Source organism: Burkholderia sp. MSMB1072, from assembly GCF_001524725.1.
Lineage (GTDB): Bacteria > Pseudomonadota > Gammaproteobacteria > Burkholderiales > Burkholderiaceae > Burkholderia.
The window spans coordinates 111339-167864 of the sequence record NZ_LOYC01000017.1; the positions used below are offsets into that span (position 1 = coordinate 111339).

Sequence of the window (56526 nt, forward strand, 5' to 3'; positions counted from 1 at the left end):
CTCCAGGCGGAACGACAGCAGCACGGCCTTCTTCAGCCACTGGTGCACGGTCCAGTTGCCGTCGATTTTCTCGGCGACGCGCAGTGCGCCGCGGTCGAGCTGCTCGATCGCGTGAGCGACGGCTTCGCGGACGTCGGCGGGCGCGGCCTTCGGCGACAGCTCGGCGCGGTTTTCCCAGGCGGTATCGATGATTTGCTGAAGTTGTTGCGACATGTTCGTTTTCGCAGGAGATGGATGGAATTGATCGGGATGGACGATTACCGCGCGAGAGCGCGGCAGAAATCGACGATGCGTTGCGCGCCCTCGACGCATTCGGGGGTGCCCGCGACGAGCGCGATCCGGATGAAATCGCGGCCCGGGTTGGTGCCGTGCGCATCGCGCGCCAGGTACGAGCCGGGCAGAACCGTCACATTATAGTCGGCGTACAGGCGGCGGGCGAACTCGGTGTCCGACAGGCCGGTGCGCGACACGTCGGCCCACAGGTAGAACGCGGCGTCGGGCAGTTTCACGTCGATCACGTCGGCGAGCATCGGCGTGACCGTATCGAACTTCTGCACGTACATCGCGCGATTCTCGCGCACGTGCGCCTCGTCGTTCCACGCGGCGATGCTCGCGTGCTGCCAGACCGGCGACAGCGCGGCGCCGTGGTACGTGCGGTACAGCAGGAATTTCTTCAGCAGCGCGGCGTCGCCTGCGACGAAGCCCGAGCGCATGCCCGGCACGTTCGAGCGCTTCGACAGGCTCGACAGCATCACGAGCCGCTCGAAGCCGCGGCCGAGTCGGTGCGCGGCCTCGAGGCCGCCGAGCGGAGGCGCCGCTTCGTCGAAATAGATTTCCGAATAGCACTCGTCGGACGCGATCACGAAACCGTGGCGGTCCGACAGCGCGAACAGCTCGCGCCAGTCGTCGAGCGTCAGCACGGCGCCCGTCGGGTTGCCGGGCGAGCACACGTACAGGAGCTGCGTACGCGCCCACACTTCGTCGGGCACGGCCGCATAGTCGCACGCGAAGTTGCGCGCCGGGTCGCTGTTCGCGAAATAGGGTTCGGCACCGGCCAGGAGGGCCGCGCCTTCGTAAATTTGATAGAAGGGATTCGGACAGAGTACGATCGCCTTCTCGCCGTGCGCGGACGGCCGTGCGTCGATCACGGTCTGCGCGAGCGAGAACAGCGCCTCGCGCGAGCCCGACACCGGCAGCACCTGCGTGGCCGGATCGATCGCCGGCAGCCCGTAGCGGCGCTCGAGCCAGTGCGCGATCGACGTGCGCAGCGCGTCGGAGCCGGCCGTGGCCGGGTACGACGCGAGGCCGTCGAGCGCGGCCACCACGGCGTCGCGGATCAGCGCCGGCGTCGCGTGTTTGGGCTCGCCGATGCCGAAGCTGATCGGTTTGAGGTCGCCGGAAGGCGTCACGTCCTTGAACAGGGCGCGCAGCTTTTCGAAGGGATAGGGCTGAAGCGAGTCGAGTCGAGGGTTCACGGGCGAAGCGGCCATCGCGGCCGGTTGGAGCGAAAGAAGCGGCGGGCGCGCCGCGCGGCTGCGAACGGGCGCGGCGGGCGCGCGGGTCGCAGCGGACGATTATAACGTGACGAAATGCGGTCACGGCCTGCCGGCGCGGCGGCCGTGCCGGTCGAATAAAGGGTATCGAACCAAATGAACAACGCGGTACGCGGCAGCCTGCCGACGCTGGCCATCCTGATCGGCGCGTCGGTATGGGGCCTGATCTGGTATCCGCTGCGGATCCTCGCATCGCTCGGCGTGACGGGCACGCTCGCGAGCGCGCTGACGAGCCTCGTCGCGTTCCTGTTCGTGATCGTCGCGCGGCACCGCACGATCGCGACGCTGCGCTGGCACTGGGTGCTGCCGGGCATCGCGGTGACGGCCGGCGTGACGAACCTCGGGTTCGTATGGGGCACGATCCACGGCGAGGTGCTGCGCGTGATGCTGCTGTTCTACCTGACGCCGGCCTGGACCGCGATCTACGCGCACTTCCTGCTGCGCGAGCGGCTGACCTGGGCGGGCGCGGGGCTGGCCGCGCTGTCGATCGGCGGTGCGATGCTGATGCTGTGGTCGCCGGCGCTCGGCTTGCCGCTGCCGGCCAACCCGGCCGAATGGGCGGGCCTCGCGGCCGGGCTGAGCTTCGCGATGAGCAACGTGCTGGTGATCAAGGCGAGCCGCGAGCTGCCCGACATGCGCGCCGAAATGCGCACCGCGACGCTGTTCGGCGGCGCGGCCGTGTTCGGCGCGATCGCGTCGCTGTTCGAAGGGTTGCCGGCCGCGCCGGCGAGCGGTCAGTTGGGCGTCGCCGCGCTGATCGTCGCAGCGATCGGCGTGACGATGGCGTCGAACAACCTGCTCGTCCAGTACGGCCTCGCGCGCGTGCCGGCGAACCGTGCGTCGATCATCATGCTGTTCGAGATCGTGATCACCGCGCTGTCGGCGTGGGTGTTCGCGAATGAGCTGCCGAGCGCGCGCGAGTGGGCGGGCGGCGTGTGCATCGTGCTGGCGACGCTGCTGTCGAGCCGGGTCCATCGTGCCGCGCCGGCACCGGACAAACCCGGCGACGGTCGGGACGGCGCACGCGCGATGGTATGATGGAAGCCGTTTGCGGGGCCCAACGCTGGATGCGCGCGGCCCCGTTTTTGAATTCCGGGGCGCGTGGCGCGCAGGGGCTCTCCGGCCCCGCGCCGTGCGTCCCCGTCCGTTTCACACCTTCTTCACATCCGATACCGCCGTGCGTCTGAGCTCGATCAAACTCGCTGGCTTCAAATCCTTCGTCGATCCCACGCATTTCCAGGTTCCGGGCCAGCTCGTCGGCGTGGTCGGCCCGAACGGATGCGGCAAATCCAACATCATCGATGCCGTGCGCTGGGTGCTCGGTGAGTCGCGCGCGTCCGAGCTGCGCGGCGAATCGATGCAGGACGTGATCTTCAACGGTTCGACCGCCCGCAAGCCCGGCAGCCGGGCCAGCGTCGAACTGATCTTCGACAACTCCGACGGCCGCGCGGCCGGGCAGTGGGGCCAGTACGGCGAGATCGCCGTCAAGCGCGTGCTGACGCGCGACGGCACGTCGAGCTACTACATCAACAACCTGCCGGCGCGCCGCCGCGACATCCAGGACATCTTCCTCGGCACCGGCCTCGGGCCGCGTGCGTACGCGATCATCGGGCAGGGCATGATCGCGCGGATCATCGAGGCGAAGCCGGAAGAGCTGCGCGTGTTCCTCGAGGAAGCCGCCGGCGTGTCGAAGTACAAGGAACGCCGCCGCGAAACCGAGAACCGTCTGCACGACACGCGCGAGAACCTGACGCGCGTCGAGGACATCGTGCGCGAACTCGGCGCGAACCTCGAGAAGCTCGAGGCGCAGGCGGTGGTCGCGACCAAGTACAAGGAACTCGTCGCCGACGGCGAGGAGAAGCAGCGCCTGCTGTGGCTGCTGCGCAAGAATGAGGCCGCCGGCGAGCAGCAGAAGCAGCAGCGTGCGATCGAGCAGGCGCAGATCGACCTCGAAGCGCAGACGGCGAAGCTGCGCGAAGTCGAGGCGCAGCTCGAGACGCTGCGCGTCGCGCACTACTCGGCGAGCGACGCGATGCAGGGCGCGCAGGGCGCGCTCTACGAGGCGAACGCCGAGGTGAGCCGCCTCGAAGCCGAGATCAAGTTCATCGTCGAATCGCGCAATCGCGTGCAGGCGCAGATCGCCGCGCTGAACGCACAGCGCGAGCAGTGGCGCGCGCAGGCCGAGAAGTCGCAGGACGAGCTCGAGGAGGCCGAAGAGGCGCGCGCGATGGCTGACGAGAAGGCCGCGCTCGCCGAAGACAACGCGGCCGCGAAGCACGATGCGCTGCCGGCGCTCGAAGCGAAGTGGCGCGACGCGCAGGCGCAGCTCAACGACGAGCGCGCGCGGATCGCGCAGACCGAGCAGTCGCTGAAGCTCGAAGCCGCGCACCAGCGCAACGCCGACCAGCAGCTCCAGCAGCTTCAGCAGCGCCACGAGCGCCTGAAGGCGGAGGCGGGCGGGCTGGATGCGCCCGATGAAGCGCAGCTCGAGGAGTTGCGCATGCAGCTCGCCGAGCAGGAAGAGATCCTCGCGCAAGCGCAGGCACGTCTGAGCGATGCGCAGGAGGCGCTGCCGCGCCTCGACGGCGAGCGCCGTGCCGCGCAGGAGCGCGTGCAGGCCGAAAGCGCGCAGATCCATCAGCTCGAGGCGCGGCTCGCCGCACTCAAGCAGCTGCAGGAGAACGTGCAGACCGAAGGCAAGATCCAGCCGTGGCTCGACAAGCACGAGCTCGGCGCGCTGCCGCGTCTGTGGAAGAAGCTGCACGTCGAGGCCGGCTGGGAAGCGGCGCTCGAGGCCGTGCTGCGCGAGCGTCTCGCCGCGCTCGAAGTATCGAATCTCGACTGGGTGAAGGCGTTCGCGACCGATGCGCCGCCCGCGAAGCTCGCGTTCTACGCGCCGCCCGCGGCCGGCGAGCCGCCCGCCGCGGTGGCCGGGCTGCGGCCGGTGCTGTCGCTCGTGCGCATCGACGACGCGGGCATCCGCGCGGTGCTGAACGACTGGCTCGGCAACGTCTATGTCGCCGACGACGTCGCGCAGGCGCTCGCGACGCGCACGCAGCTGCCGGCAGGCGGTGCGTTCGTCGTCAAGGCCGGCCATATCGTCACGCGCGTCGGCGTGCAGTTGTACGCCGCCGATTCGGAGCAGGCCGGGATGCTGGCCCGCCAGCAGGAAATCGAAAACCTGGCGCGCCAGGTGCGTGCGCAGGCGCTGCTCGCCGACGAGGCGCGCACGGCTGCCGTGCGTGCGGAAGCCGCGCACACCCAGGCCACGCAGGCGCTCGGCGACGTGCGCGCGCAGGTCGAGCGTGCGACGCAGCGCGTGCATGCGCTGCAGATGGACGTGCTGAAGCTCGCACAGGCGCACGAACGCTATACGCAGCGCAGCACGCAGATCCGCGAGGAACTCGAGGAAATCGGCGCGCAGATCGAGGAGCAGCGTGCGCTGCGCGCGGAGTCGGAAGCGAATTTCGAGCGCTTCGACGGCGAGCTCGCGGAACTGCAGGCCCGCTTCGAGGACAATCAGCTCGCGTTCGAGTCGCTCGACGAATCGCTGACGCAGGCGCGTCAGGAAGCGCGCGACCTGGAGCGCGGCGCCAACGACGCGCGCTTCGCCGCACGCAACGCGGTGACGCGGATCGACGAACTCAAGCGCACGATCCAGGTGGCGCACGAGCAGAGCGAGCGCGTCGCCGCGTCGCTGGAAGACGCGCGCGCCGAACTCGAGACGATCAACGAGCAGACCGCGCACAGCGGCCTGCAGGACGCGCTCGAGATTCGCGCGGTGAAGGAAGAGGCGCTGCAGGCCGCGCGGATCGAGCTCGACGACCTGACCGCGAAGCTGCGCGCGTCGGACGAGCAGCGGCTCGTCGCCGAGCGTTCGCTGCAGCCGCTGCGCGACCGCATCACCGAGCTGCAGTTGAAGGAGCAGGCCGCGCGCCTGTCCGTCGAGCAGTTCGCCGAGCAGCTCGCGGCCGCCGAGGTCGACGAGGCCGCGCTGGCCGCGAAGCTGACGCCGGATCTGAAGCCGTCGTACCTGCAGGGCGAAGTCACGCGCCTGAACAACGCGATCAATGCGCTCGGCCCGGTCAACATGGCCGCGCTCGACGAGCTGAAGGCCGCGAGCGAGCGCAAGGTGTTCCTCGATGCGCAATCGGCCGACCTGATCGACGCGATCACGACGCTCGAGGATGCGATCCACAAGATCGACCAGGAAACCCGCACGCTGCTGCAGGGCACCTTCGACGAGGTCAACCGTCATTTCAGCGACCTGTTCCCGCGCCTGTTTGGTGGCGGCCAGGCGAAGCTGATCATGACGGGCGACGAAATTCTCGATGCCGGCGTGCAGGTGATGGCGCAGCCGCCCGGCAAGAAGAACGCGACGATTCACTTGCTGTCGGGCGGCGAGAAGGCGCTGACCGCGACCGCGCTGGTGTTCGCGATGTTCCAGTTGAACCCGGCGCCGTTCTGTCTGCTCGACGAGGTCGACGCGCCGCTGGACGACGCGAACACCGAGCGTTTCGCGAATCTCGTGCGCACGATGTCCGACAAGACGCAGTTCCTGTTCATCTCGCACAACAAGATCGCGATGGAAATGGCGCAGCAACTGATCGGCGTGACGATGCAGGAGCAGGGCGTGTCGCGGATCGTTGCGGTGGACATGGAAACCGCCGCGGGTTTTGCCCAGAATTGACGTTTGACGAAACCGGACCGCGTTCGCGCGGCGCATGGGCGCCCGTTCGCGGTCCCGACGAAAAAGAATTGCTGATGGAGCGTGCATGGACGAGTTGACACTCGGTTTGATCGGCGCGGGCGCCGTCGTGGTGGGCGGCGTCGTGGTCTACAACGCATGGCAGGGCGCGAAGGTGCGGCGCAGGATGCCGCGCCCGATGCCGGAGGAAGCGACCGAGGCGATGAACCGCCCGGAGCGCGACGAAGAGTTGCCGTTCATCGAGCCGGTGCGTCAGCCGGTGCGCCGCGAGCCCGCGGCACCGACCGCGACGGCGACTGCGGCCGACGCCGCGCGCGTCGAGCCGACGTTCGGCGGGGCCGGCGGCGGTGCGGCGCCGGCCGATATGCCGGCCGACCTGCAGGCCGAGGCGACGGGCGTCGACACGTCGTCCGAATCGACCGAACCGGCTGCCGGTGAAGAAGCCGTGCCCGCCGCCGCACGCGAAGCGGCGGCCGAATCGGCCGAGCCGACCGAACCGGTGATGCCGGCCGCGACGACGGTCTCGTCGGCGCCGCCCGCGATCGTCGACCGCCGGATCGACTGCATCGTACCGATCCGCCTCACCGGTCCGCTGCCGGGCGACAAGATCCTGCCGGCCGCGCAGCGGCTGCGCCGTGCGGGCAGCAAGCCCGTGCATATCGAAGGCAAGCCGGAAGGCGGCCAGTGGGAGCTGTTGCAGAACGGCGTGCGCTATGAAGAGCTGCGCGCGGCCGCGCAGCTCGCGAACCGCAGCGGCGCGCTGAACGAGCTCGAATTCTCCGAATTCGTGACGGGCGTCCAGCAGTTCGCCGACGCGATCGACGGCGCGCCGGAATTCCCGGACATGATGGAAACGGTCGCGATGGCGCGCGAGCTCGACGCGTTTGCCGCGCAATGCGATGCACAGCTGTCGATCAACGTGATGTCGGACGGCGCGCCGTGGTCCGCGAACTACGTGCAGGCGGTCGCTTCCCAGGACGGGCTGCTGCTGTCGCGCGACGGCACGCGCTTCGTGAAGCTCGACGCGAAGCAGAACCCGGTGTTCATGCTGCAGTTCGGCGATACGAACTTCCTGCGCGACGACCTGACGTACAAGGGCGGCAACATGATCACGCTGGTGCTCGACGTGCCGGTGGCCGAAGAGGACATCCTGCCGTTCCGGCTGATGTGCGATTACGCAAAATCGCTGTCCGAGCGGATCGGCGCACGCGTCGTCGACGATTCGCGCCGGCCGTTGCCGGAGTCGACGCTGCTCGCGATCGAGCAGCAACTGATGAAGCTGTACGCGAAGCTCGAGGAAGCCGGCATCCCGGCCGGTTCGCCGGTCACGCGGCGCCTCTTCAGCCAGTAACGCGACGGCGCGGACGGCGGTCGGCGGCGCCGTCGTTCGCCGCTGCGGCGCACACCGTTTCGTGTGCGCCGCAGCACGTCATCAGGCCCGCATTGCGCGCCCCGCCGCGGCGTCAAACTGAGATAATCGGGTATCCGATTTTTTCAGAACGAATCTGCCGCCAGCATGGCCCGAACCCAAGCCGAACCGCCAGCCAGCCAGCCCGACGCGCGCGCCGCGTGGCTGCGCGACCAACTCGAGCGGGCGAACTACGCCTATTACGTGCTCGACCAGCCGGATCTGCCGGACGCCGAATACGACCGGCTGTTCCGTGAGCTGCAGCAGCTCGAAACCGACCATCCCGAACTCGTGACGCCCGATTCGCCGACGCAGCGCGTCGGCGGCGAAGCGGCCGGCGGCTTCACGCCGGTCGTCCACGATGCGCCGATGCTGTCGCTGAACAACGGCTTCGCCGACGAGGACATCGTCGCGTTCGACAAGCGCGTCGCCGACGCGCTGGCCAAGACGACCGATCTCGCCGGCTCGGTGACGGACCCCGTCGAATACGCGTGCGAACTGAAGTTCGACGGCCTCGCGATTTCGCTGCGCTACGAGCGCGGCGTGTTCGTGCAGGCATCGACGCGCGGCGACGGGACGACGGGCGAGGACGTGACCGAGAACGTGCGCACGATCCGCTCGATTCCGCTGAAACTGAAGGGCAAGCACGTGCCGGCCGTGCTCGACGTGCGCGGCGAGGTGCTGATGTTCAAGCGCGATTTCGCACGCCTGAACGAACGTCAACGCGCGGCCGGGCAGCGCGAATTCGCGAACCCGCGCAACGCGGCGGCGGGCAGCCTGCGCCAGCTCGACCCGAAGATCACCGCGCAGCGTCCGCTGTCGTTCTTCGCATACGGGATCGGCGTGCTCGACGGCATGCCGATGCCCGACACGCACAGCGCGCTGCTCGACTGGTACGAGGCGTTCGGCCTGCCGGTGAACCGCGAGCGCGCGGTCGTGCACGGCGCCGATGGCCTGCTCGGGTTCTTCCGCAAGGTCGGCGAGAAGCGCGATGCGCTGCCGTACGACATCGACGGCGTCGTCTACAAGGTCAACCGGCGCGACGAGCAGGAGCGCCTCGGCTTCGTGTCGCGTGCGCCGCGCTTCGCGCTCGCGCACAAGTTTCCCGCGCAGGAAGCGCTGACGAAGCTCGTCGCGATCGACGTGCAGGTCGGCCGTACCGGCGCGATCACGCCGGTCGCGCGTCTCGAGCCGGTGTTCGTCGGCGGCGCGACCGTGACCAACGCGACGCTGCACAACGAGGACGAAGTGCGCCGCAAGGACATCCGGATCGGCGACACTGTGATCGTGCGCCGCGCGGGCGACGTGATTCCGGAAGTCGTCGGCGCGCTGCTCGACCGGCGCCCGGCGGATGCGGCCGAATTCGTGATGCCGAGCGAATGCCCGGTGTGCGGCTCGAAGATCGAGCGCCTGCCGGACGAGGCGATCGCGCGCTGCACGGGCGGGCTGTTCTGCCCGGCGCAGCGCAAGCAGGCGCTGTGGCATTTCGCACAGCGCCGCGCGCTCGATATCGACGGCCTCGGCGAGAAGATCATCGACCAGCTCGTCGAGCTGAATCTGGTACGTACGCCGGCAGACCTGTTCAATCTCGGCTTCGCGACGCTGGCCGAACTCGACCGGTTCGCGGAGAAGTCCGCGCAGAATCTGCTCGACTCGCTCGAGAAGGCGAAGCATACGACGCTCGCGCGCTTCATCTACGGGCTCGGCATCCGCCATGTCGGCGAATCGACCGCGAAGGATCTCGCGAAGCATTTCGGCTCGCTGACGCCGATCATGGACGCCTCGATCGAGGAACTGCTCGAAGTCAACGACGTCGGGCCGATCGTCGCCGAGTCGCTCCACCAGTTCTTCGCGGAGGAGCACAACCGGACCGTGATCGAGCAGTTGCGCGCACCGGGCAAGGTCACGTGGCCGGAAGGGCCGCCCGCGCCGAAGGCGCCGCAGGGCGTGCTCGCCGGCAAGACCGTCGTGCTGACGGGCACGCTGCCGAATCTCACGCGCGATGCGGCGAAGGAGATGCTCGAAGCGGCGGGCGCCAAGGTGGCCGGTTCGGTATCGAAGAAGACGGACTACGTGGTCGCGGGCGCCGAAGCCGGCAGCAAGCTCGCGAAAGCCGAGGAACTCGGCATCCCCGTGCTGGACGAAGACGGTCTGCACCAACTCCTGGAGGGCAATACGCCATGATTCGCGAGATCCTGAAGATGGGCGATCCGCGCCTGCTCGAAATCGCCCAGCCGGTCGAGCGGTTCGATACGGCCGAGCTGCACGAGATCGTCGCGGACATGTTCGAGACGATGCACCATGCGAACGGCGCCGGGCTGGCCGCGCCGCAGATCGGCATCGGGCTGCAGATCATCATCTTCGGCTTCGGCAACAACAACCGCTACCCGGATGCGCCGCCGGTGCCCGAGACCGTGCTGATCAACCCGAAGATCGAGTACATGCCGCCGGACATGGAAGAGGGCTGGGAAGGCTGCCTGTCGGTGCCGGGCATGCGCGGCGTCGTCAGTCGCTACGCGGAGGTGCGCTACAGCGGCTTCGACCAGTTCGGCGAGAAGATCGATCGTGTCGCCGAAGGGTTCCACGCGCGCGTGGTCCAGCACGAATACGATCACCTGATCGGCAAGCTGTATCCGATGCGGATTACCGACTTCACGCGCTTCGGCTTTACCGAGGTGTTGTTCCCGGGGCTCGATCCGGCCGACGACGACTGATCGGCCGCGCTCCCGCGGAAAAGAAAAAACCCGCTTGCGCGGGTTTTTTTCATGGCGGGCGCACGTTACGTGCGCGAGCTCAGAACGTCTCGTCGGCGGACAGGTAGCGCCATTGGCCTTGCGGCAGTGCGCCGAGCATCACGCGGCCCATCCGCACACGCTTCAGGCCGATCACGTCGAGGCCGACCAGTTCGCACATGCGGCGAATCTGGCGCTTCTTGCCTTCGCGCAGCACGAACCGCAACTGCTCGCCGTTCTGCCAGCTCACCAGCGCGGGCTTCAGCGCCACGCCGTCGAGCTCGAGGCCATGGCGCAGCTTCGCGAGCGATTCCGCGGGGAAGTGCTGGTCGATGTCGATCAGTCGTTCGCCGAAGCGCACGCGCACCAGGTATTCCTTGTCGATGTCCGACTGCTCGCCGATCAGCTGCTTCGCGATCACGCCGTTCTGCGTCAGCACGAGCAGGCCGGTGGAGTCGATGTCGAGACGGCCGGCCGGTGCGAGCGCATGCAGGTGCTGCGGCGAGAACCGCACCGGCGAATGATCGCCGCTCCAGCGGTTCGCGCGCGTGATCAGCACGGCGGCCGGCTCGTAGCCGTCTTCCGCCTGGCCCGACACGTAGCCGACCGGCTTGTGCAGCAGGATCGTCACTTGCGCGGCCTGTGCCGCGCTCGCGCGCTCGTCGATCTCGATCTTCTGGTCGGCGCGCACCTTGGTGCCGAGCGTGTCGATGCGTTCGCCGTCGACGAGCACCCAGCCCTTTTCGATCCATTCGTCGGCTTCGCGGCGCGAGCACATGCCGAGTTCGGACATCCGCTTCGACAGGCGCATCAAGCCCGTTTCGTCGCCGTAGCCGACGTCGGCCGCCGCGCGCTTGACGGGTTGCGCGGTCTTCACCGCGCCGAACGAACGGCGCTCGCCGTCGCGCGCGGGGCGGGTCGGGCGGTCGCCGAAGCTGCGCTTCGCGCCTTCGCCGGCTGTCTTGTCGCGATAGGACGGGCGCTTGCTGTCGTCAGTACCTGCTGTGCGACGGGGACGCGCATCGTCGTCGCTGCGACGCGGCGGGCGATCGGACGACGTGCGGCGATCGCCATAGCTGCGCTTCGTGCCTTCGCCGGCTGTCTTGTCGCGATAGGACGGGCGCTTGCCTTCGTCGGCACCCGCACGACGCGGCCGTGCATCGTCGTCGCTGCGGCGCGGCGGGCGATCGGACGACGTGCGGCGATCACCGAAGCTGCGCTTCGCGCCTTCGCCGGCTGTCTTGTCGCGATAGGACGGGCGCTTGCTGTCGTCAGTACCTGCTGTGCGACGGGGACGCGCATCGTCGTCGCTGCGGCGCGGCGGGCGATCGGACGACGTGCGGCGATCACCGAAGCCGCGCTTCGCGCCTTCGCCGGCTGCGTTGTCGCGGTAGGACGGGCGCTTGCCTTCGTCGGCACCCGCACGACGCGGCCGTGCAGCGTCGTCGCTGCGGCGCGGTGGGCGATCGGACGACGTGCGACGGTCGCCGAAGCTGCGCTTCGCGCCTTCGCCGGTCGCGTTGTCGCGATACGGGGCACGCGGGCCGCGTTCGGCACCGCCGTCACGCGGCGCACGCTGGGCCGGTGCGCGATCCGCACCCGCGCGCTCGACGCCTGCGGCGCCGCGCGGCTTGAACGGGCGTTCGCCGGCGGCTGCCGCAGACGCCTTCTTCGGGCGGGCCGGCTTGTCTGCGGCGGGCGGCGCAGCGGGGCGCACCGCCTTGCGGGCGACGAGGCTGCCGGAGCGGACAGGGGCGCGAGTCGGCGACGCCGGCTTCGGATTCTTGACGGTTAATTTGGTGCGCATAAACGCTGGGATTCATTCAGACTGCGATCGCGCGCAGCAATTCGGTTTCGAGCTGGATCTGCAGGCGATTGTCGGACAGGCCGGCGCCCGCGAGCAGGAAGATGTCTTCGACGCGCTCGCCGAGCGTATTGATCCGCGCCGCATGGACGCCGATCCGATGTTCGGCGAGTACGCGCGCGATCGAATAGAGAAGGCCCGGCCGGTCGTTGGCCGACACGGACAGGATGTAGTACTGACCGCGCTCGTCGGCCCGCAGGTCGACGCGCGGCGTGATCGGAAACGTCCGGGACAGCCTCGACAGGCGGCCCTTCGACGGCTCCGGCAGCGGTGCGGTTTCGGCGAGCCGCGTCGCGAGCTGCTGTTCGACGAGATTCGCGATGTCGCGGTAGCGCACGTCGCGTTCGGTCTGTGTGACGATGAAGTTGTCGAGCGCATAGCCGTGCCGCGTCGTGCTGACGCGCGCATCGAGCACCGACAGCCCGTTGCGGTCGAAATACGCGCAAATGCCCGCGAACAGGTCGGGGCGGTCCTTCACGTACACGAGCACCTGCAGCGCGTCGCCGATCGGCGACGGCCGCGCGCGGACGATCGCGGTTTCGGCGTTCACATGCCGGTACAGCACGCGCGTCTGCCATGCGATGTCGGCCGCGTCGTGACGCAGGAAGAAACCGACGTCGAGCTGATCCCACAAGGCGCGGTGCGCATCGTCGGGCACGGTTTCCAGGCGCAGCAGCGCGAGTGCCTGCTCCTGCCGCGACTTCAGCTCCGAATGCGCGTCGGGGTTCGCGCCGCCGAGTACCGCGAGCGTGATGCGGTAGAGATCCTCGAGCAGCTTGCCCTTCCACGTGTTCCACACCTTCGGGCTCGTGCCGCGGATATCGGCGACGGTCAGCAGGTAGAGCGCGGTGAGATACCGTTCGTTGCCGACGACCTCGGCGAAGCGCTTGATGACGTCGGGGTCGCTCGTGTCCTGCTTTTGCGCGACCTGGCTCATCGTCAGGTGATGCTGGACGAGCCACACGATCAGCGCGGCATCGTCGCCGGCGATGCCGTGCTCGCGGCAGAAGCGCCGCGCGTCGGCCATGCCGAGCGTCGAGTGATCGCCGCCGCGGCCCTTCGCGATGTCGTGGAACAGCGCCGCGACATACAGCACCCACGGGCGCTCGAAGTTGCCGATCAGCTGGCTGCAGAACGGATATTCGTGCGCGTGCTCGGCCACCGCGAAGCGGCGGATGTTGCGCAGCACCATCAGGATGTGCTGGTCGACCGTGTACACGTGGTACAGGTCGTGCTGCATCTGCCCGACGATGCGGCGGAAATTCAGCAGGTAGCGGCCGAGCACGCTCGTCTGGTTCATCAGCCGGAACGCGTGCGTGATCCCTTCGGGTTGCTGCAGGATCCGCATGAACGTGTCGCGGTTCCGCGGATCGCGGCGCCACGCGTTGTTCATGATTTCGCGCGAGTTGTACAGCGCACGCAGCGTGCGGGCGGACAGGCCCTTCACGCCGCGCGTCGTTTCGTACAGCAGGAACGCTTCCAGGATCGCGTCGGGATGGCGTTCGAACACGCCGTCGTCGACGATCTCGAGCATCCCCTGTTTCTCGACGAAGCGATCGGCCGACAGCACGCGCGTGATGCCGCTCGTCGCGGGAAAGAGCTGCGCCTCGATGTTCTGGATCAGGATCGTCGCGAGCTGCGTGACCGCTTTCGCGGACCAGTAATAGCGGCGCATCAGCTGCTCGCTCGCGCGCTTGGCCTGCGTCGGCTGGTAGCCGAAGCTTTCGGCGGCTTGCGTCTGCAGGTCGAACACGAGCATGTCCTGACGGCGCCCGGCGATCACGTGCAGCCGCGCGCGCAGCGTCTTCAGGAAGCCTTCGTTGCGGCGCAGCTCGCGCGCTTCGCGGTCGGTGATGAGGCCGCGCGTGTCGAGCTCGCGCCAGCTGCTGCCGAAGCCGGCCGCGCGCGCGATCCACAGGATGGTCTGCAGGTCGCGCAGCCCGCCGGGGCTTTCCTTCACGTTCGGTTCGAGGCTGTACGGCGTGTCCTGGAACTTCGCGTGGCGCTGACGCATCTCGAGCACCTTCGCGGTGAAGAACGCGCGAGCGTCGAGCGCTTCGTGATAGCGCACGGTGAAGCGCTCGAACAGTGCGGTGCTGCCGACGATGCGGCGCGCTTCCAGCAGCGAGGTCTGCACCGTGACGTCCTGCGACGCCTCCTCGATGCACTGCGCGACCGTCCGTACGCTGCTGCCGATCTCGAGGCCGAGATCCCACGCCATCCCGATGAAGCGCTCGATGCGCGCGTCGAGCGCCGGGTCGTGCGCATCGGGCAGCAGCACGAGGATGTCGACGTCGGAATAGGGGGCGAGCTCGCCGCGCCCGTAGCCGCCGACGGCGACGAGCGCGAGCGTCGCGGGCAGCGCGCATTCGTCCCACACGCGCTTCAATGCGTCGTCGGTGAGTTTCGACAGCGCGTGCATCAGCGACGCGACGTTCGCCGCGCGACGAAAGCGCTCGAGCATCTCCGTCTTGGCGGCCTTGAATTCGGCGCGCCGCGACAGCGCTTCGGGCGAGGGGGCAGCGTGAGCGCTCATGGGCGGCCGTTCGGGTGCGGGAGTGGGGCGGGTGCGACGGCGCTCAGACGGCGGCGGCCGGTTGCGCGAACACGGGGCGCGCCGGCGTGCCGGCCGACACGGTCAGCACTTCGTAGCCGGTGTCGGTGACGAGCACCGTGTGCTCCCACTGCGCGGACAGGCTGCGGTCGCGCGTCTTGACCGTCCACTGGTCGGGCATCGTGCGGATGTCGCGCTTGCCGGCGTTGATCATCGGCTCGATCGTGAAGATCATCCCGGCCTTCAGCTCGATGCCGGTGCCCGGGCGGCCGTAGTGGACGACCTGCGGATCCTCGTGGAACACCGTGCCGATGCCGTGGCCGCAGTATTCGCGCACGACGCTGTAGCCCTGCGCTTCCGCGTGCTTCTGGATCGCGTAGCCGATGTCGCCGAGGTGCGCGCCGGGCTTGACCTGGTCGATGCCCAGCCACATGCATTCGTAGGTGGTCTGCACGAGGCGCTTCGCGAGGATCGAACCCTCGCCGACGATGAACATCCGGCTGGTGTCGCCGAAATAGCCGTTCTTGATCACGGTGATGTCGATGTTCAGCGCGTCGCCGTTCTTCAGTACCTTCTCGCCCGGAATGCCGTGGCAGATCACGTCGTTGACCGAGATGCAGGTAGCTTTCGGGTACGGCGGGTAGCCGGGCGGCTGGTAATTCAGCGGCGCGGGGATCGTGCCCTGTTCATTGAGCATGAATTCGTGACAGAGCCGGTCGAGCTCGGCGGTCGTGATGCCCGCGACGACGTGCGGCGTGATGAAGTCGAGCACTTCGCTCGCGAGACGGCAGGCAACGCGCATCTCCGCGATATCGTGTTCGTTTTTGAGCGTAATAGCCATCGAGGTATGCCTGGAATGCGGTGAATTGACGGATTATCGCACCTTATGGCGGGCCTCGCAGCCCCTGCCGGCCGCGCGGATGCGGGTTTTCGCGGATTGTCCGGCCCGCTGCCGCGCGGCAAGCGAAAGTGCCGCGCGACTTGAGAGCCGACAAATCCGCGTGCTATACTCTTTGGCTAAGTCGATATCCAAATGCCGAGCTTTCCCCATTCTGGGGCGGCATCGCGGTGAAAGACTTGCGGCACGGGCATTTTGCACGTGCCGAATCGCAAGCCGGCGCAACCAGGGTGCCGGCCGCGCGAAGTCCGCGCCCTTCGGGCGGGTTCGCGCGGCGGTACGGCAGCCGGCTTAAGACCCAACCCTCGTGGAGAATTTACATGGCAGTTACGATGCGCCAAATGCTGGAAGCGGGTGTCCACTTCGGTCACCAGACGCGCTTCTGGAACCCGAAGATGGCTCCGTTCATTTTCGGTCACCGCAACAAGATTCACATCATCAACCTCGAAAAGACGCTGCCGATGTTCACGGACGCACAGAAGTACGTGCGCCAGCTGGCAGCGAACCGCGGCACGATCCTGTTCGTCGGCACGAAGCGCCAGTCGCGTGACACGATCGCCCAGGAAGCGCAACGTGCGGGCATGCCGTACGTCAACGCACGCTGGCTCGGCGGCATGATGACCAACTTCAAGACGCTGAAGGTGTCGATCAAGCGCCTGAAGGACATGGAAGCGGCCGTCGAAGCGGGCGAAACCGAGAAGATGAGCAAGAAGGAAGCGCTGCTGTTCGAGCGTGAAATCGCCAAGCTGCAGAAGTCGATTGGCGGCGTGAAGGACATGGGCGGCATTCCGGACGCGATCTTCGTCATCGACGTCGGCTACCACAAGATCGCCGTCACGGAAGCGAACAAGCTGGGCGTGCCGGTCATCGCCGTGGTCGACACGAACCACTCGCCGGAAGGTGTGGACTACGTGATCCCGGGTAACGACGACTCGAGCAAGGCAGTCGCGCTGTACGCTCAAGGCGTGGCCGATGCGATCCTGGAAGGCCGTGCGAATGCGGTCAACGAAGTGGTCCAGGCAGCGCGCGGCGACGACGAGTACGTCGAGGAAAACGCGTAACTGGCCCCGAGCCGGCGCAAAAAGGGGGCTCTCAACAGGCCCCCTTTTTTTAAGCTTGTGCGCCGGACCTGATCGCGCCGAATCGGCGCGGGTCCGGAAACGAATCCCGGCCGTTCGCGTCCAAGCGGGCGGCGTTGTGAATACAGACTCAAGGAGCGAATGATGGCGGCAATTACCGCAAGCATGGTGGCAGAACTGCGCGCAAAGACCGACGCACCGATGATGGAGTGCAAGAAGGCGCTGACGGAAGCCGACGGCGATCTGGCCAAGGCTGAAGAGCTGCTGCGCGTCAAGCTCGGCAACAAGGCGAGCAAGGCCGCATCGCGCGTGACGGCCGAAGGCGTCGTCGCATCGTTCGTCGGCGGCAACGCGGGCGCGCTGGTCGAACTGAACTGCGAAACCGACTTCGTCGCGAAGAACGACGACTTCCTCGCATTCTCGAAGACGGTCGCGGAACTCGTCGCGACGAAGAACCCGGCCGACGTGGCAGCACTGTCGGCGCTGCCGCTCGACGGCAAGACGGTCGACGAAGTGCGTCTGGCGCTGGTCGGCAAGATCGGCGAGAACATCTCGATCCGCCGTTTCGTCCGTTTCGAAACCGCGAACAAGATCGCCACGTACCTGCACGGCGCGCGTATCGGCGTGATCGTCGAGTACACGGGCGCGGAAGAGCAGGTCGGCAAGGACGTCGCGATGCACATCGCCGCGATGAAGCCGGTCGCGCTGTCGTCGGCTGACGTGCCGGCGGAACTGATCGAGACGGAGCGCCGCGTGGCCGAGCAGAAGGCTGCCGAATCGGGCAAGCCGGCCGAAATCGTCGCGAAGATGGTCGATGGCAGCGTCCAGAAGTACCTGAAGGAAGTGTCGCTGCTGAACCAGACGTTCGTGAAGAACGACAAGCAGACGATCGAGCAGATGCTGAAGGCCGCGAATGCCGCAGTGCAGAAGTTCGCGCTGTTCGTCGTCGGCGAAGGCATCGAGAAGCGCCAGGACGACTTCGCCGCCGAAGTGGCCGCGCAAGTCGCAGCAGCAAAGCAGCAGTAAGCAGTCAGGCAGTATCCGCGGCGGGCGTCCGCTCCGCCGCGGCCGGCGGCGCCGCCGGCCGGCCGGGAACCCCGGTCCGGTCGTCGGCGCTTGCCCGAATCAGTATTTCGCCCCTACAGTTCGTGGTTGTCATCCTCTCGTCGCTCGGAAGCCCCTATGTCCAATGCCTATAAACGCGTCCTCCTCAAACTCTCCGGCGAAGCGCTGATGGGCGACGATGCCTTCGGCATCAATCGCGCGACGATCGAACGGATGGTGGCCGATATCGCGGAAGTCGTGCGTCTCGGTACGCAGCTCGCGGTCGTGATCGGTGGCGGTAATATTTTCCGCGGCGTCGCGGGCGGCGCGGCCGGCATGGACCGCGCGACGGCCGACTACATGGGGATGCTCGCGACGATGATGAACGCGCTGGCGCTGCAGGATGCGATGCGCCACGCCGGCATCGAGGCGCGCGTACAGTCCGCGCTGCGCATGGACCAGGTCGTCGAGCCGTACATCCGGCCCCGCGCGATCCGTCAACTCGAGGAAGGCCGTGTCGTGATCTTCGCGGCCGGCACCGGCAACCCGTTCTTCACGACCGATACCGCCGCCGCGCTGCGCGGCTCGGAAGTGGGTGCCGAAGTCGTGCTGAAGGCGACCAAGGTCGATGGCGTATATTCTGCCGATCCGAAGAAGGACCCGTCGGCCACGCGCTATACGACGATCAGCTTCGACGAGGCGATCAGCCGCAACCTGCAGGTGATGGACGCGACGGCGTTTGCGCTGTGCCGCGACCAGAAGCTGCCGATTCGCGTGTTTTCGATCAACAAGCCGGGCGCACTCAAGCGCATCGTGCTGGGCGAGGACGAAGGTACGCTCGTCCACGTGTAAACTCCCGCGGATGCGGGCGATCGGCGCGGGTTGCCGGCCGCGGCGCGACACGCGCCGGGCGGGGCTCGCGTTCTTTTGAAGGTTTGAAGGTTCGGAGGTTGAAATGAGTGTCGCTGATGTCAAGAAGGGCGTCGAGCAAAAGATGCAGCGCTCGATCGAAGCGTTCAAGAACGATCTGGCCAAGATCCGTACGGGCCGTGCACACACCGGCCTGCTCGATCACGTGCAGGTCGACTACTACGGCTCGATGGTGCCGATCTCGCAGGTCGCGAACCTGACGCTCGTCGATGCACGCACGATCGGCGTGCAGCCGTGGGAAAAGAACATGGTCGCGAAGGTCGAGAAGGCCATCCGCGAAGCCGATCTGGGCCTGAATCCGGCGACGGCCGGCGACCTGATCCGCGTGCCGATGCCCGCGCTGACGGAAGAGCGCCGCCGCGAGCTGACCAAGGTCGTGAAGAGCGAAGGCGAAACGGCCAAGGTCGCGATCCGCAACCTGCGCCGCGACGCGAACGAAGCGCTGAAGAAGCTCGTGAAGGACAAGGAAATCTCGGAAGACGACGAGCGCCGCGCGAGCGACGACGTGCAGAAGCTGACCGACAAGCACGTTGCCGAAGTCGACAAGCTCGTGCAGACCAAGGAAGCCGAGATCATGACGGTCTGACGACCGTCCTCGCGCGCCGCCTTCTTCCCGCCTTACTGTCTCAACGGCCATGACCTATACCAGCTCTACCGTTCGCGTGCCTGACGTCGGTGTCGTGCCGCGTCACATCGCGATCATCATGGACGGCAACGGCCGTTGGGCGACCGAACGCCGCTTGCCGCGCGTCGCGGGGCATACCCGCGGCGTCGATGCCGTGCGGGCGGTGGTCGAAGGCTGCGCGCGCGCCGGCGTCGAATACCTGACGCTGTTCGCGTTCAGTTCGGAAAACTGGCGCCGGCCGAACGACGAAGTGTCGTTCCTGATGCGGCTGTTCATCACCGCGCTCGAGCGCGAAGTGGGCAAGCTGCATGCGAACGGGATCCGCCTGCGGGTCGTCGGCGATCTCGAGCGTTTCGAGCCGCGCATCCGCGAACTGATTCGCCGCGCCGAAACCAAGACGGCGCGCAATACCCGTCTGACGCTCACCATCGCGGCCAACTACGGCGGCCGGTGGGACATCCTGCAGGCGACGAAGAAACTCGTCGAGCAGGCCGTGCGCGAAGGTCGCGAGGTCGAAGTGACCGAGGACGCATTCGCGCCGCACCTGGCAATGGCTTACGCGCCGGAGCCCGATCTCTTCATCCGCACCGGCGGCGAGCAGCGCGTCAGCAACTTCCTGCTGTGGCAGCTCGCGTACGCCGAATTCTATTTCACCGACAAGTACTGGCCGGATTTCGACGGCGCGGCACTGGCCGACGCGATGGCGTCGTATACCGAGCGCGAGCGCCGTTTCGGGCGCACGAGTGCGCAGCTCGAACCGCAATCGCAGAACGCCGACTCCCTTTCATGCTGAAAACCCGTGTGATCACGGCGATCGTGATGCTGGCGGTGCTGCTGCCGGTGACGCTGTTCGCGCCGCTCGACGGGTTCGGCGCGCTGATCGGCGTCGTGCTCGTGTTCGCCGCGTGGGAGTGGGCGCGCCTGCTGAAACTCGGCGGCGCCGGCCCCGTCGTCTACGCCGTCGTCGCGGCGCTCGCGCTCGCGGCCACCGCGCCGCTCGGCGTCGATGCGGCTTCGTCCCGTCCCCTTTTCATGGCGGCCGGCGTGTTCTGGCTGCTGGTCGGCCCGTTCGCGCTGCGACGCAAGCCCGAACTCGCGGGCGGCGTCTGGCGGCCGTTCCTGCTCGCCGCCGGCCTCGTCGTATTCGCCGCCTGCTGGCACGCGCTCGTCGCAGCTCGCGCGCAGGGCGTGCCGTTCGTGCTGTCGCTGCTTCTGGTCGTCTGGCTGGCCGATATCGGCGCATACTTCGCTGGCAAGGCCTTCGGAAAGCGTAAACTGGCCGTCACGATCAGCCCCGGCAAGAGCTGGGAAGGTGCGATCGGCGGCTGGTTCGCGGTCATGGCCGTCGCCGGTGTCGCGATGGCCGTGCACGCATTCGAGCCGACCCTGTTTTCTGCATTCGCCGCGCGCTACGGAATGCCCGGCGCGTGGGCCGCGCTGACGCTGCTGGTCGCGTACAGCGTGATCGGCGACCTGTTCGAGTCGCTGCTGAAGCGGCAGGCGGGCGTGAAGGATTCGAGCGGACTGCTGCCGGGCCACGGCGGCGTGCTCGATCGTGTCGACGCGCTGCTGCCGGTGCTGCCGCTCGCGATGCTGCTGCTTGGTTAAACCATTATTTCTGTTATGCAAAAACGTCTGACATTGCTCGGTTCCACGGGCTCGATCGGAGACAGCACGCTCGATGTGGTCGCGCGCCATCCCGAGCGCTTCTCGGTCTACGCGCTGACCGCGCACCGCAACGGCGACAAGCTCGTCGAGCAGTGTCTGCGCTTCGCGCCTGAAGTGGCGGTGGTCGGCGATGCCGCGACGGCCGCGCACGTCGACGCGAAACTGCGCGCGGCGGGCAGCAAGACGATCGTGCTGCACGGGCCGCAGGCGCTCGTCGACGTGTCGAAGAGCGACGGCTGCGACACGGTGGTCGCCGCGATCGTCGGCGCGGCCGGCCTCGCGCCGAGCCTGGCGGCCGCACGCGCCGGCAAGCGGATCCTGCTCGCGAACAAGGAAGCGCTCGTGATGTCGGGCGCGATCTTCATGGACGCCGTGCGCGACCATGGCGCGATCCTGCTGCCGGTCGACAGCGAACACAACGCGATCTTCCAGTGCATGCCGCGCGACGCGGCCGAACACGGCGGGATCTCGAAGATCATCCTGACCGCGTCGGGCGGCCCGTTCCGCACGCGCGAGCCGGCCACGCTCGTCGACGTGACGCCGGACGAGGCGTGCAAGCACCCGAACTGGGTGATGGGCCGCAAGATCTCGGTCGATTCCGCGACGATGATGAACAAGGGCCTCGAGGTGATCGAGGCGCACTGGATCTTCGGGCTGCCGGGCGACCGGATCGACGTGCTGATCCATCCGCAGAGCGTGATCCATTCGCTCGTGTCGTACCGCGACGGCTCGGTGCTCGCGCAGCTCGGCAACCCCGACATGCGCACGCCGATCGCACACGCACTCGCATTCCCCGAGCGCGTCGACGCGGGCGTCGACCAGCTCGACCTCGCGCAGATCGCCCAGCTGTCGTTCGAGAAGCCCGATTACGCGCGCTTCCCGTGTCTCGCGCTCGCGCTGAAGGCACTCGAGGAAGGCGGTATTGCGAGCGCCGCATTGAACGCGGCGAACGAAGTGGCGGTCGAAGCATTTCTCGAGCGCCGGATCGGCTTCATGACGATCGCGGCGACGGTCGACGCGGTGCTCAATACGCTGCCGAACCGCGCGCCCGACGGGCTCGACGACGTCCTCGCGGCGGATGCCGAGGCTCGCCGCCTCGCGGCCGCGATCATTGCAAAAGCGCCTGCGCCACGCGTGGAGCGTACGGTCTGAATGGGGTGCTCATGAACGTGCTGGTCGAACTGGTCGCGTTTGCGGTGGCGATCGGGGTGCTGGTCGTCGTGCATGAGTACGGACATTATCGCGTCGCGCGCTGGTGCGGCGTGAAGGTGCTGCGTTTCTCGATCGGCTTCGGCCAGCCCGTCGCGCGCTGGGTCAGCCGCAGGACGGGCACCGAGTGGACGCTGTCCGCGCTGCCGCTCGGCGGCTACGTGAAGATGCTCGACGAGCGCGATCCGGGCCCCGGCATTCCGCCCGAGGAACTCGGGCAGGCATTCAATCGCCAGTCGGTCTACAAGCGCATCGCGATCGTCGCGGCCGGGCCGATTGCGAACTTCCTGCTGGCAATCGCGCTGTTCTCCGCCGTATTCGCCACCGGCGTGACCGAGCCGGCCGCGATCGTCGCGCCGCCGGCCGCCGGTACGGCGGCGGCCCGCGCGGGCTTCGACGGCAGCGAGACGGTCGTGTCGATCCGCAACGCGCAGGGCGGCGAGTCCGAACCGGTGCGATCGTGGTCGGACCTGCGCTGGAAGCTGCTGTCGGCCGCGTTCGACCATCGCGAGGTCGTGCTCGGCGCGCGCGACGGCAATGCGACGTTCGATTTCCGCGTCGACCTGCGCAACGTGCCCGACAGCCAGCTCGACGACGACTTCATGGCTCATCTGGGCTTCGAGGCCGGCGGCGGCACGTTGTCGGTCGCGTCGGTGCAGCCGGGCAGCGCGGCGGAGCAGGCCGGCCTGAAGGTCGGCGACAAGCTGGTCGCGCTCGACGGCAAGCCGCTCGGGGGCGCGGCGCGCTTCATCGATACGGTGAAGCACCACGCGGGCCAGCCGCTCGACCTGCAGATCGAACGCAACGGCGCCGCGCAGACGGTGTCGATCGTGCCGCAGATGCAGCGCGACGACGAATCCGGGCAGCAGGTCGGCCGGATCGGCGCGGCGCTGTCGATGCACGCGCCGTCGGTGGACGTGCGCTACGGGCCGATCGAGAGCCTGCGGCTCGGCGCGCATCGCACGTGGGACATTTCCGTGTATTCGCTGAAGATGTTCGGGCGGATGATCACGGGCAACGCGTCGCTGAAGAACCTGTCCGGCCCGGTGACGATCGCCGACTACGCAGGCAAGAGCGCGCGGCTCGGCCCGTCGGCGTTCCTGTCGTTCCTCGCCCTTGTCAGCATTAGCCTTGGCGTCTTGAACTTGTTGCCGATTCCCGTTTTGGACGGGGGGCATCTGTTATATTATGCGGTTGAAGCCGCGACCGGGAAAGCCGTCTCGGAGCGTTGGCAGCTGATTCTGCAAAGAGCCGGGTTGATCTGCATCGTCGCATTGTCGGCGATCGCGCTGTTCAACGATTTGGCTCGGTTAATCCATTTCTGAAGCGTCAGGCGGCGGCCGCTGGTCAGCCGCCCGATTTGATGCAGCTAAATATTGGGGATGCATGTTGTTCAAACCTCATCGCTTTGTACCTAAGACAGTTGCAGCGGCCGCGCTCGCCGCGCACGGCCTCGCGGCGCATGCAGCGGCACCGTTCGTGGTGCAAGACATCAAGATCGAGGGGCTGCAGCGCGTCGAAGCGGGTTCGGTGTTCGCCTATCTGCCGATCAAGCAGGGCGATACCTTCACGGACGACAAGGCATCCGAAGCAATCCGCGCGTTGTACGCGACGGGCTTTTTCAACGACGTTCGCATCGCCACGCAGGGCAACGTCGTGATCGTGCAGGTGCAGGAGCGTCCGGCCATCGCGTCGATCGACTTCACCGGCACGAAGGAATTCGACAAGGACAACCTGACGAAGGCGCTGCGCGCGGTCGGCCTCGCCGATGGCCGCTACTACGACAAGGCGCTCGTCGACAAGGCGGAGCAGGAGCTCAAGCGCCAGTACCTGACGCGCGGCTTCTATGCGGCCGAGGTCAAGACGACGATCACGCCGGTCGACGCGAACCGCGTGTCGATCCTGTTCGCGGTCGCCGAAGGCCCGAGCGCCAAGATCCGCCAGATCAACTTCATCGGCAACAAGGCGTTCAGCACCAGCACGCTGCGCGACGAGATGCAGCTGTCCACGCCGAACTGGTTCTCCTGGTACACGAAGAACGACCTGTACTCGAAGGAAAAGCTCACGGGCGACCTCGAGGCCGTGCGCTCGTACTACCTGAACCGCGGCTACCTCGAGTTCAACATCGAGTCGACCCAGGTGTCGATCTCGCCGGACAAGAAGGACATGTACCTGACGGTCACGCTGCACGAAGGCGAGCCGTACACGGTGTCGGGCATCAAGCTGTCGGGCAACCTGCTCGATCGCGAAGCCGAGCTCAACAAGCTGATCAAGATCAAGCCGGGCGACCGCTTCTCCGCCGAAAAGCTGCAGCAGACCACCAAGTCGATCGTCGACAAGCTCGGCGAATACGGCTACGCATTCGCGACCGTCAATGCGCAGCCGGACATCGACCAGGCGAACCACAAGGTGAACCTGAACCTCGTCGTCGACCCGAGCCGCCGCGTGTACGTGCGCCGCATCAACGTGGTCGGCAACACGCGCACGCGCGACGAAGTGGTGCGCCGCGAAATGCGCCAGCTCGAAAGCTCGTGGTTCGACTCGAACCGCCTCGCGCTGTCGAAGGACCGCGTGAACCGTCTCGGCTACTTCACCAACGTCGACGTGACGACGGTGCCGGTGGAAGGCACGAACGACCAGGTCGACGTGAACGTGAAGGTCGACGAAAAGCCGACCGGCGCGATCACGCTGGGCGCCGGCTTCTCGTCGACGGACAAGGTCGTGCTGTCGGCCGGCGTGTCGCAGGACAACGTGTTCGGTTCGGGCACGAGCCTGTCGGTAAACGTCAACACCGCGAAGAGCTACCGTACGCTGACCGTCACGCAGGTCGACCCGTACTTCACGGTCGACGGCATCAAGCGGATCACGGACGTCTTCTACCGCACGTACCAGCCGCTCTACTATTCGACGAGCTCGAGCTTCCGGATCATCAGCGCGGGCGGCAACCTGAAGTTCGGCATTCCGTTCTCGGAAGTCGACACCGTGTACTTCGGCGCGGGCTTCGAGCAGAACCGCCTCGACGTCGATTCGAACACGCCGCAGAGCTACCAGGATTACGTGAACGAGTTCGGCCGCGTGTCGAACACGGTGCCGCTGACGGTGGCATGGTCGCGCGATGCGCGCGACAGCGCGCTGATTCCGAGCCGCGGCTACTTCACGCAGGCGAACATGGAGTACGGCGTGCCGGTCGGCAAGATCCAGTACTACAAGGCCGACCTGCAGGCGCAATACTACTATTCGTTCTCGCGCGGCTTCATCCTGGGCCTGAACCTGCAGGGCGGTTACGGTAACGGTATCGGCAACCCGTACCCGATCTTCAAGAACTACTACGCGGGCGGTATCGGCTCCGTGCGCGGCTACGAGCCGAGCTCGCTGGGCCCGCGCGACACGAAGACGAACGACCCGATCGGCGGTTCGAAGATGCTGGTCGGCAACATCGAGCTAACGTTCCCGCTGCCGGGTACGGGTTACGACCGCACGCTGCGCGTGTTCACGTTCCTCGACGGCGGTAACGTGTGGGGCAATGCGCCGGGCGGCACGAGTACGGGCGCGAACGGCCTGCGCTACGGCTACGGTGTGGGTCTCGCGTGGATCTCGCCGATCGGCCCGCTGAAGCTGAGCCTCGGCTTCCCGCTGCAGAAGCATGAAGGCGACCAGTACCAGAAATTCCAGTTCCAGATCGGGACGGCGTTCTGATCGAACGCATGACAACAGCAACGAGAGGGTAATTTTGCTAACCGGTAAGTTTTCGAAACGAGTGATGTGCGCGCTGACCGTTGCGCTGGCCCTGGGCGCGGCGACGGTGCACGCACAGGACGTCGCCCGCATCGCGGCGGTCAATTCGGATCGGATCCTGCGCGAGTCGGCGCCCGCAAAGGCGGCGCAGACGAAGCTCGAAGCCGAGTTCGCGAAGCGTGACAAGGATCTGCAGGATCTGGCGGCACGTCTGAAGTCGATGTCCGATTCGCTCGACAAGAACGGCACGTCGCTGTCGGCGGCCGATCGCGCGCAGAAGCAGCGCGATCTCGCGCAGCTCGACACCGACTTCCAGCGCAAGCAGCGCGAGTTCCGCGAAGACCTGAACCAGCGTCGCAACGAAGAGCTGGCTGCCGTGCTGGAAAAGGCGAACAAGGTCATCAAGCAGATCGCCGAGCAGCAGAATTACGACCTGATCGTGCAGGAAGCCGTGTACGTCAGCCCGCGCATCGACATCACCGACAAGGTGCTCAAGGCGCTCGCGTCCGGCTCGGCGAACTGAACGGAGCAGACGACGAATGGCATTGACGCTCGAGGAACTCGTAAAGCGGTTCGGCGGCGAGATCGCCGGCGACGCACAGTGCACGGTCGGCGGCCTCGCGCCGCTCGATCAGGCAGGCCCTCAGCAACTCGCGTTTCTCGCGAACCCGAAGTACCTGTCGCAGGTCGAGACGACCCGCGCCGGCGCGGTGCTGATCGCGCCGAAGGATCTGGAGAAGCTGGGCGCGACCGCCGCCGGCCCCCGCAACTTCATCGTGACGCCGAATCCGTACGCGTACTTCGCGCGCGTCGCGCAGATGTTCATCGATCTCGCCACGCCGCCGCGTGCGGCCGGCGTGCATCCGAGCGCGACGATCGATCCGGCCGCGCAGGTCGCCGCGACCGCGGTGATCGGCCCGCACGTGACGATCGAAGCCGGCGCGGTGATCGAAGACGGCGTGCAGCTCGACGCGAACGTGTTCATCGGCCGCGGCACGACGATCGGCGCCGGCTCGCATGTCTATCCGAACGCATCGGTGTACCACGGCTGCAAGATCGGCCCGCGCGCGATCATCCATGCGGGCGCCGTGATCGGCTCGGACGGCTTCGGCTTCGCGCCGGATTTCGTCGGCGACGGCGATGCGCGCACCGGCAGCTGGGTCAAGATCCCGCAGGTCGGCGGCGTGACGATCGGGCCGGACGTCGAAATCGGCGCGAACACGACGATCGACCGCGGTGCGATGGCGGATACCGTCATCGAGGAATGCGTGAAGATCGACAACCAGGTGCAGATCGGCCACAACTGCCGGATCGGCGCGTACACGGTGATCGCCGGCAGCGCCGGCATCGCGGGCAGCACGACGATCGGCCGCCACTGCATGATCGGCGGCGCGGCGGGAATCGCCGGCCACGTGACGCTCGGCGACTATGTCATCATCACCGCGAAGTCGGGCGTATCGAAATCGCTGCCGAAGGCCGGCATCTATACCAGCGCGTTCCCGGCCGTCGACCACGGCGAATGGAACAAGAGCGCCGCGCTCGTGCGCAACCTCGACAAGCTGCGCGAGCGCGTCAAGGCGCTCGAAGCCGCGCTCGCCGCCCAGGGCGGCGCCCACGCCTGAGCCCATCATGCGAGACCACGAACCGGGCACGGCCAGCGCAACCGGCCCGGTTCGTCAGACTGGGTCGCACGGCGGCCCGCTTCAGCCTTTGCATCACCACCGCGCAGCCTCTGCGTGAGACGAACCATCATGAGCACTGAAAAAATCAATCTCGACATCCACAAGATCCTCACGCTGCTGCCGCATCGCTACCCGATTCTGCTCGTCGACCGCGTGCTCGAACTCGAACCGCACAAAGGGATCAAAGCGCTGAAGAACGTGTCGATCAACGAGCCGTTCTTCCAGGGGCACTTCCCGAAGCGGCCGGTGATGCCGGGCGTGCTGATCCTCGAGGCGCTCGCCCAGGCCGCGGCGCTGCTGACGTTCGCGGAAGAGCAGCCGAAGGATCCGGAGAACACGCTGTACTACTTCGTCGGGATCGACGGTGCCCGCTTCAAGCGCGTGGTCGAACCGGGCGACCAGCTGATCCTGAACGTGACGTTCGAGCGCTACATTCGCGGCATCTGGAAATTCAAGGCGGTGGCGGAAGTGGACGGCAAGGTGGCGGCGGAAGCCGAACTGATGTGCACGGTCAAGACGGCCGACGCGGCGCCCTGAGCGACGCGGCACGCATGGATAACGTAACGCGAGCAACGCGACACATCATATCGAGAGGCAACGGCGCATGACCAGGATTCATCCTACCGCGATCGTCGAGCCGGGCGCGCAGATCGACGAGTCGGTCGAGATCGGCCCGTACGCGATCGTCGGCCCGCACGTCACGATCGGCGCGCGCACGACGATCGGCTCGCACAGCGTGATCGAAGGCCATACGACGCTCGGCGAGGACAACCGCATCGGCCATTACGCGTCGGTCGGTGGCCGTCCGCAGGACATGAAATACAAGGACGAGCCGACGAAGCTCGTGATCGGCAACCGCAACACGATCCGCGAATTCACGACGATCCACACGGGCACCGTGCAGGACGTCGGCGTGACGACGCTCGGCGACGACAACTGGATCATGGCCTATGTGCACATCGGCCACGACTGCCGCGTCGGCAACAACGTGATCCTGTCGAGCAACGCGCAGATGGCCGGCCACGTCGAGATCGGCGACTTCGCGATCGTCGGCGGCATGTCGGGCGTGCACCAGTTCGTGCGTATCGGCGCGCATTCGATGCTGGGCGGCGCGTCGGCGCTCGTGCAGGACATTCCGCCGTTCGTGATCGCGGCGGGCAACAAGGCCGAGCCGCACGGGATCAATGTCGAAGGGCTGCGCCGGCGCGGTTTCTCGGCCGACGCGATCTCGGCGCTGCGCAGCGCGTACCGCGTGCTGTACAAGAACAGCCTGTCGCTGGAGGAAGCGAAAGTGCAACTGCGCGAGCTCGCGCAAGCCGGCGGCGACGGCGATGCACCGGTGAAGGCGCTCGTCGAGTTCATCGACGCGTCGCAACGCGGCATCATCCGCTAAGCGATGCCGCTCCCGACCAATCAGCTGCGGCTCGCGATGGTGGCCGGCGAGCCGTCGGGCGACCTGCTCGCGGCATCGCTGCTCGGCGGGCTGCGCGAGCGGCTGCCCGAATCGGCCCAGTATTACGGGATCGGCGGGCAGCGCATGATCGCGCATGGCTTCGACTCGCACTGGCAGATGGACAAGCTGACCGTGCGCGGCTATGTCGAGGCGCTGGGCCAGATTCCCGAGATCCTGCGGATTCGCGGCGAACTGAAGCGCCAGTTGCTCGCCGAGCGGCCGGATGCGTTCATCGGCGTCGACGCGCCCGATTTCAACTTCAACGTCGAGCAGGCCGCGCGCGACGCGGGCATCCCGTCGATCCACTTCGTGTGCCCGTCGATCTGGGCGTGGCGCGGCGGCCGGATCAAGAAGATCGCGAAGTCCGTCGACCACATGCTGTGCCTGTTCCCGTTCGAACCGGCGATTCTCGACAAGGCCGGCGTCGCATCGACCTACGTCGGCCATCCGCTCGCCGACGAAATTCCGCTCGAACCCGATACGCACGGCGCGCGCATCGCGCTGGGTCTGCCGGCCGACGGGCCGGTGATCGCGGTGCTGCCGGGCAGCCGGCGCTCGGAGATCGCGCTGATCGGCCCGACGTTCTTCGCGGCGATGGCGCTGATGCAGCAGCGCGAGCCCGGCGTGCGGTTCGTGATGCCGGCGGCGACGCCCGCGCTGCGCGAGCTGCTGCAGCCGCTCGTCGACGCGCACCCGCAGCTCGCGCTGACGATCACCGACGGCCGCTCGCAGGTCGCGATGACGGCCGCCGACGCAATCCTCGTGAAGAGCGGCACCGTCACGCTGGAAGCCGCGCTGCTGAAGAAGCCGATGGTGATCTCGTACAAGGTGCCCTGGCTGACCGGGCAGATCATGCGCCGGCAGGGCTACCTGCCGTATGTCGGCTTGCCGAACATCCTGGCGGGGCGCTTCGTCGTGCCCGAGCTGCTGCAGCATTTCGCGACGCCAGAGGCGCTTGCCGATGCGACGCTCACGCAGCTGCGCGACGATGCGAACCGCCGCACGCTGACCGAAGTGTTTACCGAAATGCATCTTTCGCTGCGGCAGAACACGGCCGCGAAGGCGGCCGAGGCCGTCGTGCGCGTGCTCGAGCAACGCAAGGGGCGCGCATGACCGCAGTCCGTGCACCGCGCCGCCGCGCGTCGAGCGACGTGCAGGGCGGTTTCGATTTCAGCCGCCCGGACGAGATCGTCTGCGGCGTCGACGAAGCCGGCCGCGGCCCGCTCGCGGGGCCGGTGGTGGCCGCCGCGGTGATCCTCGATCCGGCGCGGCCGATCGACGGGCTCGACGATTCGAAAGTGCTGTCCGCGAAGAAGCGCGACATGCTGTACGACCTGATCGTCGAGCGTTCGCACGCATACTGCGTCGCGTCGGCGAGCGTCGACGAAATCGATACGCTGAACATCCTGCACGCGACGATGCTCGCGATGAAGCGGGCCGTCGAAGGGCTGTCGGTGCTGCCGACGCTCGCGCAGATCGACGGCAACCGTTGCCCGACGCTGAGCGTGCGCGCCGAGGCGATCGTCAGCGGCGACGCGCTCGTGCCGAGCATCTCGGCCGCATCGATCCTCGCGAAGGTCACGCGCGACCGGATGTTGGTCGATCTGCACGAACGCTTCCCGGTGTACGGCTTCGACGTACATGCGGGCTACGGCACCGCGAAACATCTTGCCGCATTACGCGAGCACGGCCCGTGCGAAGCGCATCGGCGCTCGTTCGCGCCCGTGCGTGCGGCGCTTGATCTGATTCGATGAAAAGCATTACTTCCCGCGACAACCCGCTGTACAAGCGCCTGAAGGTGCTCGCGGGTTCGACGCCCCATCAGCGCCGCAGCGGCCAGGCGCTGCTCGAAGGTTTCCATCTGGCGAGCGCGTACCTCGACACGGGTGCGACACCCGAGCTGTGCGTCACGACCGAAGGTGCGCTCGGCCACGCCGACGCGCAAGCGATCGTCGCGCGTATCGACGCGCAGCGGATCGTCACGCTGCCGGACGCGTTGTTCGGGCAGTTGTCGAACGTCGTCAACGGCGTCGGTTTCCTGCTGCTGGTCGACCGGCCGGCGCAACCGCTGCCCGAACGCGTGACGCATACGTCGGTCGTGCTCGACGGCGTGCAGGATGCCGGCAACGTCGGTTCGATCCTGCGCAGCGCGGCGGCGGCCGGCGTGCGTCACGTGTTCTGCGCGCCGGGAACGGCCCATGCGTGGTCGTCGAAGGTGCTGCGTTCGGGCATGGGCGCGCATTTCCTGCTGTCGATCCATGAGGATGTCGACGCGGCAGCGCTTGCAGAACGCCTCGACGTACCGGTTGCGCTGACCGACTCGCATGGCGCGCAGGCGGTCTACGACTGCGATCTGTCGGGGCCCGTCGCGTGGGTGTTCGGCAACGAAGGCGCCGGCGTGTCGGCATTCTGGCGCGACGCGGCCACGCATCGCGTGACGATTCCGCAGCCGGGCGGGATGGAGTCGTTGAACGTTGCGGCGGCGGCGGCAGTATGCCTGTTCGAGCAGGTGCGGCAGCAGCGGCCTGCGTGACGCCGCACGCGCGTATTCGCCGTAAAACGAAACAAGGCCGCGTTCGACGCGGCCTTGTTGCTTTCGGCGGCGGCCGGACCGCCGCCAGTGCTTTCGCGCTCAGTAGGACTGCCGGTCGAGGCGGATTTCCTGCAGGATCGTCGTCGCGATTTCCTCGATCGACTTGTGCGTCGACGACAGCCACTTGATCCCTTCGCGGCGCATCATCGCCTCGGCCTCGTTGATCTCGTAGCGGCAGTTCTCGGGCGCCGCATACTTGCTGCCCGGCCGGCGCTCGTTGCGGATCTCCGACAGGCGCTGCGGGTCGATCGACAGCCCGAACAGCTTGTCGCTGTACGGCGACAGCGCCGACGGCAGCTTGCCGCGTTCGAAATCCTCCGGAATCAGCGGATAGTTGGCGGCCTTCACGCCGTACTGCATCGCGAGGTACAGGCTCGTCGGCGTCTTGCCGCTGCGCGACACGCCGACGAGGATCACGTCGGCTTCCGACAGGTTGCGGTTCGACTGGCCGTCGTCGTGCGCGAGCGAGAAGTTGATCGCCTCGATCCGCGTCTTGTATTCCTCGGTGTCCGCATTCTGGTGGCCACGGCCCATCGCGTGACTCGACTTGAGTTCCAGTTCCTGCTCGAGCGGTTCGACGAAGCGCTGGAACATGTCGAGCACGAGCGCGTTCGAGCGCTTGACGATGTCGTTCGACTCGCTGTCGACGAGCGTCGTGAACACGATCGCGCGACGGCCGTCGTGCACGGCGGCCTCGTTGATCTTCTCGACGGTCGCATAGGCCTTGTCGAGCGAGTCGACGAACGGCACGCGCACGAGGCGGAATTTCTGGTCGAACTGGGAAAGGATCGAATGCGCGAAGGTTTCGGCAGTAATCCCGGTGCCGTCGGAGACGATGAATACGGTAGGCAGCATGAATCTGGACGTCGAGCGTGAAGGGCAGTTGCGCGGGCGGCTGGAGGCGAGCCTCCAGACCCAGTGACAAGGTCGCGCCACATCCGGCAGCCGGCACGGTAGAATAGCGGCAACCTGTTGGATAAGCAATTGCGGGGGCAGGGCGCGAACGGCGCCCGGTGGCTGGGCCGCGCGATTCCCTAATTCCCGGCAAGTCTGGCGATTTGTCTGAAAATATCGCCCTTCTGCCGGGATTTTTGCAAATCGGGTCGGAAGATTTCCGCTGCTGCGAGTGTTTATCTAACAGGTTGCGCAAGACGCGCCGCGCCTTTTTGCAAGCGCCCGCGTTCGAGCCCACTTGCGCGATCGAGTATTTTTTTCACACTTAGGGGCTTGTATGACTAACGCAGCAAACGTCGCAAAGGACCAGGCGTATGTAATTCCGTTCGAGCAGTTGCGGATGACCGATGTGGAGATCGTGGGCGGCAAGAATGCGTCGCTCGGCGAGATGATCAGCCAGCTTTCCGAAGCAGGCGTTCGCGTACCCACCGGTTTCGCCACGACCGCGCTCGCGTTCCGCGATTTCCTCAAGCACAACGACCTCACCGATCGCATCGCCAAGCGTCTCGAGTCGCTCGACATCGACGACGTGAAGGCGCTCGCCGAAGCCGGCGCCGAAATCCGCAAGTGGATCGTCGACGCGCCGCTGCAGCCGCGCCTCGAGCAGGAAATTCGCGCGCAGTTCGAAGTGCTGAAGAACGGCTCGCCGAGCGAACTGTCGTTCGCCGTGCGCTCGTCCGCGACCGCGGAAGACCTGCCCGACGCATCGTTTGCCGGCCAGCAGGAGTCGTATCTCAACGTCGTCGGCATCGACGACGTGCTGGACCGCATGAAGCACGTGTTCGCGTCGCTGTACAACGACCGCGCGATCTCGTACCGCGTGCACAAGGGCTTCACGCACGCCGAAGTCGCGCTGTCGGCCGGTGTGCAGCGCATGGTCCGCTCGGACGTCGGCGCCGCCGGCGTGATGTTCACGATCGATACCGAATCGGGCTTCAAGGACGCCGTGTTCATCACGTCGAGCTACGGCCTGGGCGAAACCGTCGTGCAGGGCGCGGTGAACCCGGACGAGTTCTACGTGTTCAAGACGACGCTCGCGCAGGACAAGTACCCGATCATCCGCCGCTCGATCGGCTCGAAGCTGATCAAGATGGAATTCACGCAGCCGGGCGAGCCGGGCCGCGTGAAGACGGTCGACGTGCCGCACGAGCAGCGCAACCGCTACTCGATCACCGACGACGACGTGATCGAGCTCGCGAAGTACGCGGTGATCATCGAGAAGCACTACCAGCGTCCGATGGACATCGAGTGGGGCAAGGACGGCCGCGACGGCAAGATCTTCATCCTGCAGGCGCGTCCGGAAACGGTGAAGAGCCAGGCAACCGGCAAGGCCGAGCAGCGCTTCAAGCTGAAGGGCCAGTCGCAGGTGCTGGCGACGGGGCGTGCGATCGGCCAGAAGATCGGCGCGGGCCCCGTGCGCGTGATCCAGGATCCGTCGGAAATGGAACGCGTGCAGCCGGGCGACGTGCTGGTGGCCGACATGACCGACCCGAACTGGGAGCCGGTGATGAAGCGTGCCGCGGCGATCGTCACGAACCGCGGCGGCCGCACCTGCCACGCGGCGATCATCGCGCGCGAACTCGGCGTGCCGGCCGTCGTCGGCTGCGGCGATGCGACCGACATCCTGAAGGACGGCGCGCTCGTTACCGTGTCGTGCGCGGAAGGCGACGAAGGCAAGATCTACGACGGGCTGCTCGAGACCGAAGTCACGGAAGTGCAGCGCGGCGAACTGCCGGAAATCCCGGTCAAGATCATGATGAACGTCGGCAACCCGCAGCTCGCGTTCGACTTCTCGCAACTGCCGAACGCCGGCGTGGGCCTCGCGCGTCTCGAGTTCATCATCAACAACAACATCGGCGTTCACCCGAAGGCGATTCTCGAGTACCCGAACATCGACCAGGACCTGAAGAAGGCGGTCGAGAGCGTCGCACGCGGCCACGCGTCGCCGCGTCAGTTCTACGTCGACAAGCTGACGGAAGGCGTCGCGACGATCGCGGCGGCGTTCTATCCGAAGCCCGTGATCGTGCGTCTGTCCGACTTCAAGTCGAACGAGTACAAGAAGCTGATCGGCGGTTCGCGTTACGAGCCGGACGAGGAAAACCCGATGCTGGGCTTCCGCGGCGCGTCGCGCTACATCGCCGACGATTTCGCGCAGGCGTTCGAGATGGAGTGCCGTGCACTGAAGCGCGTGCGCGACGAGATGGGCCTGACGAACGTCGAGATCATGGTGCCGTTCGTGCGGACCGTGAAGCAGGCGGAGCGCGTCGTCGGCCTGCTCGAGAAGTTCGGCCTGAAGCGCGGCGAAAACGGTCTGCGCCTCGTGATGATGTGCGAAGTCCCGACCAACGCGATCCTCGCCGAAGAGTTCCTGGAACACTTCGACGGCTTCTCGATCGGCTCGAACGACCTCACGCAGCTCACGCTCGGCCTCGACCGCGATTCGGGCATGGAACTGCTGGCAGTCGACTTCGACGAGCGCGACCCTGCCGTCAAGTTCCTGCTCAAGCGTGCGATCGATACTTGCCGCAAGATGGGCAAGTACGTCGGTATCTGCGGCCAGGGCCCGTCCGATCACCCGGACTTCGCGCAATGGCTGACCGACGAAGGCATCGTGTCGATCTCGCTGAACCCCGACACGATCATCGATACGTGGCAGGCGCTCGCCAACCGGAAGTAACGGTCGGTCATGCCTTTTCGGCGAAGGAGCGGCATCGCCGCTCTTTCGATGAAGGCAAAATGCAAGGTTCATGCTATAAACACCCCGGTAAGCACCGGGGTGTTTTTGTTTGTCGGTACGTGTCGGGCCGCCCCAAGCGTGCCGACTACCCCGCGGGGCCGCGAACAGGGTGAACGCGGGGGCGTTTTTCTGGAGACCACAATGATGTCGGGGCATCTGTTTTGGTGGGTCGGGGTGGGTGTGCTGGTCGTCGCCGAATTGCTGACGGGCACGTTCTATCTGTTGATGATCGCGCTCGGCTTTCTCGCGGGCGGGTTGTTGCAACTGGCCGGTTTCGCACCGCACGTGCAGTTCGGCGCGGCGGCCGCGGTCGCGATCGTCGCGATGATCGTGCTGCGTCGCTCGGGGCTCGGCCGCAAGCAGAAGCGCGACACGTCGACGAATCCCGACGTCAATCTCGATATCGGCTCGACCGTCACGGTCGACGCGTGGCGTGACGGCCGCGCGCGCGTACGGTATCGCGGTGCCGACTGGGACGTCGAGCTCGCGCACGGCGAGCGCGACGATGCGCACGTGTACCAGGTGAGCGCCGTGCGCGGCAACTGCCTCGTGGTCGTGGCGAAACCCGCGGGCTGATCGTCCGCCGATACAAAGGAGGAAATATTCATGGATTCGCTGATCATCTGGGTTGTCCTGCTCGTCATCGCGATCGTGATCGTGTCGAAGACGGTGAAGATCGTGCCGCAGCAGCATGCGTGGGTGCTCGAGCGCTTCGGGCGCTACCACGCGACGCTGTCGCCCGGTCTCAATATCGTGCTGCCGTTCGTCGATCGCATCGCGTACCGGCACGTGCTGAAGGAAATTCCGCTCGACGTGCCGAGCCAGGTCTGCATCACGCGCGACAACACGCAGTTGCAGGTCGACGGCGTGCTGTATTTCCAGGTGATGGATCCGATGAAGGCGTCGTACGGGTCGAGCAACTTCGTGCTCGCGATCACTCAGTTGTCGCAGACGATGCTGCGCTCGGTGATCGGCAAGCTCGAACTCGACAAGACCTTCGAGGAGCGCGATTTCATCAACCACAGCATCGTGTCGGCGCTCGACGACGCCGCGGCGAACTGGGGCGTGAAAGTGCTGCGCTACGAGATCAAGGACCTGACGCCGCCGAAGGAGATCCTGCACGCCATGCAGGCGCAGATCACCGCGGAGCGCGAAAAGCGTGCACTGATTGCCGCCTCCGAAGGACGCAAGCAGGAGCAGATCAACCTCGCGTCGGGGGCGCGCGAAGCCGCGATCCAGAAGTCCGAAGGCGAGCGGCAGGCCGCGATCAACCAGGCGCAGGGCGAAGCCGCCGCGATTCTGGCGGTGGCCGAGGCGAACGCGCAGGCGATCCAGAAGATCGCGAGCGCGATTCAGTCGCAAGGCGGGATGGACGCGGTGAACCTGAAGGTCGCCGAGCAGTATGTCGGCGCGTTCTCGAATCTCGCGAAGCAGGGCAACACGCTGATCGTGCCGTCGAACCTGGCAGATCTCGGCACCGCGATCTCGTCGGCGCTCACGATCGTCAAGAGCGCGGGGGCGGCGTCCGGCGCGAAGGGCTGAGCCCGGTGATCGATGCGCATGCGGTGGCCGCGTGCGCGTCGTCGTGCGGCGAATCGTCGCGCAGCCGGTGGCCAGCCGGCGCGATTCAGGAATACCAAAGCAACACGGCCCGCTTCGAGCGGGCCGTGTCGTTGGCGATGAGCGCCGCGAGCGTCAGGCGCCGGCGCGCATGATGCGCGCCTTCTCGCGTTCCCAGTCGCGCTTCTTTTCGGTTTCGCGCTTGTCGTGCAGCTTCTTGCCCTTCGCGAGCGCGATGTCGCACTTCACGCGACCGCCTTTGTAGTGGAAGTTCAGCGGCACGAGCGTGTAGCCGCGCTGCTCGACCTTGCCGATCAGCTTCTTGATTTCCTCGCGGTGCAGCAGCAGCTTGCGCGTGCGAACCGGGTCGGGCTTGATGTGCGTCGAGGCTTCGGGCAGCGGGCTGATATGGGTGCCGATCAGGAAGATCTCGGCGTTCTTCACCACGACGTAGCCTTCCTTGATCTGGCCGCGCCCGGCGCGCAGCGCCTTGACTTCCCAGCCTTCGAGCACGAGCCCCGCCTCGTAGCGTTCCTCGATGTGGTAATCGAAGTGCGCTTTCCTGTTGTCGATGATGCTCATGAAAGGATCGGGCCAAGTCGTTTAAAATCACGATTTTAGCAAAGCGGGGCGAGAATCGCCCGGCTTGGCGTTCCCACTTTGAGCGATGCCGCGCGATTTATGGCAGATGTCCAGAAAACCGTATTGATCCGTCATTCGGCGGAACAGATGTTCGACCTCGTCACCGACGTGGCCGACTACCCCAATTTCCTGCCCTGGTGCGGCGGTGTCGAGATTCGCCGTCAGGACGAGAGCGGAATGGAAGCGCGCATCGACATCAACTTCAAGGGCATCAAGCAGCATTTCGCGACGCGCAACACGCAGCAGCGCCCGACGCGGATCGACATGGAGTTCACGGATGGTCCGTTCAAGAAGTTCACGGGCTCGTGGCGTTTCACGGCGCTGCGCGCCGATGCGTGCAAGATCGAATTCGCGCTGCATTACGAGTTTTCGAGCATCCTGCTCGAGAAGATCATCGGGCCGGTGTTCAGCCACATCGCGAACACGTTCGTCGATTCGTTCGTGAAGCGCGCGGACCAGCGCTACGGAAAGGGGTGACGCGATGCTGTCGATCGAAGTCTGTTACGCACTGCCGGACCGCCAGACGCTGATTCCGCTGTCGCTGCCCGAAGGGGCGACCGTGCGCTCGGCAATCGACGCGAGCGGCGTGCTCGCGTTGCATCCGGAGATCGATCTCGCACACGCGAAGACGGGCGTCTACGGCAAGCTCGCGCCGCTCGATGCGCCGCTCGTCGATCACGACCGCGTCGAGATCTACCGTCCGCTGATCGTCGATCCGAAGCTCGCGCGCCAGCGGCGCGTCGACAAATCCCGCCGCGACGGCTCGATCGAGGGCCGCAAGTGGATGCACAAGGACGCGCGCTGACGCGTCGTTCGCCCCGATTGGTCGGATCGAACGCCGCGGCGCTCAGTGGGCCGCGGCGTTTGCGTTTGCCGGCGCGCTGCCCGGCGTGTCGCCGTGCCGTCGCACCGAGCCGTATACGCCGGCGAGCAGCAGCACGAGCGCGGCGATCTCGAGCGCGTGCGGCATTCGCCGGTCGTACACGAACGCATACAGCATCGCGAACACGGTTTCGAACACGATCAGCTGACCCGACAGCGTGAGCGGCAGCCGCTTCGACGCGGCATTCCACAGCCCGTTGCCGAGCCACGATGCGCCGATCGCGAGCCCGAGGTTCAGCAGCCAGAACAACTGCCAGCGCGACGCCGGAACGGTCGCCTGCACCATGCCGGCCGGCAGCGCGAGGATCGCCAGCCAGCAGAGCCCGCCGAGCAGGCCCGTCACGACACCCCACAGCACCGACCATTCGTTGCCGCCGAAGCGGTGATGACGCTGCAGGTAGCGTGCATTCGCCACCGCATACCAGGTCCAGCTCGCGAGCGCGCCCGCCGCACACGCGATGCCCGCGAGTTTCCGGGCGAGCGTCGTGGCGTGTGCGGCTTCGGACGTGAACAGGTCGACGTTGATGCAGACGATGCCCGCGATCACCAGCGCGAGCGGGGCGGCGAGCCGCCGCAGCGGCACGGCGCCATGGTCGCCGAGGCCCGCGAGCGTGACGGTCACGGGCAGCACGCCGACGATCAGCGAACTCGGCGCGATGCCGATCAGGTGCACGGCGCCGGACAGCAGCATGTAATACGCGACGTTGCCGACGATGGCGAGCTTCACCAGGGCGGCGAGATCCTCGCGGGTCAGCCGCGCGAGCAGCGAGCGGGTGGCGGGCAACGCGGCCGCGAGCGACACGAGGCCGTACATCGCGTAGCGGCCGGCGCTCAGCAGCAGCGGCGAGAAATCGGTCAGCAGCCGCGGAACGAGAAACACCATGCCCCACAGGGCGCCTGCCAGGACACCGTACACCACGCCGCGCCGCATCGACCGCTCCGAACAAATGACCGAGGTGCGCGCATCTTAGCGATGCCGTCGCGGCGGCGTCTTGTTCATTCCTGCACTCGGGGCGGGGCGCGTCGAGCGGTGTCGACGGGCGGCGCATCAGTCTTCTGCCGGATCGGGCGGTGCCTGCGTGCCGTCGGTCGCGGCACGCGTGTGTGCCGGGCGACGCACGGCGCGCAGCTTGCCGCTGTTGCCGCCGCCGCAGTAGAAGCGGTCGTGACCGTCGGATTCGAGCCCCGAGACGCCGACGCCGGCCGGCATGTCGATCTGCTCGAGCACCTGGCCCGTGCGCGGATCGATGCGCCGCAAGTCGCTCCGGTCGGCTTCCCACGTGCCGTGCCACAGCTCGCCGTCGACCCACGTCACGCCGGTGACGAAGCGGTTCGATTCGATCGTGCGCAGCACGGCGCCCGATTGCGGATCCACCTGATGAATCTTGCGCTCGCGGTACTGGCCGACCCACAGCGTGCCTTCCGCCCATGCGAGCCCCGAATCGGCGCCGCCGCCGGGCGCCGGAATCGTCGCGAGCACGCGCCCCGATTCGGGGTCGATCTTCGCGATGCGGTCCTCGACGATCTGGAACAGGTGGCGGCCGTCGAACGCGGTGCCCGCGTGCGCGGCGACGTCGAGCGAACGGACGGTCGTGCCGGCCTCGGGGTCGAGCGCATTCAGCTTGTCGCCGGACGCATACCACACGTGCTGCCCATCGAACGTGACGCCGTGCACGCCGTCGACGCCCGGAAACGGGCCGTACTCGCGAAGGATGTCTGCAGTGGAGCGTTTCATGTTCGTCACCTCGTCGTTCGATGAGGCCATCCTAATCGCCCGGCAACGCAACCGGGAGTAACAAGGTCGTCGCGAAGCCGGGCAGCGGCGGCGTCAGCCAGCGGCGCGCACGTCCGCGGCCGAGTGCCTGCACCTTGCCGGTTTCCACGAGCGCATCGAGCGCGCGCTGCACGGTGCGCTGGCTGGCGCCAAGTGCGAGCGCCAGCGAGGAGCTCGACCACGCTTCGCCGTCGGCGAGGAGCGCGAGCACGGCCGCATGGCGATCGTCGACCGGGCGCGCGAGAACGACGGTCTCGCGCACGCCGAGCGGTTCGAGCGCGAAGCCGCGCGGCGTCGCGACGACGTTCGCGAGCGGGCGCAGCACCGCGCGCAGCCGGCCCATCTCGACACGCAGCCGTGCGCGATGCGATTCGTCGGCCTGTTTCGCGCGGAACGCGGCGGCGACGAGCGCGTTTCTCGACACGTCGGCCGGCCACGCCTCGCCGAGCGCGCGGGCGAGCACGAACAGCACCGGACGCCGCGCGAGCGACACGGTCGTGCGCGCATCGCGCACCGTGTGGCGGCACGCGTCGACGACGAGCGCATTCGACTCGAACAGCGTCTCGACTTCGTCGAGCGGCACGAGCCGCGACGTGCCGCGCGCGATGAGCCGCGCGGCCGGTGCGTCGAGCACGCGAGCCGCGGTGTCGACCTCGGCCGTCAGCGCGGCGATGCCGGCGGCGCGGGCGGCCGTCCGCGCCCGGGCAAGCGCCGCGCGGGCCGCGTGCGTGCGAATGCGGCGCATCGCGATGCCGGCCGCGATCAATTCATGGGCGGCGCGCGATGCGGGCGGCAGCGGCGCGGGATCGAGATGCGCGAGCAGCCGCTCGGCCTCGTCGAGATGGCCGATCAGCAGCAACCGGCGCACGCCGAGATAGCGGGCATGCGCGGCGTTCGCGCGGTCGCCGTGCGCGTCGAGCGTCGCGCAGGCCGCATCGAGCGCGCGCGTCGGCCAGTGCAGGTCGCGCGACGCGAGCGCGATCTCGGCTTCCGCGACGACGCAGCGCGCCCGGGCGATCGCTTCCTTTGCGCCGAATGCACGTGCGGCGCCACGCACGAGCGCCCGTGCACGTTCGAAATCGCCGAGCTGCGCGAGCGCGATGCCGCGCAGCGCGAGCGCCGGCGCATCGTCGCGCAGCGCGACGCGGTTCAGCGCACCGAGCGCGTCACCGGCCGCGAGCGCGCGCGCGGCCGCCGTGATCAGCGAATCCATTCGAATCCCGACACACTTGTCACTCCCTCTGGTCCGATGCCCGGCACTAATCTAGCACCACGCACACGGCCCCGTACGCCGTGCCCGGATACCCATCGGAAGGAGGAACCCGCAATGACGACCCATCTCACCGGAACACGCGACGAATGGCTGGCCGAACGCCGCGCGCTGCTCGACGCGGAAAAGGCGCTGACGCGGCAAAGCGACGAACTCGCGCGGCGGCGCCAGGCGCTGCCGTGGGTGCGCGTCGACAAGACCTACCGGTTCGATACCGAAGCAGGGCAGGCGACGCTCGACGACCTGTTCGGCGGCCGTTCGCAATTGCTCGTCTATCACTTCATGTTCGGTCCCGACTACAAGGCGGGCTGCCCGTCGTGCTCGGCGCTCGCCGACGGCTTCGACGGCTTCGCCGTGCATCTGGCGCACCACGACGTGACGCTCGCGGCCGTGTCGCGCGCGCCGCTCGCGAAACTGCTCGCGTACCGGCAGCGGATGGGGTGGACGTTCCCGTGGGCGTCGTCGGTCGACAGCGATTTCAACTTCGACTTCAACGTGTCGTTTACCGAAACGCAGCGGCGCGCGGGCGACGTCGAATACAACTATGCGCGGGCCGCTCACGCGATGGACATGGATCCGCCGCCGGCGCCCGTCGTGCAGTTCGCGGCCACGTGCGGCACCGACGCGGCCACGTATTCGCTCGACCGGCCGGGGATGAGCGCGTTCGTGCGCGAGGACGGCGCCGTCTATCACACGTATTCGACCTACGCGCGCGGCCTCGACGGGTTGTGGGGGATGTACCAGTGGCTCGATCGCGCGCCGCGCGGCCGCAACGAGGCCGGCCCGTGGTGGCGCCGTCACGACGAGTACGCGCGCGGCTGAGCGGCCGGTGACGAGCGGGAGCGCGCGATGACACGGCCGACAACCGGCGAGGCGGCAGCCGATCCGCGGGCATTCGGCGCGGCGGCCGTGGCCGTGTTCGTGCTTGCCGCGATGGCGACGCTGGCGCAGCACGCGTCGATGGCCGCGATGGGCGGCGAACCGATGTCCGGCGGCTGGATGGCCTCGGCCGTCTGGCTGCGGCCGTGCGGCCGGGGCGCCGGGCGCGCATTCGCGGCGTTTGCCGGAATGTGGGGCGCGATGACGGTGACGATGATGCTGCCCGTGCTCGCGCCGCAGCTCTGGCATGACTGGCAGCGCATCGGCCCGCGGACGGCGCGGTCGGCCTGGCTCGTCGTCGTCGTGGGGGCGGGATATTTCTCGGTCTGGATGGCGCTCGGGGCGCTCGTGTTTCCGGCCGGCGCCGCACTGACGGCGGCCGGCGCCCGGCTACCGGCGCTCGCCCGTGCGATGCCCTTTGCGGCCGGCGCCGTCGTGGTGGCCGCGGGCGCGTTGCAATTCTCCGGGTGGAAGACGCGCCGGCTGGCATGCTGCCGGCACGCGGCGGCGCCCGCGCATTGGCCGCAGGTGGCGATCGTCGCGGCATGGCGGGCCGGCGTGCGCGCTGCCATTCGATGCGGGGCGTGTTGCGGAAACCTGATGGCGGTCGCACTGGCGGCCGGCATGATGGATCTGCGCGTGATGGCCGCCGTGACGGTGGCCATCACCGCCGAACGCGTTGCGCCGGCCGGCGGCCGCGTCGCGCGGATCGTCGGTTGCGGGACGGTAGCGGGCGGCGTGGCGATGATCGTTCGCGCGGCCGGGCTGGCGTGACGCGCGGCAGGCCAGCCGCTTCGGCGGGGCGCCGGGCCGTGCGCGGCCGCTGCCGAAGCGGCCGTGTGGCCCCGCCGCGACACGGGTGCTTGCCGCCCAAACTGTCGGTTGCGCGAATGGCTCGATGCGGCGATGAAACGAAAAGCGATCGAAAACGAACCGAACGGCGATCCGAACGATTCGGCCCCCGAACGGCCGAAACCGGCTAAGCCGTTGTTCGTGTTGTGAAAATTCGCAGCGCTTCGCGTATAATTCGCTTTTGCGCCCATAGGATTTGCCATGCGTCTGATCCAAAAAGCACTCACTTTCGATGACGTGCTCCTCGTTCCCGCCTTCTCCGACGTTCTCCCGCGCGACACCAGCCTCAAGACCAAGCTGACCCGCAACATCTCCCTGAACATGCCGCTCGTGTCCGCCGCGATGGACACGGTCACCGAAGGTCGCCTCGCGATCGCGATGGCGCAGCAGGGTGGCGTCGGTATCGTCCACAAGAACCTCACGCCGGCCGAACAGGCCCGTGAAGTCGCGAAGGTCAAGCGTTTCGAGTCGGGCGTCGTCCGCGACCCGATCACGGTCCCGCCGCAGATGAAGGTGCGCGACGTGATCGCGCTGTCGCGCCAGCATGGCATTTCGGGCTTCCCGGTCGTCGAAGGCCCGCAGCTCGTCGGCATCGTCACGAACCGCGACCTGCGTTTCGAAACGCGCCTCGACGAGCCGGTCAAGTCGATCATGACGCCGCGCGAGCGCCTCGTCACGGTCAAGGAAGGCACGCCGCTCGCCGAAGCGAAGGCGCTGATGCACAGCCACCGCCTCGAGCGCGTGCTGGTCGTCAACGATGCGTTCGAGCTGCGCGGCCTGATGACCGTCAAGGACATCACGAAGCAGACCGAGCACCCTGACGCGTGCAAGGACGAACACGGCAAGCTGCGCGCAGGCGCGGCGGTCGGCGTCGGTCCGGACAACGAGGAGCGCGTCGAGCTGCTGGTGCAGGCCGGCGTCGACGTGATCGTCGTCGATACCGCGCACGGTCACAGCAAGGGCGTGCTCGAGCGCGTTCGCTGGGTCAAGCAGAACTTCCCGCACGTCGAGGTGATCGGCGGCAACATCGCGACGGCCGCCGCCGCGAAGGCGCTGGTCGAATACGGCGCGGACGCGGTCAAAGTCGGTATCGGCCCGGGCTCGATCTGCACCACGCGGATCGTCGCGGGTGTCGGCGTGCCGCAGATCAGCGCGATCGCGAACGTCGCGGAAGCGCTGAAGGGCACCGGCGTGCCGTGCATCGCCGACGGCGGCGTGCGTTTCTCGGGCGACGTGTCGAAGGCCCTCGCGGCCGGCGCGAACGCGGTGATGATGGGCAGCATGTTCGCGGGCACCGAAGAGGCGCCGGGCGACGTGTTCCTGTACCAGGGCCGCCAGTACAAGTCGTATCGCGGCATGGGTTCGGTCGGCGCGATGAAGGACGGCGCGGCGGACCGCTACTTCCAGGACAACTCGGCGAACATCGACAAGCTCGTGCCGGAAGGCATCGAAGGCCGCGTCGCGTACAAGGGTTCGGTCAACGCGATCCTGTTCCAGCTGGTCGGCGGCGTGCGCGCCAGCATGGGCTACTGCGGCTGCAGGACGATCGACGAGCTGCACGAGAAGGCCGAGTTCGTCCAGATCACCGCAGCGGGCATGCGCGAGTCGCACGTGCACGACGTGCAGATCACGAAGGAAGCGCCCAACTATCACGTGGACTGATCGCCGATGAAACCGCTGCTGCGAGCCGTGCTGATCGTCGATGCCGTGCTGCTGCTGGCGTTCGGCGTGCTGTTCGTGCTGACGCCCTGGCAGGCGCTGTTCAACGCGCTGCAACTGGCTAACATCCAGCCGGCGATGCTCGGCCAGGCGTTCGGTATCGCGCTGCTCGGGCTCGCGTGGCTCGCGTTTCATGCGGCGTTCAACGGCGATCTCACGGCGCCCGTCGCGCGGTCGGTCGGCCACGTGTACTGGCTGACCGGCGTGCTGACGATCGTGTGGTCGATCGGCACCGGCAGCGGGCCCGCACTGGCGGCCGCCGGCCGGGTGCTGTCGGCCGTGGCCGGGGTCGCGCTGATCGTGCTCGGCCTCGGCGGCGTGCGGCTCGCATCGGCCGTGCGCCGGCGCGAGAAAGCGCAGGCGCTCGAAGGCCGGAGCGCGCAGCGTCCGGTCGAACCGGCGCCGGCCTCCGCAGCGCAGCCGCGGGTTGAGCCGGTCGTCGGCCGTCCGGTGGCGCCTTCGGCGCCGGCCGCGGCGACCTCGTCGGCCGCGTCCGACCGCGCGTCAGGCAGCGTCGCGTTCGACGCGCGCCCGCCGTCGCAGGATTGACCGGCGATGCGTCGCGCGTGCCGCCTGCCGCCCGACGCCGCCGACCATGCTTTTGACGCAGCGCTCGATGCGCTGCTTTTCTTATTCTCTTCATCCCGTCCGCAGCCATGCACGACAAAATCCTGATTCTCGACTTCGGTTCGCAAGTCACCCAACTGATTGCACGGCGCGTGCGTGAAGCGCACGTCTACTGCGAAATCCATCCGAACGATGTGTCCGACGACTTCGTCCGCGAGTTCGCGCCGAAGGCGGTGATCCTGTCGGGCAGCCACGCGAGCACGTACGAAGACCATCAGCTGCGCGCGCCGCAGGCCGTGTGGGAGCTCGGCGTGCCGGTGCTCGGCATCTGCTACGGGATGCAGACGATGGCCGTGCAGCTCGGCGGCAAGGTCGAGTGGAGCGACCATCGCGAATTCGGCTACGCGGAAATGCGTGCGCATGGCCATACGCGCCTGCTCGACGGTATCGAGGATTTCACGACGGCCGAAGGCCACGGGATGCTGAAGGTCTGGATGAGCCACGGCGACAAGGTTGCGGAGCTGCCGCCGGGCTTCGCGCTGATGGCGTCGACGCCGAGCTGCCCGATCGCCGGCATGGCCGACGAGGCGCGCGGCTACTACGCGGTGCAGTTCCATCCGGAAGTCACGCACACGGTGAAGGGCCGCCAGATCCTCGAACGCTTCGTGCTGCAGATCGCCGGCGCGAAGCCCGACTGGATCATGAAGAACCACATCGAGGAAGCCGTCGCGAAGATCCGCGAGCAGGTCGGCGACGAGGAAGTGATTCTCGGCCTGTCGGGCGGCGTCGATTCGAGCGTCGCGGCCGCGCTGATCCATCGTGCGATCGGCGATCAGCTGACGTGCGTGTTCGTCGATCACGGCCTGCTGCGCCTGAACGAAGGCAAGATGGTGCTCGACATGTTCGAGGGCCGCCTGCATGCGAAGGTCGTGCACGTCGATGCGTCCGACCAGTTCCTCGGCCACCTGGCCGGCGTGACCGATCCGGAAGCGAAGCGCAAGATCATCGGCCGCGAGTTCGTCGAGGTGTTCCAGGCCGAGGCGAAGAAGCTGTCGAAGGCGAAGTGGCTCGCGCAGGGCACGATCTACCCGGACGTGGTCGAATCGGGCGGCACGAAGACGAAGAAGGCGACGACGATCAAGAGCCACCACAACGTCGGCGGCCTGCCGGAGACGCTCGGCCTGAAGCTGCTCGAGCCGCTGCGCGACCTGTTCAAGGACGAAGTGCGCGAGCTGGGCGTCGCGCTCGGCCTGCCGCCGGAGATGGTGTACCGCCATCCGTTCCCGGGCCCGGGCCTCGGCGTGCGGATTCTCGGCGAAGTGAAGCGCGAGTACGCGGACCTGCTGCGCCGTGCGGACGCGATCTTCATCGAGGAATTGCGCGGCACGACGGCCACCGCGCAGGACGCGGCAGCCGGCCTGTGCGGCGAGGCCGACGTCGGCAAGACCTGGTACGACCTGACGAGCCAGGCGTTCGCGGTGTTCCTGCCGGTGAAGTCGGTTGGCGTGATGGGCGATGGGCGGACGTACGACTACGTGACGTCGCTGCGCGCGGTGCAGACCACCGACTTCATGACCGCACACTGGGCGCACCTGCCGTATGCACTGCTCGGCCGCGCGTCGAACCGGATCATCAACGAAGTGCGCGGGATCAATCGGGTCGTGTACGACATCTCGGGGAAGCCGCCGGCGACGATCGAGTGGGAGTAAACATTCCGGCCGAATCGGCGTTCGATTCCCCTGCGTCGTTGCGCATCGGCTGATGTCGCAATAGTTCGCAAGCGGGTCGCCGGTTCGGTTGGCTGGCTGTCGCCGGTTCACGCAGCGGCCTGGCAATCCATTGCCAGGCCGTTTTGCGTTAACGCGTGAAGTCGGTCGGCGCGTGTGATGTTTTCCGTTCCGGTATCGGATGGGTCACGCCTGCGTACGCACCAGCGACCGCAAATACATCGGCACCTTCGCCTTGGTCGTCGCCTGCACCCGCGACATCAGCGCGTGATCGATCCGATCCAGCCCGTAAGTTCGCGAAATATCCTGCTGCAACCGACACCACAGATGCCCAGCCATCTCGGCATCGACCATCGCGCGGTGCGCACGGCCCGATTGCGGCAACCGCAACATCTCGGCGAGGCTCGACAGGCGGTGACTTCTGGCGTCCGGGTAGATCCGTCTCGCCACCAGCATCGTGCATGCAAACGCATGGTCGGCCGACATGCCGAGCAGCCCGAGTTCCGACTGCCAGAAGCGTTTGTCGAAACCGGCGTTGTGGGCCACGACCGCGTGCCTGCCGACGAACGCCGCCGCTTCTCTCATGACCTCGGACGCCGGTGGCGCCGCCGCGATCATGTCGTTGGTGATGCCGGTGAGCGCAACGACGTCGGACGGGATGCGTCTGCCGGCATTCATCAAACTCTGGAAACGGTCGACGACTTGCCCGTCGCGCAGCAGGATGACGGCAATTTCGGTCGCACGGTCGCCCAGATTCGGCGACAGCCCGGTTGTTTCGAAGTCCAGTACCGCGACGGTTTGCGTGGTTGAGTTCGGATGCTTCATCAGAGGGTGTCGAGTTTGGCCGAGAGGGTAGCATCTTCGTGCTCGCGAGCGGCGGATTCATCGACCGGCGAGCGGGCCGGCGTCCGATTGACGATAATGAAATCTCGCTCCAGGCCTGTCGGACGTGCTGCCGTGACTCAACTGACGCTACCCGGATTCGATGCGCCGCCGCCGGTTCCCGTGCACCGCTTCTTTTTCGCCGTGATGCCGGATCCGGCCGCGGCGGTGCGCATTGCCAGCCTTGCCGAAAGCATGCGGCTAAAGAAGGACAGCCTGGTGGGTACCGAGCGTCTGCACATCACGCTGGGTTCGCTCGGCGACTTCGCTTACGTGCCGGGCGCTAAGCTCGCGCGGGCCCGCGCGGTCGCGGACCGCGTGGATGTGCCGCCTTTCTCCGTGAGGTTCGACAAGATCATCAGCTTCAACGGACGGCCTGGTCATCAGCCACTGGTGCTGCTGGGACGGGCCGGTCTGGAAAACTTGATCGACTTTCGACGGCAGTTGCGACGTGTGCTGAAACGAGACGCGGGGCTGAGCATTCTTCCTTCGGGTTTCACCCCGCACGTGACGCTGCTGTATGGCGCACGCAGGCCCGATGAGTATCGGATCGAGCCGATTACCTGGACCGTGTTCGACTTCGTCCTGATCGATAGCTGGCTCGGGAAGTCGCACTACGACGTGTTGGGGCGCTGGCCGCTGACGACCGGCAACTTCTCGGGATAATCGCGATACCGAAAGGGCGGTGTCGTTTCGGCGCGTCCGGCCCGGGCCGGTGCCGTGTCCCCTTCCTGCCCGGACTCCGGCTCAGTCCCGACCACTCCCGCGATAACGAAGATGAATCAGCGGATAAGGCCGCCCCTGAGCATCCACCTCCGACCACCCGCAGCGTTCGAATCCGAGCCGTTCATAGAATCCCGCCGCCGCTTCGTTCTGCGCGTTGACGTCGGTCGACAGGTCGGGATGGCGCTTGAGTGCTTCTTCGACCAGCCGCCGCCCGACTCCCGCGCCATGGTGTTCAGGATCGACGAACAGCGCCTCCATGTGATTGCCGTCGAGCAGCATGAAGGCGATCGCGCGATCGCTCTCGTCGACGGCCAGATCGAGCGGCGCGTCCGGCAAAAACGCGACGACTTCGGATTCGATCGCACGACGATCGTCGTCGCTCAGGAAGTGATGGGTGGCGTCGACGGCGTTGCGCCAGATATCCAGCACGCGTGTGCGATCGGCCTCGGTGGATTGTCGAATTCTGATCATGGTTTGATAGGTTGTGATTCGGCGGCGCCCGGCAGGTCGCTGGCGCCGTGACGGACCGAACGCATCGCGCCGATACGCAAGCGACAGCGGAAGTGTCAGGCGGATGGCGAACGCGCATTGCCCAGCACCGCCGCCCGCTCGATTGCTCGTCGCGCGACGTCCCGCACGCCCGCGCTCATCGGCAAATCGTCGCGGTCGAGTTCGTCGATGCCGAACCAGCGTGCGTCGAGCGCATCGTCGCCGGCGGCCGGCGTGCCGCGCAGCCATCTGCACAGCACCGCGACCAGGATGAAATGCTGGCGCACGACGCCGTGCGCATCGTAATCGAACGCGTCCAGCGCGGTAAAGGCGTCGAGCGCTTCCACGTCGACCGTCGTCTCTTCCGCGATCTCGCGCACGACCGCATCCGCGAGCGGCTCGCCCGGCTCGATCTTGCCGCCGGGGAAACCCCAGCAGCCCGCATCGGGCGGATTCGCGCGGCGCACGAGCAGCACGTCGCGTTCGCGCAGCACGATGCCGATCACGGCGGGAACGGGGCGCAAGGAAGCAGCGTGGCCGGTTGCGGACATGGTCATGCGTATCCGTCGGTTCGAACGAACGCGTGGGCGTGCACGCGGCTCATCGTGCGTCCCCGGTACGCCGTTCGATCGCGCGAATCACGGCGACCATGTCGGCCGCGCCATGTCCGGCCTGCTCGGTTTCGCCGTAAAGCGCGTGGCAGATGTCGAGCAGCGGCGACGCGATGCCGATGCCCCGTGCGGATTCGGCGACGAGGCGCGCATTCTTCAGCACGTCGGTGATCGCGGCCTGCACCGAGAAATCTTCCGCGACGAGCTTGCCGAGTTTCACGCGCGACACGTCGCTCGCCATCGGGCCGGCGTTCAGCACGTCGGCGAAGCGCGCGAGGTCGATACCGTGACGCTGCGCGAAATGCGTGGCTTCGGCGAGACCGGTGACCATCGTGATCAGGAACAGGTTGACGGCGAGCTTCATCGTCAGCGCCGCTGGCACGTCGCCGCACACGAAGCTGTCGCGGCACAGCGGCTTCACGAGCGCGCGGACGGCTTCGACGTCGTCGGGTGCGCCGGCCAGCATCGCGACGAGCTGGCCGGCTTCGGCCGGCTTGCGCGAGCCCGATACCGGCGCCTCGACGTAGCGGCCCGACGCGGCGGCGATGTCGTCGGCGAGCGCACGCGAGTATTCGGGCGCATTCGTACCCATGTTGACGATCATGTGCCCGTCGACCCGCGCGGCAAAACCGGGCGTGCCGCGCGCGAGGACGGCATCGATCGCCGCGTCGTTCGCGAGCATCAGGATCACGGTGCGGCAGGACACGAATACGTCGTCGATGTCCTCGGCCACGCGCGCGCCGGCGTCGCGCAGCGCATCGTCGTTGCCGTGCGAACGGTTCCACACGACGAGCGGCGTGCCGGCCCGCGCGAGATTGAGCGCCATCGGCGCGCCCATCACGCCGAGGCCGATGAATCCGATAGGGGTTTGCATGGTGCTGCTCCCACGGTAGGTGGCGACGATCGTGGGCGTCAGTATCGCAGCGTTTTCGCATGCCTGCCATCCAGTCCGCTCGAGCGCGGCAGCCGCGTCGTCGCCGCTACGCGATCTCCGCCAGGTACGGCCACGGATAAATGCCGCGTGCATGGCCGTCGCCGAACAGGAAGCGTACGCCGTAGCCGAGCGGTTCCACGCCGTCCAGCGTCAGGGCCGGCCGCGTATCGATGCGGCCGCCGTCGAGCCGGATCTTGCGGCATTCCGCACACGGGCAATCGCTGCGCAACCGCGCATAGTCGATGCGTTGCGCCGAGCCGTCAGGCCAGGACAGCGTCAGTGCGCGTGCCGGGTGATCGAGTGCGATTCCGATCGGCGTAATCATCGCGACGCCTCGTCGATCTGTCCGATTGCGATCCGCACGGCCTTGCGGACTTCGGGGTCGCGATCGTCGAGCGCGTCGTGCAGCGCGGGCAGCGTCGCGCGGTCGCGCAATTCGCCGAGCGCGAGCGCGGCTTCCTTGCGCAGGTTGCTGATCGCATGCGCGAGCAGCGCGACGACGGCCGATGCCGCGGCCGCATCGCGCAATTGGCCGAGCGCGCGGACGGCGCGCACGCGCACTTGCCAGTAGTCGTCGTCGAGCGCGGCGACGAGCGGGTCGCGCGCAACGGCGACGCGCAGCTTGCCGAGCGTGGTAGCCGCTTCCTCGCGCACCTGCCATTCGACGTCACGCAGCGCCGCGAGCAGCGCGGTGACGACGGCGGTATCGCCGGCCGCTGCAAACCCGATCGCGCCGACCGCGGCGCGCCGCACGTCGGCATCGGCGTCCGCGGTCGCGACGCGGGCGAGCGGCGGCAGCGCGCGGCCGTCCTTGAGCCAGCCGAGCACGACGACCGCCTCCGTGCGTACGGCGGCGGCGCTCGCGTCGAGCGCGCGCAGCGCGGGCGCGAATGCGTCGGGGTCGCGCAATTCACGCAAGCCGCGCAGCACGGCGGTGCGCACGAACGGTTCGGGCCGGTCGGCCCAACGGCACAGCACGGCGCCCGATGCCGCGTTCTTCAGTTCGGACAGGCTTTGTGCGGCCGTTGCGCGCACGCCGTCGTCCGGATCGAGCAGCGCATGGCACAGCGCGTCGACGACATCGGGCTGCTCCCACGCGTCGAGCACGCGTGCGGCCTCGCTGCGCACGTCGGCCGACGGGTCGTCGCGCAGCGCCGCGACGAACGACGGCACGAGTTCGGGCGCCTCGAGATCGGCGAGTTCGAGCAGTGCGATGCGGCGCACCGAGGCATCGGCCGCGGCGAGGCGCGCGACGAGCGCGGCGTGATCGGCGGCCGGCACGCCGGGCGGCGGGAAAGCGGAGGAAGAGGCGGTCATGGAAAAAGTCGGTGCGGTGAATGGGCAGGCACGCATGCTCAGGCGCGTTGCGCAACAGCGCGAGACAGCGGCGCTCGATGTCGACGCACGCGGGCTCGGTCGTACTGTCGTCGATGCGGGGCGCGCGTCGTGTCAGCGCAGCAGGTAAGGGATGTCGACCTTGACCGCGCCGGTCGGGCAGTCGCGTTCGCACGGCATGCAGTACCAGCATTCGTCGAACTGCATGTACGCTTTGCCCTTGCCGACGTCGATCGCGAGCAGGTCGAGCGGGCACACGTCGACGCAGACGGTGCAGCCCTTGTCGGCGATGCACAGCGTCTCGTCGATCGTCACGGGCGCGCTGCTGCGCTGGAAGATGTCGTGCGGGGTATGGGACATGGCGAGGTTCCTCAAAGGGCGGCGAGCGCGGCCGGTTCGCGGATGCGCAACTGCGCGTAGGCTCCGCGTTCGTCGTCGGCAAGCGGCACGACGTATGGTTCGACCGGCCGCTTCTCGCTGCGCATCGCGCCCGCGGCATCCTTGCGCAGCCACGTGTGGCAGAACCATTCGGCGTCGTTGCGGTGCGGGAAATCGACGCGATGGTGGTACAACCCCCAGCGGCTCTCGGTGCGGAACAACGACGCGCGTGCGGCCATTTCCGCGCAATCGCGGATCGCGCGCACTTCGGCCGCGCGCATCAGCTCGTGCGGGTTATCGGCCTTGATTTCTTCGATATCCTCAGTAATTCCGTCAAAACGTTGCAGCCCGATTTCCATCTTGCGCGTCACCTTCGGCGGTTGCAGGTAGTCGTTCACCATGCGGCGCAGCTTGTATTCGACCTGCGCCGGCGCCAGGCCGCGCTCCCGCAGCAACGGCGCGAACACGCGCGAGCGCTCGGCGTCGACCTGTTGGTCGTCCACCGGCGCGTGTTCGCGGCCGGCCGCGTAGTCGGCCGCGTTCTGCCCGGCGAACCAGCCGTACGTGAAGGCGCCGAGCATGTAGTTGTGCGGAACGGCCGCCATGTCGCCGGCCGCGTACAGCCCCGGCACGGTCGTCTCCGCGCGCGCATTCACATACACGCCCGATGCGCTGTGGCCGCTGCAGAAGCCGATCTCCGAGATGTGCATCTCGACCATCTGGCTGCGGTAGTCGGTGCCGCGCCCCGCATGGAAACGGCCGCGGCTCGGCCGTTCGTTCGTATGCAGGATCTGCTCGATGGTCCGGATCGTTTCTTCCGCGAGATGGTCGAGCTTCAGGAACACGGGGCCGTTGCCGCTCTGCAGTTCCTGGTAGAACTCCCACATCATCTGGCCGCTCCAGTAATCGCATTCGATGAAGCGTTCGCCCTTGCCGTTCGCGGTGAAGCCGCCGAGCGGGCCGGTCACGTACGCGCACGCCGGGCCGTTGTAATCCTTGATCAACGGATTGATCTGGAAGCATTCGAGATTCGCGAGCGCCGCGCCCGCGTGATAGGCCATCGCATAGCCGTCGCCCGCGTTGGTCGGGTTCTCGTACGTGCCCATCAGGTAGCCCGATGCCGGCAGACCGAGGCGGCCGGCCGCGCCGCAGCAGAGGATCACGGCCTTTGCGCGGATCACGTGGAATTCGGCGGTGCGGCAGTCGAAGCCGAGCACGCCGCTCGCGCGGCCCTGCGCATCGGTCAGCACGCGCGTTGCGACGATCCGGTTCGTGATCGCGATGCGCGCGCGCTTCAATTGCCGGTACAGCACCTTCTTGATGTCGTGACCCTCCGGCATCGGCAGCACGTACGAGCCCATGTGATGGACCTTCTTCACCGCGTAGTCGCCGGTGCCGTCCTTCTCGAACTTCACGCCCCAGCGATCGAGCTGCTCGATCGTCGCGAAGCTGTGCGTCGCGTACGCGTATACGGCTTCCTGGTCGACGATCCCGTCGTTGGCGATCGTGATCTCGCGCGTGTACTGCTCGGGCGTCGCATGACCGGGGATCACCGCGTTGTTCAGGCCGTCCATGCCCATCGAGATCGCGCCGCTGCGTTTCACGTTGGCCTTCTCGAGCAGCAGCACGCGCAGGGACGGATCGCGCTCCTTTGCCTTGATGGCCGCCATCGGGCCGGCCGTGCCGCCGCCGACCACGACGATGTCGTATTCGTGCACATGGGTGTTCATCGCGGGTTCCTTGCAGGTTTGCGCGCCTTCTGCCGATCGATGCGCAGCCGGTACTGGAAGGCGTCGCCGCGGAAGTAGAGGGTTTCGTAGTCGATCGGCGCACCGGATGCATCGTGCGTGAGACGCTCGATACGCAGCACGGGGCTGCTTTCCTCGACGTGCAGCGCGTCGACGATTTCGTCGTCGGCGAGGATCGCGTCGATCGACACGTCGGCATGGCCGAGCGCAATGCCGCAGTCGTTCTCCAGGATCAGGAAGATGTCGCGGGTCGCGAGATCGGCGCCGGCGAGGCGCTTGCCGAGCGCTTCGGGCACCCAGGTCTGTTCGAGCGACACGGGTTCGCGGTTCAGCAGCCGCACGCGATGGATCTCGACGAGCGGCGCGCCTTCGGGCACGTTCAGCTTCGTCGCGAGATGGCGATCGGCCTTCACGGTGCGCAGGCTGCGCAACTGGTTGACGATCTCGTAGCCCATCGACGACATCGCCTCGGCGAACCCCTGCAGCGACGTCACGTTCTGGAAGGCCTTCGGCTTCGACACGAACGTACCCTTGCCGTGCAGCTTGAACAGCAGGCCCTCCTTCTGCAGGTCGCCGAGTGCCTGGCGCACCGTGATGCGGCTGACGTCGAACATCGCGCAGAGTTCGTGCTCGGACGGCATCCGGCTGTGCGGCGCATAGGTGCCGTCGAGAATGCGCGCGCGCAGCGAGTCCTTGATCTGCACGTAGAGCGGGGCCGCGGACAGCGGCACGACGTTGGATGGAGTCATCGGTCAACTTGTTATGACAAGATGGGGCGAGTGTAGCCAGCGCACGTGCGCGCCCCAACCAACCATTTCTGCTTTCGAATTTCCCGTTGCGGAAAAGCGGGGCGGCAGGCGACGGGGCGACCGGATGATCCGACCCTTGCGAGCCGCGCGGAATTGCCGACATAAAAATTCCGCGGCCCATGCGCCGCGCATGTCGATTTCCCGATGCGTCGCCCGTCGTATCGATATCGACCGGGCAGTGCGCCGCGCCCTGCGGCCGGCACCGGGTTGCCGCGAATGGCGCAACGAACGAGGAGATGCCACATGACACGTCACATACCGGATTCCCGATACCGCTGGGTGATCGTCGCCGCGGGCGGCCTGATGGGCTGCGTCGCGATCGGCGCGATGTTTTCGTTACCGGTGTTCCTGCGGTCCATCGCGCGCGATACGGGCTGGTCGATGACCGGCATTTCCGCCGCGATGACGCTCGGCTTCATCGCGATGGCGTTTGCGAGCATGGCATGGGGCAGCCTGTCGGACCGGGTCGGCACGCGGCCGGTCGTCGTCGCGGGCGCCGTGCTGCTGTCGGCGAGCCTGGCGCTGGCGAGCCGCGCGCCGTCGCTGCTCGTGTTCCAGCTGACCTTCGGCCTGGCCGTCGGCAGCGCGACGGCCGCGATATTCGCGCCGATGATGGCGTGCGTGACCGGCTGGTTCGACACGCACCGCAGCCTCGCGGTATCGCTCGTGTCGGCCGGCATGGGCATGGCGCCGATGACGATGGCGCCGCTGGCCGCATGGCTCGTGTCGGTGCGCGACTGGCGCACGTCGATGCTGCTGATTGCCGTGCTGGCGGCCGTCGTGATGATTCCGGTGTCGCTGCTGGTGCGCCGGGCGCCGGCGCTCGACGCTGCAGCCGCGCACGCGGCGCCCACGCCAGCGTCCGCCGGCGCGCCCGCCGCGATGTCGGTCGCGGATGCGCTGCGCTCGCCGCAGTTCGCGGTATTGCTGCTGACCAATTTCTTCTGCTGCGCGACGCATTCGGGCCCGATCTTCCACACGGTCAGCTACGCGGTGACCTGCGGGATTCCGCTGATCGTCGCGGTGTCGATCTACAGCGTGGAAGGGCTCGCGGGCATGGGCGGCCGGATCGCGTTCGGGATACTCGGCGATCGCCTCGGCGCGAAGCGCATGCTGGTGGCGGGATTGCTCGCGCAGGCGTTCGGCGCGCTCGGCTATTACTTCGTGCGCTCGCTCGACGGCTTCTACGCGGTCGCGACGCTGTTCGGTTTCGTCTATGCGGGCGTGATGCCGCTCTATTCGGTGCTCGCGCGCGAGAATTTCCCGCTGCGGATGATGGGCACCGTGATCGGCGGCTGCGCGATGGCCGGCAGCCT

At 67.2% G+C, this 56526-nt stretch carries 52 protein-coding genes (2 of these 52 running past the window's edge); 33 read left to right on the forward strand and 19 right to left on the reverse strand.

The features are described from left to right. Positions 1-213 carry the start of a 2,3,4,5-tetrahydropyridine-2,6-dicarboxylate N-succinyltransferase gene (dapD, locus tag WS89_RS09100; protein WP_006759623.1) on the reverse strand. Its footprint begins 615 nt before the window's first position, so only the first 213 of its 828 coding nucleotides appear in the window; its start codon is at positions 211-213; the stop codon falls past the left edge of the window. A gap of 44 nt (positions 214-257) precedes the next feature. Then, positions 258-1490: a succinyldiaminopimelate transaminase gene (gene dapC / locus WS89_RS09105; protein ID WP_059505886.1), complete on the reverse strand. Its 1233-nt coding sequence runs from the start codon at positions 1488-1490 to the stop codon at positions 258-260. 159 nt (positions 1491-1649) lie between these two features. Here dapC and WS89_RS09110 point away from each other — a divergent pair, with 159 nt between their 5' ends. The 5 genes from WS89_RS09110 to def all read left to right on the forward strand — a co-directional run bounded on the left by WS89_RS09110 (position 1650) and on the right by def (position 10383). Then, positions 1650-2591, forward strand: coding sequence for a DMT family transporter (locus tag WS89_RS09110; protein ID WP_059505891.1), 942 nt, complete (start codon positions 1650-1652; stop codon positions 2589-2591). A 139-nt stretch (positions 2592-2730) separates the two neighbouring features. Then, positions 2731-6243, forward strand: a complete 3513-nt coding sequence (smc, locus tag WS89_RS09115; RefSeq protein WP_059790561.1) for a chromosome segregation protein SMC — start codon at positions 2731-2733, stop codon at positions 6241-6243. Positions 6244-6328: 85 nt separating this feature from the next. Then, the gene (locus WS89_RS09120) at positions 6329-7612 is read left to right on the forward strand and encodes a cell division protein ZipA C-terminal FtsZ-binding domain-containing protein (protein WP_059790563.1); all 1284 of its coding nucleotides are present in this window, start codon (positions 6329-6331) and stop codon (positions 7610-7612) included. A 165-nt stretch (positions 7613-7777) separates the two neighbouring features. After that, positions 7778-9853: an NAD-dependent DNA ligase LigA gene (ligA, locus tag WS89_RS09125; protein ID WP_059790566.1), complete on the forward strand. Its 2076-nt coding sequence runs from the start codon at positions 7778-7780 to the stop codon at positions 9851-9853. Beyond that, positions 9850-10383, forward strand: a complete 534-nt coding sequence (gene def / locus WS89_RS09130) for a peptide deformylase (RefSeq protein ID WP_059790568.1) — start codon at positions 9850-9852, stop codon at positions 10381-10383. The genes ligA and def overlap by 4 nt, the downstream gene beginning before the upstream one ends. A 79-nt stretch (positions 10384-10462) precedes the next feature. On the opposite strand, the gene WS89_RS32100 is transcribed toward def, so the two are convergent. From WS89_RS32100 to map, 3 genes are read right to left on the reverse strand one after another with little or no spacing between them, the layout of a single operon-like run. Continuing rightward, positions 10463-12208 (reverse strand): pseudouridine synthase, encoded by a 1746-nt coding sequence (locus WS89_RS32100; RefSeq protein WP_082741827.1) that lies wholly within the window; start codon positions 12206-12208, stop codon positions 10463-10465. A gap of 16 nt (positions 12209-12224) precedes the next feature. Beyond that, positions 12225-14801, reverse strand: coding sequence for a [protein-PII] uridylyltransferase (locus WS89_RS09140; protein ID WP_059505898.1), 2577 nt, complete (start codon positions 14799-14801; stop codon positions 12225-12227). A gap of 43 nt (positions 14802-14844) precedes the next feature. Continuing rightward, a complete protein-coding gene (map, locus tag WS89_RS09145) occupies positions 14845-15660 on the reverse strand; it encodes a type I methionyl aminopeptidase (RefSeq protein ID WP_059505900.1) in 816 nt (271 codons plus the stop codon). A gap of 377 nt (positions 15661-16037) precedes the next feature. Between map and rpsB the strand changes: the two genes are divergently transcribed. From rpsB to WS89_RS09225, 16 genes are all read left to right on the forward strand, one after another. Beyond that, positions 16038-16778: a 30S ribosomal protein S2 gene (gene rpsB, locus WS89_RS09150; protein WP_034207665.1), complete on the forward strand. Its 741-nt coding sequence runs from the start codon at positions 16038-16040 to the stop codon at positions 16776-16778. Positions 16779-16940: 162 nt separating this feature from the next. Then, the gene (tsf, locus tag WS89_RS09155) at positions 16941-17822 is read left to right on the forward strand and encodes a translation elongation factor Ts (RefSeq protein WP_034207664.1); all 882 of its coding nucleotides are present in this window, start codon (positions 16941-16943) and stop codon (positions 17820-17822) included. Positions 17823-17978: 156 nt separating this feature from the next. Then, a complete protein-coding gene (gene pyrH, locus WS89_RS09160) occupies positions 17979-18692 on the forward strand; it encodes a UMP kinase (protein ID WP_006402648.1) in 714 nt (237 codons plus the stop codon). Between the two features lie 103 nt (positions 18693-18795). Further along, positions 18796-19356, forward strand: coding sequence for a ribosome recycling factor (gene frr / locus WS89_RS09165; protein WP_006483822.1), 561 nt, complete (start codon positions 18796-18798; stop codon positions 19354-19356). Positions 19357-19405: 49 nt separating this feature from the next. Next, positions 19406-20188 (forward strand): polyprenyl diphosphate synthase, encoded by a 783-nt coding sequence (uppS, locus tag WS89_RS09170; RefSeq protein WP_034207662.1) that lies wholly within the window; start codon positions 19406-19408, stop codon positions 20186-20188. Continuing rightward, positions 20182-21003 carry a phosphatidate cytidylyltransferase gene (locus tag WS89_RS09175; protein WP_059505902.1) on the forward strand — a complete coding sequence of 274 codons (822 nt, stop codon included), beginning with the start codon at positions 20182-20184 and terminating at the stop codon, positions 21001-21003. The genes uppS and WS89_RS09175 overlap by 7 nt, the downstream gene beginning before the upstream one ends. 15 nt (positions 21004-21018) lie before the next feature. Further along, positions 21019-22215 (forward strand): 1-deoxy-D-xylulose-5-phosphate reductoisomerase, encoded by a 1197-nt coding sequence (locus WS89_RS09180; RefSeq protein ID WP_059790569.1) that lies wholly within the window; start codon positions 21019-21021, stop codon positions 22213-22215. 11 nt (positions 22216-22226) lie between these two features. Further along, on the forward strand, positions 22227-23597 hold the full coding sequence (gene rseP / locus WS89_RS09185) for an RIP metalloprotease RseP (protein WP_059505906.1): 1371 nt from the start codon (positions 22227-22229) through the stop codon (positions 23595-23597). Between the two features lie 61 nt (positions 23598-23658). Next, positions 23659-25968: an outer membrane protein assembly factor BamA gene (gene bamA, locus WS89_RS09190; protein WP_006478499.1), complete on the forward strand. Its 2310-nt coding sequence runs from the start codon at positions 23659-23661 to the stop codon at positions 25966-25968. A gap of 64 nt (positions 25969-26032) precedes the next feature. Beyond that, positions 26033-26530, forward strand: coding sequence for an OmpH family outer membrane protein (locus WS89_RS09195; RefSeq protein ID WP_034207658.1), 498 nt, complete (start codon positions 26033-26035; stop codon positions 26528-26530). A gap of 16 nt (positions 26531-26546) precedes the next feature. Next, a complete protein-coding gene (lpxD, locus tag WS89_RS09200; RefSeq protein WP_059790571.1) occupies positions 26547-27629 on the forward strand; it encodes a UDP-3-O-(3-hydroxymyristoyl)glucosamine N-acyltransferase in 1083 nt (360 codons plus the stop codon). A gap of 129 nt (positions 27630-27758) precedes the next feature. After that, complete coding sequence (gene fabZ / locus WS89_RS09205; protein WP_006495559.1) at positions 27759-28226, forward strand: 3-hydroxyacyl-ACP dehydratase FabZ; 468 nt, start codon at positions 27759-27761, stop codon at positions 28224-28226. Between the two features lie 67 nt (positions 28227-28293). Beyond that, positions 28294-29082 carry an acyl-ACP--UDP-N-acetylglucosamine O-acyltransferase gene (gene lpxA, locus WS89_RS09210; RefSeq protein ID WP_034207656.1) on the forward strand — a complete coding sequence of 263 codons (789 nt, stop codon included), beginning with the start codon at positions 28294-28296 and terminating at the stop codon, positions 29080-29082. A gap of 3 nt (positions 29083-29085) precedes the next feature. After that, the gene (gene lpxB, locus WS89_RS09215) at positions 29086-30255 is read left to right on the forward strand and encodes a lipid-A-disaccharide synthase (RefSeq protein ID WP_059505911.1); all 1170 of its coding nucleotides are present in this window, start codon (positions 29086-29088) and stop codon (positions 30253-30255) included. Next, positions 30252-30896 (forward strand): ribonuclease HII, encoded by a 645-nt coding sequence (rnhB, locus tag WS89_RS09220; RefSeq protein WP_059505913.1) that lies wholly within the window; start codon positions 30252-30254, stop codon positions 30894-30896. Before lpxB ends, rnhB begins: the two co-directional genes overlap by 4 nt. Further along, positions 30893-31675 carry a TrmH family RNA methyltransferase gene (locus WS89_RS09225; protein WP_059790573.1) on the forward strand — a complete coding sequence of 261 codons (783 nt, stop codon included), beginning with the start codon at positions 30893-30895 and terminating at the stop codon, positions 31673-31675. The genes rnhB and WS89_RS09225 overlap by 4 nt, the downstream gene beginning before the upstream one ends. Before the next feature lie 99 nt (positions 31676-31774). On the opposite strand, the gene ppsR is transcribed toward WS89_RS09225, so the two are convergent. After that, positions 31775-32590 carry a posphoenolpyruvate synthetase regulatory kinase/phosphorylase PpsR gene (gene ppsR, locus WS89_RS09230; RefSeq protein ID WP_034207652.1) on the reverse strand — a complete coding sequence of 272 codons (816 nt, stop codon included), beginning with the start codon at positions 32588-32590 and terminating at the stop codon, positions 31775-31777. Positions 32591-32966: 376 nt separating this feature from the next. Here ppsR and ppsA point away from each other — a divergent pair, with 376 nt between their 5' ends. From ppsA to WS89_RS09245, 3 genes are all read left to right on the forward strand, one after another. Continuing rightward, entirely contained in the window at positions 32967-35366 is a 2400-nt protein-coding gene (ppsA, locus tag WS89_RS09235) for a phosphoenolpyruvate synthase (protein WP_034207651.1), read from the forward strand. A 201-nt stretch (positions 35367-35567) separates the two neighbouring features. Further along, positions 35568-36002: an NfeD family protein gene (locus WS89_RS09240; protein WP_059505916.1), complete on the forward strand. Its 435-nt coding sequence runs from the start codon at positions 35568-35570 to the stop codon at positions 36000-36002. A 30-nt stretch (positions 36003-36032) separates the two neighbouring features. Continuing rightward, positions 36033-36968 (forward strand): SPFH domain-containing protein, encoded by a 936-nt coding sequence (locus WS89_RS09245; protein ID WP_059505918.1) that lies wholly within the window; start codon positions 36033-36035, stop codon positions 36966-36968. Between the two features lie 153 nt (positions 36969-37121). On the opposite strand, the gene smpB is transcribed toward WS89_RS09245, so the two are convergent. Next, entirely contained in the window at positions 37122-37568 is a 447-nt protein-coding gene (gene smpB, locus WS89_RS09250) for an SsrA-binding protein SmpB (protein WP_034181129.1), read from the reverse strand. A gap of 99 nt (positions 37569-37667) precedes the next feature. On the opposite strand from smpB, the gene WS89_RS09255 reads away from it, so the two are divergent. After that, positions 37668-38105: a type II toxin-antitoxin system RatA family toxin gene (locus tag WS89_RS09255; protein WP_034188832.1), complete on the forward strand. Its 438-nt coding sequence runs from the start codon at positions 37668-37670 to the stop codon at positions 38103-38105. A gap of 4 nt (positions 38106-38109) precedes the next feature. Then, positions 38110-38433 carry an RnfH family protein gene (locus tag WS89_RS09260; protein WP_050012887.1) on the forward strand — a complete coding sequence of 108 codons (324 nt, stop codon included), beginning with the start codon at positions 38110-38112 and terminating at the stop codon, positions 38431-38433. 42 nt (positions 38434-38475) lie between these two features. On the opposite strand, the gene WS89_RS09265 is transcribed toward WS89_RS09260, so the two are convergent. From WS89_RS09265 to WS89_RS09275, 3 genes are all read right to left on the reverse strand, one after another. Next, complete coding sequence (locus tag WS89_RS09265; protein ID WP_059790575.1) at positions 38476-39441, reverse strand: DMT family transporter; 966 nt, start codon at positions 39439-39441, stop codon at positions 38476-38478. A 117-nt stretch (positions 39442-39558) separates the two neighbouring features. Then, a complete protein-coding gene (locus WS89_RS09270; RefSeq protein WP_059506101.1) occupies positions 39559-40245 on the reverse strand; it encodes a Vgb family protein in 687 nt (228 codons plus the stop codon). A gap of 31 nt (positions 40246-40276) precedes the next feature. After that, complete coding sequence (locus WS89_RS09275) at positions 40277-41497, reverse strand: hypothetical protein (protein ID WP_059790577.1); 1221 nt, start codon at positions 41495-41497, stop codon at positions 40277-40279. A 114-nt stretch (positions 41498-41611) separates the two neighbouring features. On the opposite strand from WS89_RS09275, the gene WS89_RS09280 reads away from it, so the two are divergent. The 5 genes from WS89_RS09280 to guaA all read left to right on the forward strand — a co-directional run bounded on the left by WS89_RS09280 (position 41612) and on the right by guaA (position 47280). Further along, on the forward strand, positions 41612-42376 hold the full coding sequence (locus WS89_RS09280) for a DUF899 domain-containing protein (protein ID WP_059790579.1): 765 nt from the start codon (positions 41612-41614) through the stop codon (positions 42374-42376). Positions 42377-42403: 27 nt separating this feature from the next. Beyond that, complete coding sequence (locus WS89_RS09285; protein ID WP_059790581.1) at positions 42404-43207, forward strand: DUF2182 domain-containing protein; 804 nt, start codon at positions 42404-42406, stop codon at positions 43205-43207. Between the two features lie 279 nt (positions 43208-43486). Then, positions 43487-44947: an IMP dehydrogenase gene (gene guaB, locus WS89_RS09290; RefSeq protein WP_034207642.1), complete on the forward strand. Its 1461-nt coding sequence runs from the start codon at positions 43487-43489 to the stop codon at positions 44945-44947. Positions 44948-44953: 6 nt separating this feature from the next. Further along, on the forward strand, positions 44954-45553 hold the full coding sequence (locus WS89_RS09295) for a hypothetical protein (RefSeq protein WP_059790583.1): 600 nt from the start codon (positions 44954-44956) through the stop codon (positions 45551-45553). Positions 45554-45660: 107 nt separating this feature from the next. Continuing rightward, the gene (gene guaA, locus WS89_RS09300; protein ID WP_059505925.1) at positions 45661-47280 is read left to right on the forward strand and encodes a glutamine-hydrolyzing GMP synthase; all 1620 of its coding nucleotides are present in this window, start codon (positions 45661-45663) and stop codon (positions 47278-47280) included. 204 nt (positions 47281-47484) lie between these two features. Here the strand turns inward: guaA and WS89_RS09305 are convergent, their stop codons facing one another. Continuing rightward, the gene (locus WS89_RS09305) at positions 47485-48123 is read right to left on the reverse strand and encodes a 3'-5' exonuclease (protein WP_059790584.1); all 639 of its coding nucleotides are present in this window, start codon (positions 48121-48123) and stop codon (positions 47485-47487) included. A gap of 96 nt (positions 48124-48219) precedes the next feature. Between WS89_RS09305 and WS89_RS09310 the strand changes: the two genes are divergently transcribed. After that, a complete protein-coding gene (locus WS89_RS09310; protein WP_059790790.1) occupies positions 48220-48846 on the forward strand; it encodes a 2'-5' RNA ligase family protein in 627 nt (208 codons plus the stop codon). A gap of 81 nt (positions 48847-48927) precedes the next feature. On the opposite strand, the gene WS89_RS09315 is transcribed toward WS89_RS09310, so the two are convergent. The 8 genes from WS89_RS09315 to WS89_RS09350 all read right to left on the reverse strand — a co-directional run bounded on the left by WS89_RS09315 (position 48928) and on the right by WS89_RS09350 (position 55150). Continuing rightward, the gene (locus WS89_RS09315) at positions 48928-49377 is read right to left on the reverse strand and encodes an acetyltransferase (RefSeq protein WP_059790586.1); all 450 of its coding nucleotides are present in this window, start codon (positions 49375-49377) and stop codon (positions 48928-48930) included. 95 nt (positions 49378-49472) lie between these two features. After that, on the reverse strand, positions 49473-49946 hold the full coding sequence (locus tag WS89_RS09320) for an NUDIX hydrolase (protein WP_156440531.1): 474 nt from the start codon (positions 49944-49946) through the stop codon (positions 49473-49475). A gap of 49 nt (positions 49947-49995) precedes the next feature. Beyond that, positions 49996-50880, reverse strand: coding sequence for an NAD(P)-dependent oxidoreductase (locus tag WS89_RS09325; RefSeq protein WP_059790590.1), 885 nt, complete (start codon positions 50878-50880; stop codon positions 49996-49998). A gap of 106 nt (positions 50881-50986) precedes the next feature. Beyond that, positions 50987-51265, reverse strand: coding sequence for a gamma-butyrobetaine hydroxylase-like domain-containing protein (locus WS89_RS09330; protein ID WP_059790592.1), 279 nt, complete (start codon positions 51263-51265; stop codon positions 50987-50989). Further along, positions 51262-52257, reverse strand: a complete 996-nt coding sequence (locus WS89_RS09335) for a HEAT repeat domain-containing protein (RefSeq protein ID WP_059790594.1) — start codon at positions 52255-52257, stop codon at positions 51262-51264. Before WS89_RS09335 ends, WS89_RS09330 begins: the two co-directional genes overlap by 4 nt. 132 nt (positions 52258-52389) lie before the next feature. Then, positions 52390-52635 (reverse strand): 4Fe-4S dicluster domain-containing protein, encoded by a 246-nt coding sequence (locus WS89_RS09340; RefSeq protein ID WP_059790596.1) that lies wholly within the window; start codon positions 52633-52635, stop codon positions 52390-52392. Positions 52636-52646: 11 nt separating this feature from the next. Beyond that, positions 52647-54383, reverse strand: coding sequence for a fumarate reductase/succinate dehydrogenase flavoprotein subunit (locus tag WS89_RS09345; protein ID WP_059790598.1), 1737 nt, complete (start codon positions 54381-54383; stop codon positions 52647-52649). Beyond that, positions 54380-55150 (reverse strand): GntR family transcriptional regulator, encoded by a 771-nt coding sequence (locus WS89_RS09350; protein WP_059790600.1) that lies wholly within the window; start codon positions 55148-55150, stop codon positions 54380-54382. The genes WS89_RS09345 and WS89_RS09350 overlap by 4 nt, the downstream gene beginning before the upstream one ends. 303 nt (positions 55151-55453) lie before the next feature. On the opposite strand from WS89_RS09350, the gene WS89_RS09355 reads away from it, so the two are divergent. Further along, positions 55454-56526, forward strand: the 5' portion of a protein-coding gene (locus tag WS89_RS09355) for an MFS transporter (RefSeq protein WP_059790603.1). 163 nt of this gene lie beyond the right edge of the window; the window shows 1073 of its 1236 coding nt (coding positions 1-1073); its start codon is at positions 55454-55456; the stop codon falls past the right edge of the window.

Coding starts and splice junctions, on each gene's coding strand:
- dapC (WP_059505886.1), bottom strand. CDS start 1,490: ATGGCCGCTTCGCCCGTGAACCCTCGACTCGACTCGCTTCAGCCCTAT.
- WS89_RS09110 (WP_059505891.1), top strand. CDS start 1,650: ATGAACAACGCGGTACGCGGCAGCCTGCCGACGCTGGCCATCCTGATC.
- WS89_RS09120 (WP_059790563.1), top strand. CDS start 6,329: ATGGACGAGTTGACACTCGGTTTGATCGGCGCGGGCGCCGTCGTGGTG.
- ligA (WP_059790566.1), top strand. CDS start 7,778: ATGGCCCGAACCCAAGCCGAACCGCCAGCCAGCCAGCCCGACGCGCGC.
- def (WP_059790568.1), top strand. CDS start 9,850: ATGATTCGCGAGATCCTGAAGATGGGCGATCCGCGCCTGCTCGAAATC.
- WS89_RS32100 (WP_082741827.1), bottom strand. CDS start 12,208: ATGCGCACCAAATTAACCGTCAAGAATCCGAAGCCGGCGTCGCCGACT.
- WS89_RS09140 (WP_059505898.1), bottom strand. CDS start 14,801: ATGAGCGCTCACGCTGCCCCCTCGCCCGAAGCGCTGTCGCGGCGCGCC.
- map (WP_059505900.1), bottom strand. CDS start 15,660: ATGGCTATTACGCTCAAAAACGAACACGATATCGCGGAGATGCGCGTT.
- rpsB (WP_034207665.1), top strand. CDS start 16,038: ATGGCAGTTACGATGCGCCAAATGCTGGAAGCGGGTGTCCACTTCGGT.
- tsf (WP_034207664.1), top strand. CDS start 16,941: ATGGCGGCAATTACCGCAAGCATGGTGGCAGAACTGCGCGCAAAGACC.
- pyrH (WP_006402648.1), top strand. CDS start 17,979: ATGTCCAATGCCTATAAACGCGTCCTCCTCAAACTCTCCGGCGAAGCG.
- frr (WP_006483822.1), top strand. CDS start 18,796: ATGAGTGTCGCTGATGTCAAGAAGGGCGTCGAGCAAAAGATGCAGCGC.
- uppS (WP_034207662.1), top strand. CDS start 19,406: ATGACCTATACCAGCTCTACCGTTCGCGTGCCTGACGTCGGTGTCGTG.
- WS89_RS09175 (WP_059505902.1), top strand. CDS start 20,182: ATGCTGAAAACCCGTGTGATCACGGCGATCGTGATGCTGGCGGTGCTG.
- WS89_RS09180 (WP_059790569.1), top strand. CDS start 21,019: ATGCAAAAACGTCTGACATTGCTCGGTTCCACGGGCTCGATCGGAGAC.
- rseP (WP_059505906.1), top strand. CDS start 22,227: ATGAACGTGCTGGTCGAACTGGTCGCGTTTGCGGTGGCGATCGGGGTG.
- bamA (WP_006478499.1), top strand. CDS start 23,659: ATGTTGTTCAAACCTCATCGCTTTGTACCTAAGACAGTTGCAGCGGCC.
- WS89_RS09195 (WP_034207658.1), top strand. CDS start 26,033: ATGTGCGCGCTGACCGTTGCGCTGGCCCTGGGCGCGGCGACGGTGCAC.
- lpxD (WP_059790571.1), top strand. CDS start 26,547: ATGGCATTGACGCTCGAGGAACTCGTAAAGCGGTTCGGCGGCGAGATC.
- fabZ (WP_006495559.1), top strand. CDS start 27,759: ATGAGCACTGAAAAAATCAATCTCGACATCCACAAGATCCTCACGCTG.
- lpxA (WP_034207656.1), top strand. CDS start 28,294: ATGACCAGGATTCATCCTACCGCGATCGTCGAGCCGGGCGCGCAGATC.
- lpxB (WP_059505911.1), top strand. CDS start 29,086: ATGCCGCTCCCGACCAATCAGCTGCGGCTCGCGATGGTGGCCGGCGAG.
- rnhB (WP_059505913.1), top strand. CDS start 30,252: ATGACCGCAGTCCGTGCACCGCGCCGCCGCGCGTCGAGCGACGTGCAG.
- WS89_RS09225 (WP_059790573.1), top strand. CDS start 30,893: ATGAAAAGCATTACTTCCCGCGACAACCCGCTGTACAAGCGCCTGAAG.
- ppsR (WP_034207652.1), bottom strand. CDS start 32,590: ATGCTGCCTACCGTATTCATCGTCTCCGACGGCACCGGGATTACTGCC.
- ppsA (WP_034207651.1), top strand. CDS start 32,967: ATGACTAACGCAGCAAACGTCGCAAAGGACCAGGCGTATGTAATTCCG.
- WS89_RS09240 (WP_059505916.1), top strand. CDS start 35,568: ATGATGTCGGGGCATCTGTTTTGGTGGGTCGGGGTGGGTGTGCTGGTC.
- WS89_RS09245 (WP_059505918.1), top strand. CDS start 36,033: ATGGATTCGCTGATCATCTGGGTTGTCCTGCTCGTCATCGCGATCGTG.
- smpB (WP_034181129.1), bottom strand. CDS start 37,568: ATGAGCATCATCGACAACAGGAAAGCGCACTTCGATTACCACATCGAG.
- WS89_RS09255 (WP_034188832.1), top strand. CDS start 37,668: ATGGCAGATGTCCAGAAAACCGTATTGATCCGTCATTCGGCGGAACAG.
- WS89_RS09260 (WP_050012887.1), top strand. CDS start 38,110: ATGCTGTCGATCGAAGTCTGTTACGCACTGCCGGACCGCCAGACGCTG.
- WS89_RS09265 (WP_059790575.1), bottom strand. CDS start 39,441: ATGCGGCGCGGCGTGGTGTACGGTGTCCTGGCAGGCGCCCTGTGGGGC.
- WS89_RS09270 (WP_059506101.1), bottom strand. CDS start 40,245: ATGAAACGCTCCACTGCAGACATCCTTCGCGAGTACGGCCCGTTTCCG.
- WS89_RS09275 (WP_059790577.1), bottom strand. CDS start 41,497: ATGGATTCGCTGATCACGGCGGCCGCGCGCGCGCTCGCGGCCGGTGAC.
- WS89_RS09280 (WP_059790579.1), top strand. CDS start 41,612: ATGACGACCCATCTCACCGGAACACGCGACGAATGGCTGGCCGAACGC.
- WS89_RS09285 (WP_059790581.1), top strand. CDS start 42,404: ATGACACGGCCGACAACCGGCGAGGCGGCAGCCGATCCGCGGGCATTC.
- guaB (WP_034207642.1), top strand. CDS start 43,487: ATGCGTCTGATCCAAAAAGCACTCACTTTCGATGACGTGCTCCTCGTT.
- WS89_RS09295 (WP_059790583.1), top strand. CDS start 44,954: ATGAAACCGCTGCTGCGAGCCGTGCTGATCGTCGATGCCGTGCTGCTG.
- guaA (WP_059505925.1), top strand. CDS start 45,661: ATGCACGACAAAATCCTGATTCTCGACTTCGGTTCGCAAGTCACCCAA.
- WS89_RS09305 (WP_059790584.1), bottom strand. CDS start 48,123: ATGAAGCATCCGAACTCAACCACGCAAACCGTCGCGGTACTGGACTTC.
- WS89_RS09310 (WP_059790790.1), top strand. CDS start 48,220: ATGAAATCTCGCTCCAGGCCTGTCGGACGTGCTGCCGTGACTCAACTG.
- WS89_RS09315 (WP_059790586.1), bottom strand. CDS start 49,377: ATGATCAGAATTCGACAATCCACCGAGGCCGATCGCACACGCGTGCTG.
- WS89_RS09320 (WP_156440531.1), bottom strand. CDS start 49,946: ATGTCCGCAACCGGCCACGCTGCTTCCTTGCGCCCCGTTCCCGCCGTG.
- WS89_RS09325 (WP_059790590.1), bottom strand. CDS start 50,880: ATGCAAACCCCTATCGGATTCATCGGCCTCGGCGTGATGGGCGCGCCG.
- WS89_RS09330 (WP_059790592.1), bottom strand. CDS start 51,265: ATGATTACGCCGATCGGAATCGCACTCGATCACCCGGCACGCGCACTG.
- WS89_RS09335 (WP_059790594.1), bottom strand. CDS start 52,257: ATGACCGCCTCTTCCTCCGCTTTCCCGCCGCCCGGCGTGCCGGCCGCC.
- WS89_RS09340 (WP_059790596.1), bottom strand. CDS start 52,635: ATGTCCCATACCCCGCACGACATCTTCCAGCGCAGCAGCGCGCCCGTG.
- WS89_RS09345 (WP_059790598.1), bottom strand. CDS start 54,383: ATGAACACCCATGTGCACGAATACGACATCGTCGTGGTCGGCGGCGGC.
- WS89_RS09350 (WP_059790600.1), bottom strand. CDS start 55,150: ATGACTCCATCCAACGTCGTGCCGCTGTCCGCGGCCCCGCTCTACGTG.